Source organism: Yoonia sp. I 8.24 (genome assembly GCF_022096995.1).
Classification (GTDB): domain Bacteria; phylum Pseudomonadota; class Alphaproteobacteria; order Rhodobacterales; family Rhodobacteraceae; genus Yoonia.
This window is the reverse complement of record NZ_JACXGQ010000001.1, coordinates 399111-455529: the sequence shown is the minus strand read 5'-3', so window position 1 is coordinate 455529 and position 56419 is coordinate 399111. Positions and strand designations below refer to the sequence as shown.

Here is a 56419-nt window from a genome sequence, read left to right as displayed (position 1 = left end):
ACCCCGTGTCGCTGCAGCATATCCTGAAAGCCAAAGAGCAAAACAATGCGCCGCTGATCGTGTGCGACCCGCGTTTTACCCGGACTGCCGCACATGCGGATGAATATGTCCGCCTGCGCCCCGGCACCGATGTGGCGCTGGTCTGGGGGATTTTGTGGCATATCTTTGAAAACAGCTGGGAAGACGCTGAATTCATCCGCACCCGCGTTTGGGGGATGGATCAAATCCGTGATGAGGTTTCGCAATGGACCCCGGAAGAGGTTGAGCGGGTCACAGGTGTTCCGGGTGAACAGCTGCGCCGCGTCGCATATACTTTGGCCAACAATCGCCCCGGCACCGTGATTTGGTGCATGGGTGGAACACAGCACACCACCGGCAACAACAACACCCGTGCGTACTGTGTTTTGCAGCTTGCGCTTGGCAACATGGGCACATCTGGCGGCGGCACCAACATTTTCCGTGGCCACGACAACGTGCAAGGGGCTACAGACCTTGGCGTATTGTCACATACATTGCCCGGTTACTATGGGTTGGCCGAAGGGTCATGGAAGCATTGGGCGCGCGTTTGGGATGAAGATTATGATTGGCTGCAAGGTCAGTTCGGATCCAAAGACCTGATGGAATCCACCGGTATTCCGGTCTCGCGTTGGATTGACGGGATTTTGGAAGATGCTGAAAACATTGACCAACCTAACAATGTGCGCGCGATGGTGCTGTGGGGGCATGCGCCCAATTCACAGACACGGATGAAGGAAATGAAAACCGCGATGGAGAAGCTGGATATGCTTGTCGTCGTGGACCCATATCCGACGGTGTCCGCTGTGCTGCAAGATCGCGACGACGGCGTTTATCTGCTGCCCGCCTGTACGCAGTTTGAAACCCGCGGATCAGTGACCGCGTCCAATAGGTCAATCCAGTGGCGCGACAAAGTTGTTGAACCACTATTTGAAAGCCAACCTGATCACGTGATCATGGCAAAGTTTGTGAATAAATTTGGCTGGGCTGACCGGTTCTTCCGCAATATCGAAATGGAAGATGCAGAAACGCCCAATGTCGAAAGCGTGACCCGTGAATTTAACGGTGGCATGTGGACGGTTGGGTACACGGGCCAAAGCCCTGAGCGCATCAAATTGCACATGGAAAATCAACACACGTTTGACCGCACTACATTGCAAGCGATTGGCGGTCCTGCGGATGGCGATTACTATGGGATGCCGTGGCCCTGTTGGGGCACGCCGGAAATGGGGCACCCCGGGACACCGAACCTCTATGATATGAGCAAGCCAGTGTCGCAAGGCGGCTTGACCTTCCGTGCCCGTTTTGGGGTGGAACGTGACGGTGACAATCTTCTGGCCGAAGGCGTCTATTCTGCCGGATCCGAGATCACCGATGGCTACCCAGAATTCACCATGCAAATGCTGATGGATTTGGGTTGGGATGGTGATCTGACTGCGGATGAGCGCGCCGCGATTGACGCGGTTGCCGGGGCAGGGACCAATTGGAAAACTGATCTTTCGGGCGGTATCCAGCGGGTTGCGATCAGCCATGAATGTGCGCCATTTGGCAACGCCAAAGCGCGCGCCGTGGTTTGGACCTTCCCTGATCCAGTGCCGGTTCACCGCGAACCGCTTTATTCCGCAAGGCGTGATTTGGTGGCGGACTATCCGACCTATGAAGACCGCAAATTCTACCGTCTGCCAACGCTGTATAAGTCGATTCAGGAAAACGACTTTTCTGCCGATTATCCGATTGTGCTGACCTCTGGTCGCTTGGTCGAATATGAAGGGGGCGGGGACGAAACCCGGTCAAACCCTTGGCTGGCAGAATTGCAGCAAGACATGTTTGTCGAAATCAATCCGCGTGACGCCAATAACCTTGGGGTCCGTGATGGGGCGCAAGTCTGGGTCGAAGGCCCAGAAGGCGGCAAGGTCAAAGTGATGGCGATGGTCACAGAGCGGGTCGGATCAGGTGTCGCGTTCATGCCGTTCCACTTTGGTGGACATTTCGAGGGCGAAGACTTGCGTGGCAAATACCCGGATGGGGCCGACCCCTATGTTTTGGGTGAAAGCACAAACACCGCGCAAACCTATGGCTATGATTCAGTGACCCAGATGCAAGAGACCAAAGCGACCCTCTGCAAAATCTGGACAGCGTAAGGAGAAGTATAATGGCAAGAGCAAAGTTCCTGTGCGACGCCGAACGCTGCATCGAATGCAACGCCTGCGTCACCGCATGTAAAAATGAACACGAGGTCCCTTGGGGCATTAACCGCCGCAAGGTGGTCACGATCAACGACGGCAAACCGGGTGAACGCTCTATCTCGGTTGCCTGTATGCATTGTTCCGATGCGCCTTGTATGGCCGTTTGCCCAGTCGACTGTTTTTATCAAAGCGAAGACGGGATCGTGCTGCATTCCAAAGATCTGTGCATCGGTTGTGGCTATTGTTTTTACGCGTGCCCGTTTGGCGCACCGCAATATCCGCAGGCGGGCAACTTTGGATCGCGCGGTAAGATGGACAAATGTACCTTCTGTGCTGGCGGCCCCGAAGAAAACCACAGCACGGCCGAATTCGCCAAATATGGCCGCAACAGGATCGCCGAGGGTAAATTGCCTATCTGCGCCGAGATGTGCTCCACCAAAGCGCTATTGGCCGGTGATGGCGATACAGTGTCATCAATCTACCGCGGACGCGTCGTTGCACGCGGCTTTGGCTCTGGCGCATGGGGCTGGGGTACAGCTTACGAACAAAAGGGCGGCTAACGTCTGTTGATTGGGGCGGTCTCGGCACCGCCCTCATACTGAAATCTGTAGGGGTAAGGGTATGATCCGCGCATTTATTGCTAGTCTTATCATGTGCTTATTTGCGCTGGGCGCACAGGCGCAAGACGCAGTCGCGCCTGATCGCAGCGCAACGGGCGGGGCCCAAACCCTTGCTGATATCATGGCCCGTCAAGACGCGCAGACTGTTGATGATGCGTTCCGATCTGAAAACACGGGCGATCCAAATGCCAATACCGATAGTTCTCAGGCGCTGGGCAGCCTTGGCGGACAATCAGACCCCGATCTGTGGCGCGCGCTGCGCTATAACAATGCCGATGTGACTACTCAATCACGCGGCCCAGCAGGTAATGTGCTGATCCAAGACAGCGGTATGTGGTGGTTAAGCTTCCGTGAAGGACCGCTTTTGACCTATGGTGGCTTTCTTTTGCTGGGCACGCTGGTTTTGCTTGGCCTCTTTTATCTGCTGCGTGGGCGCATTCGGATTGATGGCGCCAAGACTGGGCGCACAGTGACGCGGTTTAAGGCGGTTGAACGGTTCGGCCACTGGCTGATGGGCGGTGCGTTTATCTTGCTGGGAATCACCGGTCTGGTGTCGTTGTTTGGGCGCAAATTCATTATTCCGACATTTGGGCATGACAGTTTTGCACTGGTCGCACTGGCTTCAAAGTGGGTGCATAACAACGTGTCATGGGCATTTATGATCGGGCTGATCATGGTGTTTTTCATGTGGGTTCTCGAAAATATCCCCAACAAACATGACCTGCGGTGGATCGCCGTCGGCGGCGGGCTGATGTCAAAGGGTGTGCATCCGCCAGCCAAGAAATTCAACGCAGGCCAAAAGGTGATCTTTTGGTCTGTCGTCCTGTTTGGGGTGTCGATCTCTGTCTCAGGGCTGTCGCTGCTGTTTCCGTTCGAGCTGCCAATGTTCGCCAAAACATTTGCCATCTTGAATGCAACTGGGCTGCCACAAATGCTCGGGGTTGATCTACCCATGGCAATGACCCCGCAAGCCGAAATGCAATACGCGCAGCTTTGGCACGCGATCATGGCCTTTGTTTTGATGGCGATTGTGATTGCGCATATCTACATCGGATCGGTCGGTATGGAAGGCGCATATGACGCGATGGGCAGCGGTGAGGTCGAAGAACAATGGGCCCGCGAGCACCACAGTCTTTGGCTCGCCGAAGTGCAAGCCGAACAATCAGACACAACGTCAGGGCAAAAGGAAAGATAGCCATGAAAACAATGCTTTTGGCCTTCGCTGCAACTGCCGTTATAGCCGTCGTAGCCTATTACGGTTTGCACGCCGCGGGTTTCGCATCTGATAGCGCTACTGCCAGTCCGGCGGTGCGTTTGTAACCCTACGTAATTTTACGCTGGCACCATTCTCCGAAATCGATATAGTTTTCCCAATTCAGGGAGGATTACATGAAAACGATTAAAGGACCCGCGCTGTTCTTAGCGCAGTTCGCAGGGGATGAAGCGCCATTCAATACTTGGGATGGCATTACAAAATGGGCGGCCGATTGCGGCTATAAGGGCGTGCAAGTGCCTAGCTGGGATGGCCGGTTTATTGATTTGGCCAAAGCCGCTAGTTCCAAAGATTATTGCGATGAATTCAAAGGGCAGGCCGCTGCAAACGGTGTTGAGGTGACAGAACTGTCCACCCACCTGCAAGGGCAGTTGGTCGCGGTAAACCCCGCATTTGACACGGCGTTTGACGGCTTTGCCGATCCATCTGTGCAAGGGAACCCCGCCGCGCGCCAAGTCTGGGCAGTCGATCAGGTTAAGAAGGCACTGTCAGCGTCTAAGAATATGGGATTGACCGAAATGGCGTCATTCTCGGGTGCTTTGGCATGGCCTTACGTTTATCCTTGGCCACAGCGCCCCGAAGGTTTGATCGACGCGGCATTTGATGAATTGGCGGCACGCTGGCGCCCTATTTTGGATCATGCCGAAGATTGCGGCGTGGATGTGTGCTATGAAATTCACCCGGGCGAAGACCTGCATGACGGCGTGACGTTTGAGATGTTCCTTGAACGCCTTGATGGCCATGCGCGCTGTAACATGCTCTATGATCCGTCGCACTATGTGCTGCAGTGCCTTGATTACATTGACAACATCGACATCTACAAGGACCGGATCAAAATGTTCCATGTCAAAGATGCCGAATTCAACCCAACCGGACGCCAAGGCGTTTATGGCGGCTATCAGTCCTGGGTGGATCGCGCAGGTCGTTTCCGCAGTCTTGGTGACGGGCAGGTCGATTTTGGTGCGATTTTTGCAAAAATGGCGGCCAATGATTTCGCTGGTTGGGCTGTGGTTGAATGGGAATGCTGCTTGAAGCACCCAGAGGACGGCGCGCGCGAAGGCGCGCAATTTGTCAAAGACCACATTATCCGCGTAACAGAGCGGGCCTTTGATGACTTTGCTGGTGGTGAAATTGACCACGCGGCGAACCGCAAAATGTTGGGGCTGTAAGATGACACAAAGACCAATCCGACTGGGCATGGTCGGCGGCGGCAACGACGCCTTTATCGGCGGGGTTCACCGCATCGCGTCACGGATCGACGGGCGGTTTCAGTTGGTGGCAGGCGCATTATCGTCCACCCCTGAAAAGGCGCAAGCGTCAGGTGCTGCATTGGGTCTGGCACCCGACCGTACCTATGATGACTTTAAGGCAATGGCGATCCGCGAGGCGCGCCTCAAAGATGGGATCGAGGCTGTCGCCATCGTCACCCCAAACCATGTGCATTACGCCGCCGCGCGTGAATTCCTGAAACGTGGCATCCATGTTATCTGCGATAAGCCGCTGACATCCACCATGGCCGACGCCAAGAAACTGGCGAAGGCCGCGGATGACAGCGATGCGCTGTTTGTGCTGACCCATAACTACACCGGCTATCCAATGATGCGCCAAGCCCGCGAAATGGTGGCGAATGGGGATCTGGGCAATATCCGTTTGGTGCAGGTCGAATATGTCCAAGATTGGCTGACCCAGCATGTTGATGCCAAACAAGCCGAATGGCGCACAGACCCGGCACGATCTGGCCTTGGTGGATCGACGGGGGATATCGGCACGCATGCGTTCAACCTTGCCAGCTTTGTCTCAGGTCTGACGCTCGAGACGCTCAGCGCTGATCTACAGTCTTTCGTGCCGGGCCGTGCTTTGGATGATAATGCGCATGTCATGATGCGGTTCGAAGGCGGCGCGCGGGGAACATTGTGGTGTTCACAAGTTGCACCGGGCAATGAAAACGGGCTGCGTTTGCGTGTGTATGGCGACAAAGGCGGGATTGAATGGGAACAAGAAAACCCAACGCAGCTTTGGTTCACACCCTTTGGCGAACCTAAACGCCTTTTGACGCGTGGCGGTGCAGGGACGGGGGCGGCTGCTGAACGTGTAACGCGTATTCCGCCGGGCCATCCAGAAGGCTATCTTGAAGGTTTCGCGACCATCTATAACGAGGCCGCGGAAGCTATCGAGGCGCATCGAGATGGCAAACAAGTCAGCAAAGACGTGCTATACCCAACGATTGAAGACGGGCTGCAAGGCATGCGTTTTGTTGACGCCTGTGTGCGTTCGTCGAAACGCGATGCCGCTTGGGTCAAACTAGCGGGCTAGCGTTTGCGCGATGTCTTCTGAAAGAACCAGCAGCGCGGCCGCTTGGGCGGTTGCGATGCTGGACAACGACTGATCTTGCATCGGTTGGCTGATGGCAAAACGATGTGCGCTATTGCGGAAACTGATCCCGTCACCACCGACAAAAAACTGCCCCGTCAGACGGAACTGCCCGTCGGCACCCGCCAACATTTGCGTCACGCGAATATCAATCGCCACATCGGGCAAGCCGACAAAGGGCCAAGGGTCGGGCCCCACATCTGTGTTCAAAATATCGCCTAAAGTATCCGAAATCACCAGCGTCACGGCGCGCTCAGGGTCATCCGCCCAAAGTACTGCTTCATTCGACGTGATCAGCCCGGTGTCGGTTTCAAACGCAATTTCCTCGGCGGCGGCATAGGTCGGCAAGGACACTGTGCGCACCATTGCGCTGCCAACCAGCGGGCGTAGTTCCATCGCAGAAGGTGCGGGCGTCAAGGCCAGCCGATCCGTCGGCGCGCCACAGGCTGACATCGCGGCAAAGGCCAGAAATGTAATCTTTTTCAGCATATTAACGTCCTGTCAGCAAAGAATTCGGGTTGCGTTGAATAGTACGCGCCAAGGCCGTCAGCGCATCGGCGGCAGATTGGATATCGCGCAGTGTCGCCATGGTTTCGGCGTTAAACCGGGACCGTTCGCCATAGCTTGTAATAACCGCTTGGGTCTGGGCGACAAGGCTGTTAGCGCGGGTCGACAGTTCCGGCAGGCCAGCAACCGCTTCTTCGACGGCCTGTGCGGCCTCATTCGCCGATGCCAACGCCGCATTGACGTTTTCAATCGCCCCACCTTCACGGACCTCAGCCAAGAACCCGCGCATTTCATCAAGTGCGGCGTTCAGCGTGCCGGGCAAGTCCTTTGTGTCGTCGCTGGCGATCAGCGCGTCGATGGAATCGAGGGTGCTGTTCACCGATGCGACCAGCGCTTCTAATTCAAGCGCGTTCGCTTTCGCGGTCAGGGCCTCAATATTGGCCGTAATCTGCGGCAGGTTTTGCGTGGCTTCTTGGATGCTGGCAACGGTCTGCCCGGCACTGGCGACAATGCCGTCAATATCGCCAACAAGGTCCAACTCGTTCGCTCGGGCGACGATGGCATCCAATTCGGCGATCACTTCGCGCAGATCAGTTGGCACGCTTTGCAGATCTTCGTTGGCAATCAACGCCCGGCTTTCGTCCAAAAGGGCGACAAGCGATTCAGGTGCGGCACGGGTGTTTTCATCATTGGCGAGCCGCTCGAGACTATCCATTAAGTCAATGGCGCCATCCATGAGTTCTTCGACCGGGAGCGCGTTGATCCGCGCGAGCACACCTTCGGCGGTGGCCGTTACATCGGAAATCTGCGAATCCGTTGTGGGGATAACTGGATAGGGGCCCTCGGTGAGCGTCATGATGGCGGGCAGGGCATCTTCGACCTGCGCAAGTTCAATGAGCAAAGTGCCTGATAGGATGTTGCCTGTGACCATACGAGCGCGCAAGCCGCGCGCGACAAAATCAGATAGGAGGGCGCTTGCATCTTCGACCGTTGACCCTTCGGGCATCCCAAGGCGCGAAGGTTCGATACCAAGCACGGCTTGCAGCCTCACTTGCGCGGTGTCTCCTTCACCAACAACGATGGCGCTCATCTCTGTGACTTCGCCGACACGGATCCCTTGAAAACGCACCTCTGCACCGGCTGTCAAACCGCTGACCGATTCTTCGAACAGTACTGCGACCTCCAACAGTTCCGCGTCCGGGTCAGTGAACAGGCTGTCGCGCGCGGTTTGCTCATCGTAGAAAATAGAAAACTGATGCCCATCATCAACGGGGGCACCGCCTGAAACAATGGTGTCAAAGGCGACGCCGCCTTCAATCAGGGACGCAATGGAATTCACATCAAGCGATACGCCCCCGGTGCCAAAGGACACGGAGAATCCGGATGTGTCCCAAAACCGGGTGCTTGTGGTAATCCGGCGGTCATAGGGGCTTTCGATAAAGGCAGAGACAAGAATTTCGCTGCCATCAAAGTTGAGTTCTGGCTTTTCAAGATAGCCGACCTCGATTCCCTTGTGCAGGACCGGTGCGCCAGCAGAAACGGTGCTGCCGTCAGTTGTGCGCAAGAAAACTCGGGTGCCGTGTTGCCCCGCAAGCGTCAAAATCGGTGCTTCGAGCCCAGTGAATTCATTCTGCGCGACATCGGCTTCTGTGTCCCAGTTCCCTTGGATATAGACGCCCGACAAAACGGTATCGAGCCCGGTAATCCCGCGTACGGATACGTCAGGCCGCACCACCCAAAACACGGCGTCGTCATCAAGATAGGGGGCGACCTCTTTGTCGATACGCGCATGCACCAGCACATCGCCAAGGCCGGGGGCAAATTCAACGGTCTCAACTGTGCCGACTACCACGTCGCGGTATTTGATGTCCGTTTCGCCCGCCGCAACACCTGCCGCATTCTCAAAACTAATGATGATTTCTGTGCCGCGCTCTGAATAGTTTTTCCAAGCCGCCCAAAGTGAGACCGCAAGCGCTAATACAGGCACAAGCCAAACCAGTGAAACGCGCTGCCAAAGCGGTCGTTTGACTGGGCGCACATCAAGGGGCGCGGGACCGGGGGAATTAGTGTCCGTCATTATATGTCCTGTCGGCATCCCAAATAAGGCGCGAGTCAAAACTTTGCGCTGAGAGCATTGTAAAAATCACTGATAGCGCAAAGCTCAGGGCAGCGATACCAGGGTTAATTGTGGCGACGGTGTTCAGCTGAACCAAGGCAGACAGGATCGCAACAACAAAAACGTCGATCATCGACCAGCGTCCAATAAATTCAACAACTTCATATGCTTTATGACGTTCATGTTGATTGTCGGACGATCTGTTTTGGACGCTCAGCGCAAGGTAAATAATTGCCACAAACTTGCCGATGGGGATCATGACAGAGGCAACAAAAACGATGAGCGCGATGCCGAATGATCCGTGATGGATCAGATCGACTACCCCGCCGACAATTGTGCTTTCAGTATGCTCCACAAGCGTATTGGTCAGCAGCATCGGGTAAATATTGGCTGGGATATAGGCGATCATGCCCGCAAGCAGAAACGCCCAAACCTTTTGCAGGCTTTGGGTGTCGCGGCTGCGCAACGGCCCATCGCAGCGTTTGCAATAGGCGGTGTTGATCACGTGCACCTGACCGCAGCGTTGACAGGTGACAAGCCCGGCCTCGCGCGCAGTGATCAATCCGGCTGATGGTCCAGTGCTTCCCAAATCGAATACCTACAAATCATTTGATCTTTCAAAACGGTGACAATCACCACTCCCGCAAATGCCCAAAATGCGGGGCCGACGGTGACCGCGGCTAGCCCTGCGACTTTGATGAGGGCCACGGTGACACCGACAATAAAAATTTCCGCCATGCTCCAAGGGCGCAGCCGCTCTGCCAATCCAAAGGCGTGTTTTGCGCCTGCGTGTGGGCGTTGATCCCGCGCAAGCGGTCCAAGCGCGTAAATCAGCGCACCCAAACGCACCAGCGGGATTATGATGATAAAGAATGCCACAGCCACCGCAAGCGGGAACGCGTAGCCATCATTAAACGCGAGCACAGCGTCAATGACCGAAGTTGTGTTGTGCAACCCATTGGCGTCAAGCGATAAAAATGGAAAACTGATCGCAGCGATCAACATTACAAACGCAGTCATCGCGAGGCTAAGTATGCGCATGATTGACGCCGATTGCGCCGTCATCATCACCGCGCCGCAGCGCTGGCAATAAGCGCGCGCATTCTCTGGCAGGTCTTGGGCCACATGCAATGTATCGCATTGGTGGCACGCGACCAAATCATCCAAAGGGGGCAGCGGTTGCGGCAAGGTGAACGCATTCCTGACAATTGATGGGGGGCTTGCCCCCCGGTGAGCGCGAAGCTATCGCGTGTAATGTAAATAGGTTAGAGCCCTTGTCCAAACAACACAACAAGCCGAGAAGTGCCGTGATGGTGACGATATTTTGCCGATCTACCCGCAATTGCGCCTATCTGTAGCCGCATGAAAGCCCATAAAATCATTCATTTTTGCGCAAAGACGATGGCCTTGCTGGGGGGGATTGTTCTTTGTGCGGTGATCGTCGTCGTATGCATCAGCGTCGCCGGCCGCGAGGCTGCCGATTTCGCGCATACGGATTATATGGGCGCGTTAGGGCGCTGGTTGCTTGAACGTGGCCTGGGGCCAATCCTGGGCGATTTTGAGCTTGTCGAGGCAGGCACGGCCTTTGCGATTTTCGCCTTTCTACCTATCACACAACTGTCGGGGTCGCATGCGCGGGTCGATGTGTTTACCGCCCGGTTGTCCGACAAAACCCAACGGCGGATTGATGCGCTTTGGGCAATTGTTATGTTGCTGGTTATGCTGTTGATCACATGGCGGCTATTTGCAGGTCTACAAGATAAGCACCGTTATGGCGACACCACATATCTGATCCAGTTTCCGATCTGGTGGGCCTATGCGGCCTGCTTTGGCGCGGCGGTTGTTGCCTGCTCTGTGAGCGCCTATTGCGCGGCGCTGCAATTGCTTGGAAAGCCCACAAATGCTGAGTGATCTTGCCCTTGGTTATCTGTCGTTCCCGGTGCTTTTGGTGCTGATATTCTTGCGCGCCCCGATCGGCTTGGCGATGTTGCTATGTGGTATCGGTGGGCTGTATTTCGCGACAGATGGCACGACCGTGTTCATGGCGCGCCTGAAATCAGAGGTCTATTCGACCTTTTCAAACTATAATTTGTCGATCATTCCGATGTTCTTGCTGATGGGGCAATTTGCGACGCTATCGGGCATGTCGCAGGCATTGTTTCGCGCCGCACAAGCCGGGCTTGGGCACCGCAAGGGCGGGATGGCGATGGCTGCCGTCGGGGCTTGCGCGGGGTTTGGTGCGATATGCGGATCGTCGCTTGCGACTGCCGCGACGATGAGCAGGGTTGCCCTGCCTGAGTTGCGTAAATTCGGCTACGCAGGCGGATTTTCGACGGCGACATTGGCGGCGGGTGGCACATTGGGGATTTTGATCCCGCCTTCGGTGATTTTGGTCATCTACGCGATGCTGACTGACCAAAACATTGCCAAACTATTTGCCGCAGCAATCATTCCCGGCATTTTGGCGGCCCTTGGATATATGATCACCATCGCGATCTACGTGCGGCGAAACCCGGAGGCTGCTGGCACGCAAGCGCCTATGCCATACGGCGCGCGCGCCAAAGCGTTTATCGCCGTTTGGCCCGTGATTGCGGTGTTCGGGCTGGTTGTGGGCGGTATCTATCAAGGCTGGTTTACCCCCACCGAAGGGGCCGCCGTTGGGGCGGCGGGCACAGGGGTAATTGCCCTTGCGTCAGGTACGCTTAGCTGGGCCGCGCTGCGCGACGCAATTTTGCAAACGGCAACGGGCAGCGGGATGATCTTTTTCATCGTGTTGGGGGCGGCATTCTATAATGGGTTTCTAGCACTTACACATGTGCCGCAAGAACTATCGCTTTGGGTGACATCGCAAGGGTTTAGCCCGTGGGTGGTGATGATCCTGATATTGCTCAGCTACCTGATCCTGGGATGCTTGATGGATAGCTTGTCGATGATCCTTTTGACGGTGCCTATACTCTGGCCTGTGATCAGTGGGTTGGATTTTGGCATGACGACAGAAGAGGTCGCGATCTGGTTCGGGATTATTGTGTTGATCGTGGTTGAGGTCGGGTTGATCACCCCGCCGGTGGGGATGAACCTGTTTATCATCAACAATATGGACCGCGATACGCCGATTACGGCGACTTACCGGGCGGTGCTTTACTTTGTTTGTTCCGACATTATCCGCGTTGCACTGCTTTTGTTGTTTCCGGCAATTACGTTGTTCTGGATCAGCTAGATGTCGGCTGCCCGTTCAATGTGAAATCGCAGGGCAATGCGTGATCAATGACGCGCTGTGCATTGGGGATGTCGTTGCCTTCTGCACGGCGGGTGGCGACCATCCGGGTGTGGTTCAGGCTGAGCCAACGGTGGATCAACCGCGCACGCAGCTCGGGCATCGCGACTTCAAGCCGGGCAGTGACATTCCATAGGGGGGGCAATTCGCGCCAAGGGTCTTCATCAAACATCAGGTAATTGCCTTCGACGATGATAAATTGCGTGTCCGCTGGGATTTTGATGGCCCCGGCAATCGACAGATCACGGGTGCGGTCGAACCGTGGGGCGTAAACATCACGGCCGGACTTCAAGGCGCGGATCAGGCGAATAAACCCATCCGAGTCAAATGTTTCAGGCGCGCCTTTGCGCAGACCCAACCCCATATCCGCAAGCACGGCATTATCAAGATGGAACCCATCCATTTCCACAACATCCGCCGAACGGCGTTGTGCGGTCAGACGGCGGGCAAGCTCAGCGGCGAGCGTTGACTTCCCGCAAGCCGGCGCGCCGGTAATTGCAACGATCTGGCGCGCGTCACCTCTTTGCAAAAGGTGATCCGCCAGCGTGTTGATATGCTGAGTCAGAGTGTCCAAAATATGTTGCCTGCTCTTGGGCTTTGCGCCGCTTTTGTCTAGCCTACTCCGAAGCTTGCACGCTGGCGAATGATATTTATGTGCGTTGCTGTGCTCCGTGGTAATCGTGCACCTGATGTTTTAGGTGTGGTTGAAGGCAAACAAGGATGGATACCGGGAATGTCGAAGCTCCTACATGTGTGGCGCGTGCTTTACGCAGTTTGGGATATGGCCGGAAAAAAGCACCTTGGGTTGATCGCTGCCGGGGTCGCGTTTTTTGGTATTTTTGGAATTTTTCCGGGCATCGCCGCAGTGATCGCGATCTTTGGGCTCTTAGCTGATCCGCTTGTGATTTCGGAACAGTTGGTTTTGATGGAAGACATTATTCCGCCGGACGCCTACCGTCTTTTGTCAACGCAAATCAATCGGTTGGTCTTGGCCCCGCCTGAAAAGCTGGGATGGGCGACTTTGGTTTCGATCGTTTTGGCGCTGTGGTCATGCCGCGCGGGCGTTGGGGCGCTGATCGGCGGGTTGAATGCGATTGCAGGGCAGCGCCAACGCAATGGGGTTTTGCAAATGCTGATCGCCTTTGCACTGACAATTGCACTGGTGTCATTGGCGCTGGTTGCGCTGACAGCCGTTGTGATCTTGCCTATCGTTTTGGCGTTTGTGCCTGTCGCAGCTTCCACAGCGTGGTTCGTCGAAGGTGCGCGCTGGCTCATCGCGCTGGGCGTGCTGATGATGGGGCTTAGCCTGTTGTATCGCTTTGGCCCGGCACGCATCGGTCCACGTGGCCGTTGGATGACCGTGGGCGCATTTGTGGTTGTGATCTTATGGGTCGCCGCATCCTTTGGCCTGTCGCTCTATTTGACCAATTTCGCCAGCTATAACGAGGTTTACGGATCCATTGGCGCCGTCATTGTTTTGCTGCTTTGGCTTTATGTCACGGCCTATTTGATCTTGCTTGGGGCTGCGTTGAATGTACAGGTCCATGGCTACGATGTGCCGCCATCGGGTGGGGACACATCGTTCTTAGATGAAACCTAGGTGACAGCCGCACGGGTTTGATAGGTGGGATCATCCCAAAGCCGGTTTTGCATGACATCCGCGACAATGTTGATCGCGCGGTTCACATCGTCTGCGTCAATAAACAGCGGGGTAAAGCCAAACCGCATGATGTCGGGCGCGCGAAAGTCGCCGACCAACCCGCGTGTGATACAGGCTTGCATTGCTGCATATCCCTGATCAAATCGAAAGGATACTTGGCTACCGCGCTGGCCTGCATCGCGCGGGCTGGCAAGTGCAAGCATGGGGCAGGCGGCTTCAACGCCCGCGATAAATTGCTCTGACAGCGCAATAGACGCCGTGCGCAAGGCCTGCATGTCCACCTGATCCCAGATATCAAGCGCAGCTTCCAAAGCGGCCATTTGCAGCACCGGTGGCGTGCCGACGCGCATACGTTCAATACCAGTTCCGGGTCTGTAATCGAGATCAAAGGCAAAGGGTGCTTCATGCCCTAACCAGCCTGATAGCGCGGGTTGGCAAGTGTCGATATGGTGCGGCGCGACATAGATGAACGCTGGCGCACCGGGGCCGCCGTTAAGGTATTTATAGGTGCAACCCACGGCGAAATCGGCGTTGCATCCCGCCACATCTACGGGCAGCGCGCCTGCCGAATGGGCGAGGTCCCAAACAGTCACAGCGCCGACCTCATGCGCTTTGGCGGTCAGCGCATCCATGTCATACATGCGCCCCGTGCGGTAATCGACCTGTGTCAGCATGACGACGGCGATTTCAGACGTAATTGCAGCGGCGATCTCTTCGGGGGCGACAACACGCAATTCATGCCCGCGCCCAAGTGAAGTGATCAACCCTTCGGCCATATAGATGTCGGAAGGAAAATTGCCGCTATCGGTCAGGATCACGCGGCGTTCTGGAACAAGATCAATGGCGGCGGCCAACGCCTGATAGACTTTGACCGACAGCGTGTCGCCCAGCACCACATGGCCGGGGCTTGCGCCGATCAACCGCCCGATACGGTCCCCCAGCGCTGTAGGCTGCGCCATCCATCCGGCCTTGTTCCAGCCGGTGATCAGCATCTGCCCCCATTCATCCGCGACAGCTGAAGCCACACGGTCTTGGGCCGCACGGGGCAGCGGGCCAAGCGAATTCCCATCGAGATAGAACATCCCTTCGGGCAGGGCGAACAGGGCTTTGGTGATCGCGAAATCCGTCACAGGCTGGCGGCCGTCGCCAATAAGGCCAATGCGGCAGGGATTGATTGCGCATAAAGCGCGGATTTAATGCCTGTCGCATAGCCGACAACCCCAGCAACAAGAACGCATGCGACAATGAAAATGGTCAATTGCGGTACGCCCAGGGCGATGCCGACAAGGATACCCGCCGCCAAAAACAGATTATATAAGCCCTGATTGAATGCGAGTACCTTGGTTTGGCTTGCCAAGTCTTGCGAGAGTCCAAATACGCGCAACCCGCGTGGCTGGTCCCAAAACTTCATCTCAAGCACGGCAATGTAGATATGGATCACTGCGACAAGCAGCACAAGAATTGTAGAAAGCATAGTGGTATCCTCTTAGGGGCAAGTTTGACCGCCCGATATTTCGAGCGTTTGGCCGTTTACGCTGCGCGCGCCATCACTACAAAGCCAAAGCGCGGCGGCTGCGATTTCACCGACGGTTAGCAATCTATTGTGGCGGTTCCCAGAGGCGAAAAGCGCGGTTGCAGCATCTTTTGTCATTTCGCGCTTTTCTTGGAGGCCCGCGATTTGATCGCGTACGATGTCAGTGTCGACATACCCGGGGCAAAGCGCATTAAACGTCACGGGGCCGCCCATGTATTCTTCGGATAAGCCGCGCATCAAACCAATGACGCCATGTTTACTGGCGGTATAGGTGACCCCGTTTTTTAATCCGCGCACCCCGGCGATAGAGCTCATCCCGATCATGCGGCCAGCCATACCTTCTGGCAGTGTAGCGAGCGCGGCTTGTATCGTTAAAAACACCCCATCAAGGTTGGTTGCCATCATCGCACGCCAGTCGGCCATGCTGGTTTTCGCAAACGAACCCGCCGTTGCGATACCCGCGTTGGCAGCACAAATCTGGACGGGCCCGCGCGCCTTCGCTGCCTGCGCGATCCCGTCGCGCACGGATGTTTCATCGGTGACATCCATGACCAGCGGATGCAGGTTTCCATGTGTCGCGGCCATCTCTCGCAATGGCGCAGACCTGCGTCCGGTGACGGTGACAGTGGCACCTTCGTGTGCAAGCGCTGTCGCAATTGCCGCCCCAATGCCGGTGCCGCCACCTGTCACAAGTGCGTGTTTCCCGTGCTGTGTCAAAATGACCTCCGTTTTGACCCAGCGTATCTTTTGATGAGAGATGGACAAGCGAAAACACGCGGGGCAAACTCCGCGCATGAAATGGATGAATATACCTCCGGTCTGGTTAGGGCTCGCGGCTGTCTTTGCATGGGGCATTGCGCGGGTGCAACCGTTTGCACTTCGTTTCGGCGGACCTGTGTTGGATTTGCTGGGTGGTTTGCTTGTTGGCGCAGGGATCGTCTTGATGTTGCTCGCCTTTATTGAAATGCGCAAGCAACACACAACGATTGTGCCGCATCGCGATGCGAGCCGGCTTGTGACCACAGGGATATTTCGGCGGTCACGCAACCCAATATACCTCGGCGATTTACTCGTGCTTGCCGGGCTTTGCCTGCGGTGGGACGCACCAATCGCGCTGGTCATGGTCGGATTATTGCAAGCCACATTGACGCAACTTTTTATTGTCCCGGAGGAGGATCGATTGCGACGCAAGTTCCGTGCGGAATATGCGCGCTATTGTCAAAATACGCGGCGTTGGCTGTAACTGTTAGCGCATAACATAAGAAAAACAGGGGTTCGGGAGTTGTAATATGCTAGTCTACCATATAGGAAACCGCCCACCGCTGACTGATAAAATAGGGGATTATCTGTGAAAATCGGCACACCAAAGGAAAGCTTTCCGGGAGAGAATAGGGTCGCGATGACCCCTGCCTCTGCCAAGGATTTGCAAAAACTCGGCTATACATGTTTGATCGAAACCGGGGCAGGCGCTGCGGCGGGCTTTGCGGATCAAACCTATGTGGACGCAGGGGTAGAGGTCGTCAAAACGGGCGCGGCATTGTTTAAGTCGGCGGATATCATTGCCAAAGTGCAGCCGCCTTCTGACGCCGAAGTCAAACGCTTGCGTGAAGATCAGACGCTGATCTCATTTTTCTACCCAGCGCAAAACGCTGCCTTGATGGAAGCCGCCAACAAAAAAGGCGCGACCGTCATTGCGATGGACATGGTGCCGCGGATTAGTCGCGCGCAAAAGATGGATGCGCTGTCCTCGATGGCGAATATCGCTGGCTACCGTGCGGTGATTGAGGCCGGGAATAATTTTGGCCGCTTCTTTACCGGGCAGATCACAGCGGCGGGTAAAGTACCCCCTGCAAAGGTTTTGGTTGTTGGTGCAGGCGTTGCAGGTTTGGCCGCAATCGGGACATCCACCAGCCTTGGCGCGATCACCTATGCGTTCGACGTGCGCCCAGAAGTGGCCGAGCAAGTTGAATCGATGGGCGCAGAATTTGTGTTCCTTGATTTTGAAGAAGAACAGCAAGACGGTGCCGCAACAGGGGGCTACGCCGCCGTATCGAGCCCTGAATTCGCGGCCGCTCAATTGGCGAAGTTCCGTGAAATCGCACCCGATATTGATATCGTGATCACCACAGCGCTGATCCCGGGCCGCGACGCACCAGAGCTTTGGACCAAAGATATGGTCGACAGCATGAAACCGGGTTCAGTGATCATTGATCTCGCGGCGGAACGCGGCGGGAACTGTAAGCTGACCGTCAAAGACGAAAAAATCGTGACTGAAAACGGTGTGACCATCATCGGCTATACCGATTTCCCAAGCCGGATGGCGGCGCAGTCTTCGACGCTTTATGCGACTAACATTCGCCACATGATGACAGATTTGACCCCTGAAAAAGACGGGCAGCCAAATCACAACATGGAAGACGATGTGATCCGGGGCGCGACTGCAACCCATAAAGGCGAGGTCACATTCCCGCCCCCCAAACCAAAGATCGCAGCCATTGCAGCCGCCCCGAAAAAAGAGGCACCCAAAGAGCTGACCGCCGAAGAAATCCGTGCCAAAGAGATTGCGGAATTCAAAGCACAGACCAAAAACCAAGTGACCTTGCTTGCGGTTGGCGCCGCAGTCCTATTGGGGGTTGGGCTTGTCGCGCCCGCCAGCTTTATGCAGCACTTTATCGTGTTTGTTTTGTCGGTGTTCGTCGGTTTCCAAGTGATTTGGAACGTGTCGCATTCGCTGCATACGCCGTTGATGGCTGTCACCAACGCGATCTCGTCGATCATCATCTTGGGGGCGTTGATGCAGATCGGGTCAGGGTCGTTCCTTGTGATCTTATTGGCTGCGCTGTCAGTCTTTATGACGGGGATCAACATCTTTGGTGGGTTCCTCGTGACACGGCGCATGCTTGCCATGTTCCAAAAGTCTTAAAGCGGAGTAAGAACAAATGGATTTCGGATTTACAACAGCGGCTTATGTGGTCGCAGCGGTCCTGTTTATTCTCTCTCTTGGGGGGCTATCAGGGCAAGAAAGCGCAAAACGCGCGGTATGGTACGGCATTGCAGGCATGGCGCTGGCGGTGTTTGCAACATTGATCGGACCGGGGGCGGGGCTTTGGCTGCTGTCACTGATCTTGATCGCCGCAGGTGGGGCGATTGGTTATATGCTGGCCACCAAAGTGCAGATGACCCAAATGCCAGAACTCGTCGCGGCGATGCACAGTCTTGTCGGGCTGGCAGCGGTGTTCGTCGGCTTTATTGCGCATTTTGAAATTGGCAATGTGCTGCACGGTGGCCATGGCGAAGATCTAGGCACATTTGCAGCTTTGATCGCGCATAAATCACCAGTCGAGATCAACATCCTGCGGGTTGAGCTATTCTTAGGCGTGTTTATCGGTGCGGTGACATTCACCGGGTCAATCATTGCTTACGGCAAACTGGCGGGCAAAGTTGATTCAGCAGCGACGAAGCTGCCGGGCGGTCACATGCTGAACGCAGGGGCCGCGGCGCTTTCTGTGATTGCGCTGGTTTGGTACTTCAACACAGGCGGTTTCTTCCCGCTCTTCGTGATGACATTGGCCGCGCTTTTCATCGGCTATCACCTGATCATGGGGATTGGCGGGGCGGATATGCCTGTCGTTGTATCCATGCTGAACAGCTATTCTGGTTGGGCCGCGGCCGCGATTGGTTTCAGCCTTGGTAATGATCTGCTGATCGTTGTCGGCGCGCTTGTCGGGTCTTCTGGCGCGATTTTGTCTTACATCATGTGTAAGGCGATGAACCGCAGCTTTGTGTCGGTGATCCTTGGCGGCTTTGGCGGCACGACCGGTCCGCAGATGGAAGTCGAAGGCGAACAGGTTGCCATTGACGCCGATGGTGTTGCCACTGCGCTGAACGAGGCGGATAGCATTGTCATCATTCCCGGCTACGGGATGGCCGTGGCACAGGCACAGGCGTCCGTTGCTGAGCTGGTGCGCAAGCTACGCGCGCAGGGCAAGAACGTGCGTTTCGCCATTCACCCTGTTGCAGGGCGTTTGCCGGGGCATATGAACGTGTTGTTGGCCGAGGCCAAAGTGCCCTATGACATCGTGATGGAGATGGATGAGATCAACGATGACTTTCCAGAGACGGACGTCGCGATCGTGATCGGGTCCAATGATATCGTAAACCCCGCCGCGCAAGACGATCCAAACAGCCCTATCGCGGGTATGCCGGTTCTGGAATGCTGGAAAGCCAAACAAGTGTTCGTGTCCAAACGCGGGCAGGGGACGGGCTATTCGGGCATCGAAAACCCGCTGTTCTTTAAGGACAACACACGGATGTTCTATGGCGATGCAAAGAAATCTCTGGACGAGCTTTTACCAAAAATCGACTAGGTTAGGTGGATCAAGATCCACCCTACGTTTGCGCCCCGCCACTTATTTGGCGGGGCGTTTCGGTTTTAGGGCGTCGCGCGCGCCGGTTGCGGCTTCGACGATCAAATAGATGCTCCGCGCGGGGTATCCCCCATGTTCCAGCATAAATGCATCTTCGTCATCCAATGCCTTCGCCTGTTTGGAGCAAGAGAACGGCACGCAGATTGTCCCGAGATTGGGTGGTTGAGTGTGCAAGTCATTCCCCTATCTTTGTTCGACCTGACACTTGTCTAGGTGTTCCGCTGATGCATATAAATGAAATGGTTTGAGGGGATCATTTCATGTATGAAAAGAGAGGGGATTGGGAAAACCTACGTCTATTCATTGCTGTTGCGCGCGCCGGTGGGCTATCTGCGGCTGCAAAACGAACTGGGCGAAGTGCCGCGACCTTGGGGCGCCGCATGCTTGAAGTCGAGCGGACGCTTAATCGTGATCTTTTTGTAAGGTATGACAGAGGCTACGAATTGACATCCGAGGGGCGTAAGCTGTTGGAAAATCTTGAGGAGGTTGAACAGCGCATCGTCAGGTTGACCGACCCTGTAGATCACGCGACGCGCCCATTGGTCAAAGTGTCCGCCGGAACTTGGACAACCTTAGCATTGATAGCTCGACTGGATAAAATTATCGGCGAACCGGTGGACATACAACTACGCTTTTTGTCCGGCGAGGAAATCCGCGACATCCCGCACCGTGAGGTTATGATCGGTTTTCGCAATCGCCGCCCAACCGAAACGAATCTTGCCGGGCGTAAATTGCTGCGCGTTTCGTTCGCCCCTTACGCGGCAACAGAAAAAACAATTCCGTGGATTAAGGTCTTGGCGGATACCCCGTCGGCCCGGTGGTTGGAAAAGACGGTCGGCAACGACGCCATTTGCGAAGTGAACGCACCGCGCAACGGTCTTGATATTGCTTTGTTGGGTAAAGGCATTGCGCTGTTGCCGACATTCATCGGGGACGCGCAGCCGACATTGCAACGGCGGGGCGCAGATATTCCGGAACTTTCACATGATCAATGGATTGTTTCGCATCAAGATGATCGGCACCTGCCCGAGGTCCGGCGGGCGATTGATCGCATGTGCGCGGTTCTTTGTGATCGGCACGGCGGGTAGCCATACGCAGATGGTCTGGAATTCCTCACTTGTCGTAGTGCCCCCTGAACGCCCACCATATCGTAACAGCCGCAGATATGGAGACATGTAATGCCCATCACCGTTGGCCCGATCACCCTGCATATGGGCCCTGATACCGTCGGGGGGCCTGATAGCCTTGAAGCGCCGATTATTGAATTTATCGGTGCCGCGCAAAAGGAGCTTCTGGTCTGTGTACAAGAGCTGGATCACCGCCCCATTGCGGATGCGTTGATTGCGGCTTCGCGCCGGGGCGTGCGTGTGCGGGCCATCATGGAGCAAGACTACTTGCGCGAAAAGAACGCCCCCGATCCTGACAGTCTGGGCGCGCAAGAGATTAACCGCGAGCTTCTCATGCGGATTTTGCGGGCAGGGGTTGATGCAAAGGCCGACTACAACCCGGCTATTTTCCACCAAAAATTTATGATCCGTGACAAGGCCTCGGTGCTGACCGGATCGACCAATTTCACAACGACAGGTGTTACCAAGAACCTCAACCATGTCTGTGTGATCCATGACGATGAAGTGGCCCGCGAATACGGGCGAGAATTTCGGCAATTGCGCCAAGGAATTTTTGGCGCGCGCAGCCTGACGACCCCCCGTAAACCGCTTGAGGGGCATAGTGTGGGCGGCATTCGGATCAAACCGCTCTTTGCTCCAGACCACATGCCCGAGATGGAATTCATCAAGCAAATGATCAAAGCGAAGGACCGGATCGATTTTGCGGTGTTCACGTTTTCACAATCATCGGGGATCGATGACGCATTGGTGAATGCCCAGCAAAAAGGGCTGGATGTGTCGGGTGTATTGGATCGCCGTCAGGCCAACCAAAAATGGGCGTCTAAGAATACGCTGACATCAGGCGGGGTGCGCCTGCATCAGAACCGGACGGGGACGGGTGTGCGTAAAATCCACCACAAACTGATGGTGATGGATGATGGGCTGACGATCTTAGGCAGCTTTAATTATACAGGGCCTGCGAACCTTGTGAACGACGAAAACATCATCGTATTGGGCGATCTTGATCTGCCCGATGGCGCTGCCCGAGACGCACAGATCGCGTTGGGCCATTATGCACGCACTGAAATCGACCGCATTATTACGCATCAGTCAGAAATCATTCCCGTTTGATCTGTTTATGCTTGAGCTGGAGTGCACTCCAGCTTGTAGGCTGAGACGAATCAAACACTCAGGCGGGAAAAATATGCTCATTGGGGACGTCGCGAAACAAAGTGGCCTCACGGTTGATACCTTGCGGTATTATGAGAAAATCGGACTGATTGCGCCGCCAATGCGCAATGACGGCGGGCGGCGCGTTTACGGCGATGATGTGCTTGGTTGGATCCGGTTTTTGGAACAATTGAACGCAACGGGGATGAAACAGGCCGACCGTATCCGCTATGCCGCGCTACGCCGACGCGGGGATGAAACCCTGACTGAACGGCGCGAGATGTTAGAGCTGCACCGCAAAACAGTCGCGGCTAAACTGGCGCTGATGCAGGATACGCTGGCGCTTATGGACCGCAAGGTCGCCGCATATCACGACATGGAACGTAAAGCGAAAGGGCATTAAAATGACGATGACTGCACTTGAAAAGGGGCGGGCGCATGTGGCCCAGATGAACCCCACGTTGGAAGAAACGCTAGCCGCGCGCTATGATCATCTGGTGCCGGGCATGGCGGAAAGCCTGATCGAATGGGCCTACGGTCGCCACTATGTTCGCGAAGGTTTGGACGTGAAAACGCGACAGCTATGTACCGTGGCCGCACTGACCGCGATGGGTGGGCAGACCACCCCGCAGTTAAAGGTCAACATCGCACACGCGCTGTCCGTTGGTGTCACGGAACAGGAAATGGCCGAGGTGATTTGGCAGATGTCAGTTTATGGCGGAATGCCTGCGGCGATCAACGGGCTGAATGCTCTGCTTGAGGTTCAAGCAGAGCAATAAGATCATTGCCCGCGAATGCGCGGGTCAAGCGCGTCGCGCAGCCCGTCACCGATGTAGTTCACCGCCAAAACGGTCAATGAAATCGCAAGCCCCGGCCAGATGACCCGTTCCGGGAATGCGGTCATCCGGTCGACGCTATCAAACAAGATTTTGCCCCATGTCGGGAAATCTGACGGGAAGCCAAGCCCAAGGAATGACAACGCACTTTCGGTGATGATCGCTGTGGCAAGCCCAAGTGTGGCGGACACCATAATCGGCGACATCACGTTTGGCAGCAAATGCCGGGTAATCATGCGGTGGGCAGGGGTCCCAATGGACCGGGCCGCCAGCACAAATTCACGTTCCTTGAGCGCCATCACATCACCGCGCACAATCCGTGCGGTCTGCATCCATGATGTAATGCCGATGCCTGTCACGATCAGAATAAAGATGCCGTTTTCAGGCCCGAATGTTGCGCGCAGCGGATCACGGAACAAAAGCATCATCACCAGCAAAAGCGGTAGGAGCGGCAGCGCCAGCACAAGATCAGTAAACCGCATCAGTAGCCCGTCAAGCCGTTTGAAATAGCCCGCCAATACACCAATCAGTGTGCCGATAAAGACTGCCAAAATCATCGCGGTCCAGCCCACGGCCAATGAGACGCGCCCCCCAGCCATAATGTTCGCCATAATATCGCGCCCAAGGTTGTCGGTACCCATTGGGCTGCCCCAACTGACCTTCGCATCGCTATCGAAGATCGCCATGTAAATGGGGCGCACGTCTTTGTTGCGGATATTTAGTTTTCCCGGATCCACGTCCCAAAGCACGGGGCCGACCGTGACGAAAAGCGTGATGAAAACAAGAAAGGCAAGCCCTGCGACCGCGCCCTTGTGGGTGCGAAACTGCGCCCAAACATCAAACCATTGATTGCGGGATTTTTCGACGGCGGTGGCGGTCATGGTCGTATCAGTCATAGCGGATCCTCGGGTCCAGAATGCCGTAAAGCACATCGGCAATCAGGTTCATCATGACGATCAGAACCGCCAGTAGGAAAGTAATGGTCATCACCATCGGAATATCGCTGCCTTGCAGGGCAATGATCAGCAATTGGCCAAGGCCGTTTACCTTAAAGATTTGCTCGGTAATGATCGCGCCACCAAAGATCGATGGGATCCCAAGCGCAATCACCGTCACAACCGGGATCATCGAATTGCGTAGCACATGTTTCAGAACGACAGTGCTTTCAGACATGCCCTTGGCACGGGCGGTGCGGACGTAGTCTTGGCCGAGGTTATCCAGCATCGAGGCGCGCATGTAGCGGCTGACTTGGGCTGTGGTTTGCAGGGCAAGTACCATGACGGGCATAATCATTTGGCGCAGTTGAAATAGGAAGCTATCCCAATCGCCCACGACGTGGGTGGTATCATAGATCGATGGCAGCCATTTGAGTTGCACCGAGAAGATTACGATCAACAGAACGCCGGAAAAGAACGGAGGCACCGAGAAGCCAATCATCGACACAAATGTGCCCGCCTGATCAAAGACTGAATATTGTCGGTAGGCGCTGATAATCCCAATGGGGAGGGCGATCAGCACACCGACCACATAAGACATGCCCACCACCCATAGGGTTTGTGGCATACGCTGCGCGATGGTTTCAAACACCGGGCTGCGGGATTGGAAACTGATGATCCGCTGTGCGCCATCTGCGAAATTGGTGCCGAAGGTGCCGTCAATCCAATACTGTGGTTCCACGATAAAGAACTGCTTTAGCCAAAGCGGGAAGCGCACGTACCACGGCTCTCCGAGGCCAAGTGCGAGCCGCATTTTTTCTTTGACTTCGGGCGGGATTGTCAGCGGCATCTGCGCCATCGGGTCACCCGGGGCAAGTTCAAGCAGCATGAAAATCACAAAAGCGATGAACAAAAGCGTCGGGATCGAAATGAGCAATCTGCGAATGGTATAGATCAGCACGGTTGGCAACGCCTTTGGTCAGAGCTTTGATATGTGACAGGGCGCGTTAAAACGCCCCGCCGGATGTTTCAGGTAGGGTGGATTTAAATCCACCCTACGCAAAGGTCTTAGCGGTTGTCGCCGATACGGTACCAATCAGCTGCGTTCCACAGCTCGGAGTCCCAAGTGTTCAGAACAACACCACCAAGGGTGTTTGCATGCGCAGAAACACGGCCACGGTCAACCAGCGGCACGATTGTCATCGTGTCTTTGGTCAGCATGTCGTTCAATGCGATTGCAATGCGGCTGCGCTCGGCTTGATCAGCAGTGGCACCCAGTTCGGCAACCATTGCGTCATAGGCTGGATCACAGAAACGGTTGATGTTTTCACCCTGCCATTGGCTTTCAGGCTTTGGCGCTTTGTCGCAAGTATAGGCGGACAAGTAAGCCTGTGGGTCTGTGCCGTCAAAGTTGTTGGCGTACATTTCAACGTCTGCGTAGAAACGCTGGAATGTGTCAGGAGACCCTGGGTCACCACCAAAGAAGACAGATGCATCAATGTTGCGCAGTTCGGTTTCAACACCGATTTCGCCCCACCATTCTTTGATCAACGCTTGGAAATCCTGACGGACGGCGTTTGTCGAAGTTTGGTAAAGGATACGCAGTTCAACACCATCTTTTTCACGGATGCCGTCGCCATTGCTGTCAACCCAGCCCGCACCTTCAAGAAGCGCTTTGGCACCTTCGATGTCTTGGACCAAGCAACCGGTGTTTTCGGTTGAAGCGTAAACTTCTGGACCGGGAACAAGGTTACATGTCGGACGACCAGCTTGACCGTAGCCGACTTCGACCAGAAGATCGCGATCGATGGCCATTGATAGCGCGCGGCGCACAGCTTCGTCACTCAGGAACGGGTGCGGTGCAGCAGCAGTTGCACGTACACCTTCTTCAAGCGCTGGAGATGGGTCTGTGAGGTTCATTTCCAGACGCTCAACCAAAGTACCAAAGGCTGATACAGGTGTACCGACGCCAGCTTCGGCCATTGATGCAATCACATCGGGTGCCAATTGCAGGTTCCAAGCGTAGTCAAATTCGCCTGTCTCCAGAACCGAACGACCTGCTGCAGTTGCGTCGCCGCCACCTTTGAAGGTCACGCTTGCAAAGGCTGGTTTGTTTGGATCACGGTAGTTTTCGTTTGCGACCAGTTGGATCACGTCATTCGTGCGGAAGTCAGTGACAACAAACGGGCCTGTGCCGATTGGGCCAAAGTTCGCATCGGTACATTCTGGGGCTTTCGCACCCATGCACTCAGCAAATTGTGCGGCTTGAATGATTGGGGATTGGCCGCCCATGAAGGGACCATATGGGTTTGGCTGTGGACCGCCGAATGTGACCTTAACAGTCAGATCGTCTAGCGCCTCGACAGTTTCAACACCTTCGAATTTAGACAGCTGTGCACAACCACCTTCTGGATCCATGCAGTATTCAGCTGTGAATACAACGTCGGCTGAGGTCAGCGGCGTGCCATCAGACCAAAGCAGGCCTTCTGTCAGCTTCCATGTGATGGAGGTCAAATCTTCTGAGACACCGCCATTTGCCACTGTTGGAATTTCGTCGACCAAATATGGAACCATCGCACCGGTCGAATCGTAGCGACCAAGGGGCTCTACGACCAAGCTGGCAGATTCCAGGTCCTTTGTCCCACCTGATAGGTATGGGTTCAGGATGGATGGGGCTTGCCAATAAATGATGTTCAGTTGACCGTCGCGGCCGCGTTCACCTTCATGCGCGTCGGCAAATGCCGCCGGCGCCAGGGAAACGGTCGCAACAGCGCCAAGCAGTGCTGTCTTGAGTTTCATAATGTCTTCTCCTTGTTGGTTGTGCTCTTATTGACCTCGGTGACCTGCCGTTTATTCGGCAGTGTCATTGTTATTCTCATAAAGATGGCAAGCCGTGAAACGGCCTGGCTGCACCTCAAAATAAGTAGGCTCTGTCGTCTTGCAAATATCCATCACCGATGGGCAGCGGGTGCAAAAGTTGCAGCCTTTTGGAGGGTTTGCGGGGGACGGAACATCCCCTTGCAAAACGATACGGTTGGACGCTTTGGCAAGACTTGGATCAGGGTCAGGAACCGCCGATAGCAATGCTTTTGTGTAGGGATGCAGCGGTTCAGCATATAGCGCCTCGCGCGGGGCAAGCTCAACAATCTTGCCCAGATACATGACCGCAACACGGGTCGCGATATGACGCACCATCGATAGGTCATGGCTGATAAACAGATAGGTCAGCCCAAATTGTTCTTGCAGGTCTTCGAGCAGGTTCACAACCTGCGCTTGGATCGACACATCGAGCGCCGCAATTGGTTCATCACAGACAATGAACTTTGGGTTCAACGCCAGCGCGCGGGCGATCCCGATGCGTTGACGTTGACCGCCTGAGAATGCTTGCGGATAACGTTTGGCAAATTGGCGGTTAAGCCCAACGGCATCCATCAATTCGCCCACTTTTTCGCGCTTTTCGAGCTCGGACAGCTTTGTGTGCTCATCCAGCGGTTCTTTGATAATCGCTTCAACGGTCATGCGCGGGTTCAAGGATGCCTGCGGGTCTTGGAACACCATCTGCATCGCCGGGCGTTTGGTGCGTAGAGCTGCTTGTGAAGTGTCTCCGATTTCATCGCCGTCGATCGTGATCTCACCGGAAGTAATATCATACAGGCGTAACACGGCGCGCCCACATGTGGACTTGCCGCAGCCCGATTCTCCGACGAGGCCTAATGTTTCGCCCTCAATCACGTCAAAGCTGACGCCATCGACGGCTTTGACTTCGCCCACGCGGCGGCGTAAAAGGCCTGCATGAATCGGAAAGTGCATTTTGAGGTCGCGCACGCTGACCAGAGGTGTGTTTTCAGTATCAAGCATCGCGCGGTTCCCCTGTGCGGGCATCATAAAAACATGCGGCGTCATGACCCGCGCCCAGATCATAGCGGGGCGGGTTTTCAACGGCACAACGGTTGAACGCCACATCACAGCGGTCGCGAAATGCACAAGACGCAGGCGCATCTTTCATGATGGGGGGCTGCCCTTCGATCACAGTCAAGCGCGCAGCACGTTCGCCCGTAATCGTCGGTATCGTTTTAAGGAGCGCGCGCGTATAGGGGTGCTGTGGGTCCGAAAACAGGACATCAACGGGCGCATGCTCAACAACCTGACCGCCATACATTACCATGACACGGTCTGCGATCCCCGCGATGACACCGAGATCATGGGTGATCCAAATCACGGCCATGCCAAGTTTGGCGCGCAAGTCCTTCATCAGCTCAAGGATCTGCGCCTGAATGGTCACATCCAGCGCGGTGGTCGGTTCATCCGCAATCAACACTTGGGGGTCACAGGCCAGCGCAATCGCGATCATCACGCGCTGGCGCATGCCGCCGGAAAACTGGTGTGGATAATCGGCTAAGCGCCGCTTTGCGTCCGGGATACCGACAAGCTCTAGCAGCTCTTGTGCGCGGGCTGCGGCTTGTTTTTTGTTCATCCCCATATGCTTGCGTAGCGGTTCCATGATCTGCATCCCGACGTTGTATACCGGGTTCAGGGAGGTCATCGGATCTTGGAACACGAAACCAATCTTGCCACCGCGCACGTCGCGCAGGGTCTTGGCATTCACATTCAGCAAATCTTTGTCGTCAAACATCACCGTCCCCCCGCGCACATCGGCGGGCGGGGTGGGCAAAAGCCCGAGCAAGGACATCATGGTCACAGATTTGCCAGAGCCGCTTTCGCCAACGACTCCCAGTAGTTCACCCGGGCGCAGCGAAAAGCTCACGTCGTTCACGGCATGCACTTCACCGGATCGCGTTTGAAACACAGTTTTAAGATTCTGGACATCCAGAACAGGCAAGGCCCCATCGGGCATATAGAACCTCCCTCGTGGTTCGGATTAATTTTTGCGCTTTTGCCGGATTTTAGGCATTGCGAATTTTTACCAAACGGTAACAGTTATTTTGGACGCCGCAAGACGTTTCGTAATTGCGTTGTGATCGAACCCGGCTCAGACATAAATTGCCACCTGATTGAACAGGTGTGCACCCAATTGGCTGCATTTGCGGCGTTGAAAGGAAAATCGATGTCATTGACAGCTCAGCAACTGATGGAACGTTTGGTCTCATACCCCACGGTCAGTACGCAAAGCAATCTAGAATTAATTGATTTTGTTGAAAAATATCTAAATGACCTTGATATTTCTACGCAGCGTGTTCCCAATGAAGACGGCACTAAAGCGGCGCTTTATGCCCATGTTGGTCCGCAAATTGACGGCGGTGTCGTGCTGTCAGGTCATACTGATGTGGTTCCTGTCACAGGCCAAAACTGGGACAGTGATCCGTTTGCAGTGATAGAGCGTGATGGCAAGATTTACGGGCGTGGCACTTGCGATATGAAAGGGTTTGATGCGCTTGCAATTTGGGCAATGACGCTGGCTGCGCAGGCAGATATCAAACGCCCGCTCCAAATTGCGCTCAGCTATGACGAAGAAATTGGCTGCACCGGCGCGCCGCCGATGATCGATCATATGGTCAGTATGGGCATGCCACGCGCAGACACAGTGATTGTTGGCGAGCCGTCGATGATGTCTGTGGTTACCGGTCACAAGGGCGGCATTGGCTACAAGATGCATTTTCACGGTTTCGAAGTGCATTCATCATTACTGCACACCGGGGTCAGCGCGATCATGATGGGTGCAAAGCTGATTGAATGGGCGAATCAAGTGAACGCAGAAAATGCGGCCAAGGCGCCGGCCGCGATAGATGCCGCGTTCGTGCCCCCCTATACGACACTGCATGTCGGCATGATCAATGGTGGCACTGCACATAACATCACCGCCAAAGACTGTACCTTCGATGTGACTTTCCGTGTCGTGCCCGGAGAAAGCAATGCCGCGTGGCGGGATCGATTCTTAGCAAAGGTTGCTGAACTCGAAGCCGAGATGAAAGAAATCCACCCAGACGCAGGGATCACTGCTGAGCAGTTTTTTGAACTCCCCGGATTGGCCCCCGAAACCGACGGGAGTGCAGAACATTTGGCACGGCAATTAACCGGGGCCAACGCGACCGAAGTCGTCAGCTATGGCACCGAGGCGGGGCATTTTCAGGCGCAGGGCTATTCCGTTGTTGTTTGTGGCCCCGGAAACATTGCACAGGCGCACCAACCAAACGAATATATTTCTGTCGCCCAATTTGAAAAAGGCGAGGCCTTTATCAAAGATCTGATCGAAAGCCTCAAACGATGAAATCATTTCCAATATCAATTAACGATCCAATCAAATATCCCGGTCCGCCACCTGCACAGGCGGATGCAGTGGTGATCGGCGGCGGTATTATTGGGGTCATGACCGGATGGGAAATCGCCAAGCAGGGGCTTAAGGTCGTTGTTCTCGAAAAGGGTCGAATCGCGGCAGAGCAATCATCGCGCAATTGGGGCTGGGTGCGGGTACAGGGGCGCGATCCTGCGGAAATCCCGATCATGCAAGAATCGGCGACGATGTGGCGGGACATGAACGATGCCATCGGCGCAGAGATCGGGTTGCGCCAAGGCGGGGTGTCGTTTCTAGCGAAAACCAAAGAAGATCTTGATCGCTACGCATCTTGGTTACCTGATGCCAAAGCCAATGGCGTTGATACGCGCGTCGTCTCTAAATCGAGCCTGACTGATGTCTTGCCCGGGGCGCATGGCGATTGGGCTGGAGCCTTGTGGACGCCCGGCGATTTACGCGCTGAGCCTTGGACTGCGGTGCCCGCGATTGCGCGTGCGGCCACGGATGCGGGGGTGACATTTGTTGAAAATTGCGCTGCGCGTTTGTTAGACCTTGAAGGGGGGCGAGTGACCGGCGTTGTGACCGAAAGCGGGTTGATCAAAACCAATTCCGTCGTTGTCGCTGGTGGCGCATGGTCATCGCTGTTTTTACGCCGTCACGGCGTCAACATCCCGCAGCTTTCCGTGCGCGCGACGGTCTCCGCGACTGCGCCTGTCGATAATGTGCACAATGGCGCAGCCGTTGATCACCAACTTGCGTTCCGTCGTCGCCAAGATGGCGGGTATACGCTAGCGCCTGCGGGTTTTCACGAATTATTTGTCGGACCTGACGCGTTTCGGGCGCTCGCGAAGTTTGCACCACAGCTGGTCAAGGATCCATTGGGCACGCGGCTGAAGGCCTTCGCGCCGAAAGGCTTTCCGGATGCATGGGGCACGGCGCGACGTTGGGCCGCAGATAAGCTGAGCCCGTTTGAGAAAATGCGCGTCCTTGATCCAAAGCCCAACGCCGCCAAGGTAAGGTTCATGGCGCGCGCGTTCCAAGAAACCTACCCTGGGCTAGACGACGTAAAAATCGAAACAGCTTGGGCTGGGATGATCGATACGATGCCCGATATTGTCCCCGTTGTTGACAGGGTCGAAACTATTCCCGGTCTGACGATTTCGACGGGAATGTGTGGGCATGGTTTTGGGATTGGGCCCGCCTTTGGACGCATCACCGCACAGCTTGCAACTGGGAAAACCCCGTCGCATGATATCACTCGGTTCAGATTGTCCCGTTTTTCTGACGGGTCCAAGCTGGTGCTTGGTCCGAACCTTTAACAAAACAACCAACTATCCGACTGGAGAGACGACATGCCCGTCAAGAATCGCTTTGCAGAGCTTCTGCCTGAAATCACTGCGTGGCGCCGAGATTTACACGAAAACCCTGAAATCCTATTTGAGACGCATCGGACATCCGCTGTTGTCGCTGAAAAACTTAAGGAATTTGGTTGCGACGAAATCGTAACCGGCATCGGGCGCACAGGCGTTGTTGGCGTGATCAAGGGCAAGACTGATACATCCGGCAAGGTGATTGGCCTGCGCGCAGATATGGATGCGCTGCCAATTCACGAGCAAACGGGGCTTGATTATAAATCCAAAACCGATGGCGCGATGCACGCCTGCGGCCATGACGGGCACACGGCCATGCTGCTTGGCGCTGCGAAGTACCTGTCGGAAACGCGTAACTTCGACGGCACTGTGGTGGTGATCTTCCAGCCCGCCGAAGAAGGCGGCGGAGGTGGCCGCGAAATGTGTGAAGATGGCATGATGGACAAGTGGAATATCCAAGAAGTCTACGGCATGCACAATTGGCCAGGCCATGAAGTCGGTGCATTTTCCATCCGCCCAGGCGCGTTCTTTGCAGCGACCGATCAATTTGATGTCACCATCGAAGGGCAGGGTGGTCACGCAGCCAAACCGCATCAAACCGTCGATTCCGTGGTGGTTGCGGCACAAGTTGTCACTGCATTACAAACCATCGCGAGCCGCAACGCTGATCCGGTCGATCAGATCGTCGTGTCTGTGACGTCCATCGAATCGTCTTCTAAGGCATTCAATGTGATCGCGCAGCGTGTGCAGATCAAAGGCACAGTGCGCACGATGTCCAAGGAAATGCGCGCCTTGGCCGAAGAGCGACTGACGGCTATTTGCGAGGGGACGGCGGCCACTTTGGGCGCAAAGGCCGACGTGACCTATTACCACGGCTACCCGTGCATGGTGAACCATGACGATCAAACTGCATTTGCTGCGGATGTGGCAAAATCAATCTCTGGCGATTGCACTGAGGCACCGTTGGTCATGGGCGGCGAAGATTTTGCATATATGCTCGAAGAGCGCCCCGGCGCTTATATCTTGGTCGGCAATGGCGATAGCGCCGACGTGCACAACCCACACTATAATTTCAACGACGACGCGATTCCGGCTGGCTGTAGCTGGTGGGCCGAAATCGTTGAAAAGCGGATGCCCGCCGCCTAATAAATCGGGGTGGATCAAGATCCACCCTACGGCTAGCCGCCTGTGTGCGACATATGGCGGCTGACCTGCCCATCAGCTTTTTGGCGCGAATAGTCAAAATCATGCCCTTTGGGCTTTTGTGCGATGGCGGCGCGAATAGCGGCATCAAGATCGGCATCCGCCTCTGAGGCACGTAGTGGCCCGCGCAGATCAGAATGCCCTTCTTGTCCCAAACAGGTATAGATTTCGCCGGTACAGGTAATCCGCACGCGGTTACAGCTTTCGCAGAAATTATGTGACAATGGCGTGATAAACCCGATCTTTTGGCCCGTGTTTTCAAGTTGGACATAGCGTGCAGGCCCGCCGGTTTTCTCAGGCAGATCAGTGATATCAGTCCGCGTTGCGAGCTGCGCGCGTAAATCTTTGAGCGACCAATATTGCCCGAACCGATCTTCGTTACCGATGTCGCCCATTGGCATGACTTCGATGAATGTCAGGTCCAGATCGCGCGACGCGCACCAATCTGTCAGGGAAAAGAGTTCATCTTCGTTAAACCCTTTGAGCGCGACGGTATTGATCTTGACCCGCAGCCCGGCCTTTTGCGCCGCATCGATACCACGCAGCACTTGGGGCAGGCGGCCCCAGCGGGTGATATCCGCAAATTTTTGGTCGTCCAGCGTATCGAGCGAGACATTCACCCGCCGCACCCCCGCCGCAAACAGATCATCCGCAAAGCGCTCCAACTGGCTACCGTTCGTGGTGATTGTCAGCTCGTGCAGTGATCCGGCATCAAGATGCCGCGACATGGCGCGAAAAAACGTCATAATGTCCCGGCGCACAAGCGGCTCCCCCCCGGTGATCCGCAGTTTGCGCACCCCAAGCCGGATGAATGCTGAGCAGAGCCGGTCCAATTCTTCGAGCGTCAGAAGTTCCTTTTTGGGCAGGAACGTCATATTTTCGGACATGCAATAGACGCAGCGAAAGTCGCACCGGTCGGTGACAGAAACGCGCAGGTATTCAATCGCGCGTGCAAAGGGGTCAATTAACGGCTGGTTCATAGGGCTAGTCTAGGGCTGCGCAACACGCTACGCAAGCACAGCGCACGATGTTGTAACATCGTCATGTGCACCATATGTTGAAGGGATGGATATCAAATTACTCCTCCCGATTGTGGCTTTGGCCGGATGTACGACACCTGCGTTTCAAGAGGTGTCGCCTCCTTCGGGCCCAGTCACGGAAACGACAGTGGTCGCGGTCGCGCCCCCGGCAAGCGCAGCCACCGTCGAAGAATTTGACACCACCAGCGCTGAAGACCGCGCCGCGGCAACAGCGCCGACGGAGAGCATAGATGTTGCGTTGGGGGTTACAATTGCATCACTTGGGCCGCCAACAGAGCCGGGGATATGGTTAAAAACCCCGCTTGTGGATGCGGTGACGCTGGGACGCGTAGGCTATGACGGAGAGTCTGTGAACCTTGAATTGCGCCCATCGGGCGGTGAAGCCGGCGCGGGCAGTCAGATCAGCCTTGCCGCAATGCGGCTGCTTGGGGTGCCGCTTACGAGCCTGCCTGAACTGACGGTCTATCGACAGTAGGGTGGATCTTGATCCACCTTACGCGGGCAACAGACGCCCAGCTTCTTTGACCGCAGATGGTTTCATATCGGCACCGTGGTGGCTGATAAAGGTGCTGACCCGCGCGGGATCGTGTTTTGACAGCTCGCGCAGCCACCAAGCGATAGCTTTTTGAATGAATTTGTCGTGATCAGTGGTGTATCCGGCCGCCCAAGCCAGCACACGGTCACGCGCTACCAATTCCGCAGGCTTGGGATTATTTTGTTTGGTCCACGGCATGGTCATCACCAAGGCGGCCCGACGGGTCCACATATGATCAGAACGGGTCCAGCTTTCAACGGTATCAAGCCGTGATGGGTCCGCAACAAGCCGTTTTTGCCCGGCAATGCAAACATGATCCGCAATTGCCCAAGCGTCAAAATCAGGCACCCATGATACGATCAAATCCCAGGCCGCCGTGTCATCGGGGCGCAGGCGTGCTTGTGTTAACAGCTTTGCTGCGGCAACGCGGGCCTCGTGGATGTTGCTTTTCCACAGGCTGTTTGCCAGCACCAGCCGCGCATCCAAATCGATATCCGCGCGCCAAGTCTTGACCAGATCATCAATCACCGGGTTCGCGACGCCCAGATAGGGACGATCCACCTTGTGATAGCGGTGCATATCTTTGGCTTTTTCAGGATCGCCAGCGGCGCGCAATGCGTCCAGGGCTTCGCGTTTTGAGGTCATTCGACAGTCACCGATTTGGCTAGGTTGCGGGGTTGGTCCACATCTGTACCCTTTGCGACCGCAGTATGGTAGGCCAATAATTGCGCCGGCACCGCATAAAGGATTGGCGCGAGGAACGGATCAATTTCTGGCATGATAATCGTGTCCCAGACGCCGTCACCCGCCTCGGCTGCGCCTTTTTGATCGGTGATCAGGAGCACCTTACCACCGCGCGCCATAACCTCTTGCATATTTGAAACCGTCTTATCAAACAGCGCGTCGCGCGGGGCCATGACGATCACCGGAACATGTTGATCGACCAAGGCAATCGGCCCATGTTTCAGCTCGCCCGAGGCATAGGCTTCGGCGTGGATATAGCTGATTTCCTTGAGCTTAAGCGCCCCTTCAAGCGCAAGCGGATACATCGCGCCGCGCCCCAAGAACAAGATATCGCGGGCCTCGGCCAATTTGGCCGCAACGCTGGCGCATTTGTCCTCAATCGCCAATGCGGTGTTCATAATACCGGGCAGGGCGCGTAGTTGTGTCAGATGTGCGGCCAAGGTGGCGTCATCTATGCGCCCGCGTGCATGCGCGGCATTCAGTGCCAAAATCGCTAGCGTGGTCAATTGGCAGGTAAAGGCTTTGGTCGAGGCCACACCGATTTCAGTGCCCGCAAGGATCGGCAAGGGCAGGTTGCTTTCGCGCGCAATAGAGCTTTCTGGGACGTTCACGACGGATACGATCTTTGCTGCTTTGCCCTCCATATAACGTAGCGCTGCTAACGTATCGGCGGTTTCGCCGGATTGGCTGACAAAAAGCGCCACGGTACCCGCTGTGACAGGCGGTTCGCGGTAGCGAAATTCCGAAGCCACATCGACTTCAACCGGGATGCCGGCGACCTGTTCGAACCAGTACTTTGCGACCAAGCAGGCATAAAATGCGGTGCCGCAGGCAACCAAGGTCATCCGTTCAACTTGGGTAAAGTCCATGCCGGGTGCGGGCAGGGTGACAGCGCTTGCGTCGCTGTTAATGTAATGGGCTAACGCGCCTTGCAACACGGTGGGCTGTTCGGCGATTTCTTTGGCCATGAAATGCTTGTAGCCGCTTTTGTCGACCGTTGCGGTGTCCAGCTGCACGGTGCGAATTTCACGCTGCGCCAGATTGCCTGCATGGTCGCGGATTTCGACACTGTCACGGGTAATGACAGCCCAATCGCCTTCTTCTAGATAGCTGATCCGATCCGTCATCGGGGCCAGCGCAATCGCGTCAGAGCCGACAAACATTTCACCCACGCCGTATCCTACCGCCAAGGGCGACCCTTTGCGTGCGGCGATCAGCAAATCATCTTCGCCATCAAATAGGAAGCACAGCGCATAGGCCCCTTCAAGCCGGGCAATCGTCTGCGCGGCTGCATCCACTGGAGAAAGCCCTTGGTCGCGGTAATATTGCGCGAGCAATGCGACGGTCTCTGTATCCGTATCGGTTTCAAACCCGATGCCTTCGGCACCTAAAAAGTCGCGTAATTCGCGAAAGTTTTCAATGATGCCATTATGCACAACCGCGACACCACCCGCGCGGTGCGGATGTGCATTGCCAACATTGGGCGCGCCGTGTGTGGCCCAACGGGTGTGGCCGATTCCGGCTTTGCCAGCGAGCGGTGTATGCACCAACATATCGGACAGGTTTACCAATTTGCCAACCGCGCGGCGACGGTCCAGCTGTAGGTTGTTCACCGTGGCAATGCCCGCGCTGTCATAGCCGCGATATTCCAACCGTTTGAGCGCCTCGACCAAAATCGGGGCGGCTTCGTGATTGCCTAATACGCCAATGATACCACACATATTATTTGCCTTTCGCCTTCAGCGCACGCAGCTTGTCGAATAGTTTGACTGCCAGTCCAGATTTGTTTTCTTGTCGTGCGCGCCCAATCGCCAGATCGCCGGCTGGAACATCACGGGTGATCACAGAGCCAGAGGCGGTCATCGCCTCAGCGCCAAGGGTGACAGGCGCGACAAGCATCGTGTTTGATCCGATAAACGCATCCGGCCCAATCGTGGTTTTATGTTTGAAGACACCGTCATAATTGCAGGTAATTGTGCCTGCGCCAATATTTGCGCGCGCGCCCACATCAGCATCACCGATATAGCTCAGGTGGTTGACCTTTGCGCCTTCTTGCACGGTCGCGTTTTTGATTTCGACAAAGTTGCCGACCTTCACACCCTCGGACAGTTCTGCACCGGGGCGCAAACGGGCGTAGGGGCCGATCACGCCTCCACGCGAAACATGGCAGCCTTCGAGATGCGAAAACGCGCGGATTGTGGTGCCAGACTCAACCGTCACGCCAGGGCCGAAAACCACATTGGGTTCGACGATAGTATCGCGCCCGATCACCGTGTCATGAGCAAAAAACACCGTGTCAGGTGCGACCAATGTGACGCCGTCCTCGGTCGCTTGTGCGCGCGCTTTGGCCTGAAATAAAGCTTCAGCACGGGCCAGTTCGGCGCGTGAATTGATGCCTAATGTCTCGGCTTCAGGGCAGCGCACAACGGTTGCGGACAGTCCGCGGTCACGTGCGATTCCAACAATATCTGTCAGATAATATTCACCCGCGGCATTGTCGTTTTCGACTGCGTCGATGAGGTCAAATAGGACATTAGAATTTGCAGCGATAACGCCACTATTACAAAGCGTTACGGCGCGTTCTTGATCGGTTGTATCTTTGAATTCAACAATGCGGTCCAACTGGTCATCTTGCAAAATTAACCGCCCATAGCGACCCGGATCAGTCGCATCAAACCCAAGCACAACGATGTCATGGGTGAGCCGCGCTGCAGACATCGCCGCAAGCGTTTCAGCGCTGATAAAGGGCGTGTCGCCATAAAGCACAATCGCGTCGCCCGCGAAATCTGAAAGCGCGTCGCGGGCTTGGGCGACGGCGTGGCCTGTGCCCAATTGTTCCGATTGCAGGGTAATTTGCACATCCGGGTCATAGGCTTTGGCCGCTTTTTCAACCGCATCCGCGCCGTGGCCTGCTACAACGACAGTATGCGCAGGTCCCAGCGCGCCGCCTGCTTTCATTGCGTGCACCAGCATCGGCGCAAAGCCGATTTCATGCAGCACTTTGGGCTGGTCGGAATTCATCCGTGTGCCCTTGCCTGCGGCCAGAATGATCAGTGCTGTGCTCATGCGCGCCTCTTTTTGGTTTTCCCGAACTTCTAACGGTGTTTTCGATTATCACAAGGTGCGAGGGCTTCACATCAGTTTTCAGCGCGTTACAGATCAATATAACAAAGTTTTAGAGGATTCTGTATGCGCACCGTGATTTTCGACCTTGATGGGACGCTGGCTGATACCAGCGGCGATTTGATCGCAGCCGCGAATGTGTGTTTTCGGGGGCTTGGCTTGGGCGATCTTTTGGACCCGGCGCAAGACGCTGCCACGGCGTTGCGCGGCGGGCGCGCGATGTTGAACCTCGGGTTTTCGCGGGTTGATGGGATCGACGCCGCAGAGGTTAATCGGCAATATCCGATCTTGCTTGAAGCCTATGCAAAAGACATCGACAGCCACACGGTCATGTACCCCGGCGCGATGGAGGCCGTCGCTGCACTATCTGCGGATGGCTACGCCGTGGGCATCGCGACCAATAAACCAGAAGCCCTAGCCGAAACCCTGCTGACCCGGTTGGGGGTGCGTGATGCGTTTGCCTCGTTGATCGGGGCAGATACGCTCGCTGTGCGCAAACCCGACCCAGAACATCATTTTGAGGCGGTTCGCCGTGCAGGGGGCGATCCTTTGCGGTCGCTGCTTGTCGGGGATACCGCGACTGACCGTGATACATCGCGCAACGCGGGCGTGCCGTCGATCTTGGTTGACTTTGGGCCCGGCGGCGATGTGGCCGCTTTGGCCCCAGAGGCCATCATCAGTGATTATGCACAACTTTCAGAAACCGTGGCGCGGTTGATCGGCTAACGGCCAGCACGCAAATAATTCAAGGACAAGCCCAGCCTATGACAGAGAATTTCACCGGCAGTTTCACCCAACAAGAGCCTATTCCAGAGGCGGGTATTGCGGCAGCAAACGCTGTAATGCAGCACGGGCGCTTGCACCGTTATAATACCGTCGACGGGGAAATCGCCGAAGCGGCCTTACTCGAAGAAGAATTCGCGGCAAGCACGGGTGCGCAATTTTGTTTGGCCGTGGCCTCTGGCGGGTATGCGATGACAACAGCGCTGCGTGCGTGCGGTGTGCAACATGGCGATCAGGTGTTGACCAATGCCTTTACTTTGGCCCCTGTGCCCGGTGCGATTGCTGCGGTGGGCGGCGTGCCAATCTATGTTGGCGTGACCGAGGATTTGGTGATTGATCTGGATGATCTTGCGGGCAAATTGGATCAGGCCAAGGTGCTCTTGCTCAGCCATATGCGCGGGCATATTTGCGATATGCGACGACTTATGGCGATGTGCAATGCGGCAGGTGTGACAGTGATCGAAGATTGCGCCCATACGATGGGCGCTCAATGGGATGGTGTGCCAAGCGGGCGCTGGGGCAAGTTTGGCTGCTATTCAACGCAGACCTACAAACATATCAACTCGGGCGAGGGCGGTTTGCTGATCTCTGATGACGCCGAAGGCATGGCGCGGGCCATTATGCTGTCAGGCAGCTATATGCTGTTTGAACGGCACCGCGCCGCGCCGCCAGCCGAGACATTCGCGCAGATTAAATATGAAACGCCGAATATCTCGGGGCGGATGGATAACCTGCGTGCGGCGATCTTGCGACCGCAGCTACGGGATTTGGCCACGCAAGCGGCACGCTGGAATGCACGCTATACCGCAGTTGAGGCGGGGCTGGTTGATACCCCCGGCTTACGATTGATCACGCGCCCCAGCGCCGAAGGTTATGTCGCCTCATCTTTCCAGTTCTTGCTGCTCGATTGGTCCGCGCCCGCCGTGGCAGACGTGATCATGCGCTGTGCGCAGCGTGGGGTTGAACTCAAATGGTTCGGCGGGGCAGAGCCTGCAGGGTTCACGTCGCGCTACGACAGCTGGCGCTACGCCCCAAGCACCCCGATGCCCGCAACCGACCGCATTTTGGCCGGGATCATTGATATGCGTTTGCCTCTGACCTTTGATTTGGATGATTGCGCGCAGATCGCTCGGATTATCCGGGCCGAGGTTAGCGCCGTGTTTCAGGCGCAAACCTAGCAAATCTACAAATCAAATTCATGCTTCGCCGCGAAATTTTTGCTCTGCTGGTTGACGCGGTTTAACTGCTCAAGACCAAGCAAAGAGATCCGGAGCAAGCGTGAGGTGCCGGTCGAGAAAGTTCTCCATGTGGACCACAACGCTCTCATCGTTGCACAAAACAACGGCGAGCTGGCCCGGCCCTTCGCGCCGGGGCACGGGGCTGACATAACCTGCACATTCTTCCGGTACGGGGCCAGAACGTGCAGTCGCCATCGGTTCGATATTATAGTGTGCGCCCGCAAAGGTACAAAACGGCACGCCCTTGAAATTGCCCGCCGTTGTCATGTGCACATGCCCAGAAATGACTTGGCGGACATGCGCGTGGCTTAGAACGGCATCGGCAAAAACCGCGTTGTCTTCTAGGATGATATAGTCGGTCTGCACGTTAAACGTTGTGATGTTGTGGTGAAGAACAATGACAACAGGGGTGTCAGGGGCTTCATCAAGGCGCGCCTTGAGCCAATCAATCTGAGACGCCTCCAAACGTCCGGCCCCGCGGAGTTCAGGGTCAGATGTGTCCAGAACAATCACCCGGTGCCCGCCTGCGTCGATGACATGATCGATACAGCCTGTCTCGGGATGTGCTTGATCTGCGCCCATAACGTCAAGAAATGTTGGCCGGTGGTCGTGATTGCCAAGCGTCAAGTGAACATTCGGTGTGAGCGGCGCGATTGCGGTCTTGAAACGCTCATAAGCCGCTGGTTCCCCATGATCCGCAAGATCACCGGCAAAGATTACAAAATCAGCGTCAGCATGGACATCGTTGACGTAGGCAACGGCCTGTTCCAAACGGTCAAGCGTGTCGAGCCCATGGCTCAATTGGTTTTCTGGGACGAGGTGAATATCAGCGAGAACAACGAATTTAAGCATTAGCCTTTTACTCCAGTCATGGTGATGCCGCGGATGAACAACCTGCGGGCAAAGAGGAACGCGATAACCATCGGCGCTGTCACAACGGTGGCAGAGGCATATGTTAGCCCATAGTCCGTGTCGAACATCGATTGGTATTGCATCATCGACAGCGTGGCTGTCATTTTGTCTTGGCTTTGGACGACGATAAGCGGCCAATAGAGATCATTCCAATGGGCCACAAAGCTGAACACGCTGAACGCCGCGATGGCCGGCACTGCGGCTGGCAAGATCAGACGTAAAATGATCTCAATCTCAGAAAAACCGTCCACGCGTGCGGCCTGAATGATGCTGTCTGGGAAGCTGCGAAAGAATTGGCGAAACAAGAAGATTGCAAAGACCGACACGATGAAGGGGAACATCATCGCGAAATATGTATCCAGCAGTCCGACACGCACAAGCCCGATATAAAGTGGGATCGAGGTCACATTGATAGGAATGGTGATCGCCGCAATGACGGTGCCAAACAGAATGGTGGATCCACGAAATTTTAGCTTTGCCAGCGCGTAAGCGGCCGGGATCGCCGTCAGAAGCTGGATTACCAGTATGCCCGTACAAACGATCATGCTGTTCATCAAAAAGATCAGATAGGGCTGATCAAAGATCACCGCATAGTAGTTTTCAAACCCTTTGAAGGTTCGCGGTATGAGCGAGAAATCCGCGTCGTAAACTTCGTCTGTTGGTTTCAGACTGGATGAGATCATCCAGATAAACGGAAACACCATGATCCAGGCGCCAATGAAAAGCAGCACCGTCGTCACGAAGCGCCCGAAGGATTTGGGTTTGATCCGATCAAACCATGTTGGGACTGAGGAAGGGGATGATATATCTGCCATGGCTCAATACTGTACGTTGCGGTCAGAGAACAGCGCTTGGACCAGCGCAAAAAGGAGGATGATTCCAAGGAAAAAGAGCGAAAGTGCCGCCGAATACCCCATGTTGAAATATTCAAACCCCTCTAGAAACGCGAGGTAGAGAAACACTTCAGAGGCACGGTCCGGTCCGCCTTGTGTGAGGATCGCGACGGTATCAAAGAGTTTGAAGGCCGTGATCGAACTGGTCACCGCGACGAACATTGCCGTCGGTCCTAGCATCGGCCAAGTAACCCGAAAAAACTTGTCGAGCGGATGGTCCGCACCATCAACCGCCGCTGCCTCGTAGAGGTTTTTGGGAATGGCGGTCAGCCCTGCAAGAAACAGCACCATATTAAACCCGATGACCGACCATAGCGAAATGATCGCCAGCGAAACCAGCACGACATCTTCATTGCCAAACCAATTGACCCGCGCGAGGCCAAGGGTTTGAAGGGTATTGTTGATCACCCCTTGGCCACTATCCATCAATGCCGACCAGACCAACGCCATTGCCGCAAGCGTTGAGGTCACTGGCAGGAAATAGAGCACCTCCAAAACCGATCGGAATTGCTTTTGCTCTTGGATAGCAATTGCGATGACAAGGCTGATGATGAAAGCGCCCGGCAAAAACATGAGCGCGTAGAAGAAGGTGTTGTTCAAAGCGTTGGCAAAGGCCTCGTCTTCGAACATCTTTTGATAGTTCTCAAAGCCGACAAACGCGTAGTCGTCGCGTACCAGCGTATAGTCGGTGAGACTGCCCAGAAAAACAAAGATGATCGGGATGATATAAATCGCAAGGATCAGCAAGGTCGCTGGCAATATCAAAAGGTAGGCGAGCCGCGTTTGCGCGCGCTGAAGTTTGGAAACAGCCACTATACCGTCTCCGCCCGCTTGGCCGTGGAAAAGTCAGGGCGCAGACGTTGCCCATCCGCCCCAAAGAACAGAAGCTGGTTTAGATTTAACTTCACATCCAGCGTGTTGCCCTGCGCAAATGTGTCAACGCCGCTGTAGGTGTCGCTCTTTTGTGCACGAATGCGCACGATGTTTTCGGGCGCATGGGCAAATGCGCCATGAATAAGAATTTCGGGGCCGAGATCCTCGACGAGGCGCTTTTCAAATTTCAACGTATGGCCGTGCGCCGCCCTATGCGCTGCTACCAAGCCGGACACATTGGGAATGCAGATTGTCTCTGGCCGTATCCCGATTTGGATGGGGCCAGTGGTGTTCAGGGCAATTGGCAGCGCTGTCTCGCCAATGATCACTTGGCCGTTTTGGCTTTCGCCGACCGTGATGTTGATCTCTGGACTGCCAATGAACTGGGCGACATCCAAGGTATCAGGATCGGCAAAAAGGTCATTTGGCGTCCCAACTTGCAGCAGGCGGCCCGTTTGCAAAAGCGCGACGCGGCTTGACATTGTCATCGCCTCGACTTGGTCATGGGTCACGTAAACAAAGGTGAGGCCAGAACTTGCGTGCAATTCAGTGATCTCAGTGCGGACCTGCACCCGAAGCTTCGCGTCAAGGTTCGACAAAGGCTCATCCATGAGAAACGTCTGCGGGTCGCGTACCAATGCGCGGCCAAGGGCCACCCGCTGACGCTGCCCCCCCGAAAGCTGAGCAGGTTTGCGGTCTAGCAGATGATCAATACGCAATTGTTTGGCGACTTTTTCAACACCGGCCCTAATTTCGGGCTGGGCGTTACGACCGGCAGGGGTAATCCTGCGCATCACTGGCAAACGCGCATAGAGCGGCAGTTTTGCCATCACTAGTGGCATCGCCATGTTTTCGCCAACGCTCATATGCGGATAAAGCGCGTAATCTTGGAACACCATCGCGATGTTGCGATCTTTTGGCGCTGCATCCAACATCGATTTTCCGTCGATCAGCACATCCCCACTATCGGGCTGTTCGAGACCTGCAATGATGCGCAGCAAGGTCGATTTTCCACACCCTGATTGCCCAACAAGCGATATGAACTCCCCATCCATCACATCCAGTGAGATACCGTGAAGAACCGAGGTGTCACCGAAGGATTTCTTGATGTTTTTTAAGGTGAGCTGCGCCATTTTTATACCATTCGACAAGAGAAGCCCCGCGCCATTTCGCGGCGCGGGGCAAAGGGATGGGCGCTTAGCGCGTCATCAGTTCCTCAGCGATGTCTTTGAGCTGAGTGGCACCTTCTTCTGGTGTTATCTCACCTTCCATCACTGCGCGGATTGTCGAAGCTTGTTCGCGCCAGATCTTTTCTGATTGCGTCCCTGGGTAGCCAGACCATGGGCCCGCGCGATCATACTGAAGAACTGGTGTCGCGTAATATGGGTTGGCCGCGTAGAAATCACCCATATAGTCAGTGCCCAGCACCTGACGGTTGGTTGGCAAATAGCCTGTGATTTCAGCCGTGATCTGTTGACCGCGTGGACCTGTCACAAACTTGATGTATTCCCATACGGCAGCGATTTTTTCGGGATCTTGCGTCGTAATGATCGCAGCGTTGCCGCCTGTTGGTAGCTTGCCGTCCTCATCGTTCCAGACCGTGAACGGGTGCGAGCGCAGATCGAACTGTTCGCCCACACGTTCTTGCATGTTGCGGGCACCCGCGGGGGAAAGACCCCACATGCCCATGCGACCTTCTGTGAACGCGGCAAACTGTGTTTCGCGGTCCAAGTCGGTGCGCAGGCCGCCCTCTTCGTGCAAACGCAGCGCCATTCGCATGGCCTCAAGCGCGTGGTCGTTTTCGTCAAAGGCAACGGATTGACCATCGGCGGACATCATGCGCCCACCTTGTTGCAAGATCAGCGTCTGGAAACCCCAGTCATCGCCGTTGATGAGCCACATGAACATTGGCAAGATGTCTTCATCTAATGCGTCGATTTTCTTGGCCGCATCAAAAAGGCCGTCCCAATCGGTCGGGAAGTTGTCTGGGTCAAGGCCAGCCTGCACGAACAAATCAGCGTTGTAGTACCATTGGATCACAGAGGCGTTGAACGGCATTCCGTATTGCGCGCCGTCCACACGACCCAAATCAAGCATCGCGTCAGAGTAGTTTTCTTCCGCCCAGCCCGCGCCTTCAGCTTCGATCAGCGTGGCCATGTCGACGATTTGGCCACGTTCAGCCAAAGCGCGCGCCAGTGATGGCAATTGGTTATATGCTTGGAATGCACAATCTGGCAGCGTGTTGGTCGCGGACCCGCGGAACAGCTTAAGATGCGTATCGCCATAGTTCTGGGCGGGGGCCGCATATTCGACGATAATATCGTCCTGCATGGCGTTGAATTCAGCCATCAGCGGTTCGTGCTGGCGTGTCAAATGGCCCGCGTTAGTCAGGCAAGTGATTGTGACCTGGGCTTCGGCCACGGTGGCAAACGCCAGCGTTGCCGCCGTCGCCGCAAAAGTAAAGCGTAGCATGTATTTGTCTCCGAGTGTTGACGTGTAAGGTTTGCGCTTGCCCGCATCCAAACCAACTGGGTGTTACAGATATTTGACGGCCGGTCGTATTGGCGGCATCGTCACGAAGGTTTCACACCAAGTGGCCAACTTGGTTGTTCTCGACCATCAATTTCACTGTATCTGTCCGCACCACGGCCTCGGTTACTTCGACAGTGGCGTTTTGAGCATCCACATTTTGTCCCAAAAGTTCGAGCACAGGCTGTGTGGGCGGTATCTCAAGCGTGAGCGCCTCGTAGGCCGTCGGCAGGCGAACTTCGATAATGGTGGAACGCCGCGCGTAATCGCTGACACCAATCCGGCGAAAAGCCTCGGGCACAGAGGGGGAGGTTGCCGAAATCGCGGCGATAATATCGGGGAACATGTGGGTGTTGAAATAGTGCCGACCGAGCGTTGTCGGCACACCATTCACATGATGCAAAAGCTCAGCAAACCCGACTTTGTCACGGGGGTTAAGGTTAAGCATTTTTGCGAGCCGCGGATCGATGCCTTTGGAGGCAAGCAGGCGCAGCGCTGCGACACGCACGTCAAAGCCAGCTTCTCTTAACCGAGATGCGAAACGGGTTTTCGCGTCGATTTGGTAAGTGATTGACTGGCCAACCACAACCGCCGCTTTCCCTTGTCGCGATGAGATAACCCCTTCGTTACCCAATCGTTCAAGCGCGCGCCGGATCGCATGGCGCCCGGTTTGATACCGCGTCGCAAGAGCCGTTTGCGACGGAAGTTTTTTGCCAACGTCAAATTGGCCTGCGGATACGTCGCTGGCTAGCTTGTGATAGACGTCTTTCCAGCATTGTGAATTCCCCATCTCGAATATCTCCTTATGCGGGGATTTACGCATGGAAATGTAACATTTGGGTGCGTCATCGATCGTTCGTTAAGCGATCAAATGGTGTGGGACAGATCATTTCAGTAGGAGAGTTTATCCACTAGCTCACAACATGGATTCTTACATCAATCCAACGGGAATTCGCGTCTCGATGCCCCATTGTCGCGGCGATTGGCCGTACATGCGTTTGAATTCTCGGCTGAACTGCGACGCACTTTCATAACCCACGTCCCAGGCCGCCTCTGACACGCTCATGCCGCCCGCGATTTTCATCGCTGCATTGTTCAGCCGCATCGATTTCACGAACTGGATGGGAGACATCGTCGTTGCCTGTTTGAACCGTCGATGAAACGCCGCGCGGCTCATGCCGACCTGCGCGGCCATCTCGTCGATTGTGACCGGCGCGTTCAGGCGGGTAGCTACATAGTCGATGGTCCGGGCGATCTCGCTACCAACACCGAAGGCACGGCGCGCTGCAAACCCGGCGTCACCCTGTAGCACCGCATAGTAAAGCTCGCGTAGCCGACCCGGGCCAAGCACTGCCATCTCGACTGGGTTGTCGAGAAGCTCAAGAAGCCGCAGCAATGCTTGCGTGAAGCCCCGGTCCCAACTCGCGAGCGCCAACCCTTGTGGTGCAGATTTTTCCGGACGCCCGATGGCGCCGGCGGCGCTTTCTAGTTCGATGGTCAGCTCGGTCATCACGCGGGAATTGAGGGCGATTTTGACACCAAGCAAGGGCGTATCGGCTGAAGCCTGCGGCGCGCCAGCCTCGACCGGCATGGTCATCGGGCTTAGCAAATATTTGCTTGTATTGTAGACATGTCTCTCACCGCCAAGAACAGCTTCTTTGGCCCCACTCAGGATGGCGACAATGGTCGGCTCGTAGACTGCTGGCACACAGGGCACCGGTGCGTCCACGTGGAAAAGCTCCACACCCGGTATCTTGGTTTCAATCAGGCCGGCCTGCGGAAGGTGACGTTCAATTAGCGCTTTGATGTGGTCTTTGCTCATGCCGATCAGTTTGCACCGATATAGGGGCTTTGCAATGGTATTGAGAGGATCAGGCAAGTATTGGATATAAATCCGCCTGTTTTTGCAAAGGTGGGAGAGTTATCTACTTGTTTGTGTTGGTGAGAAACGCGCCGACCACAAACGCGCTACAAGGAGACGTAAGATGGCAGACACAACATTTGGACCGCAAGGCTGGACCCCCGAGCGCCTCGGCGACCTCAAGGGAAAGACCTATCTCATCACGGGTGCCAATGGCGGCGCGGGCTTTCAGGCGGCGCGCACGCTGCTAAAGAAAAACGCAACGGTGGTGATGCTCAACCGCTCGCCGGAGAAATCCCAGGCGGCCATTGCAGAGCTTAAGGAAGAGCTCGGCCAAGGTGCCGACGTCAGCTTCATCCGCATGGATCTCGCATCACTGGCAAGCGTGCGCGCAGCCGCCGCTGAAATCCTGAAGTCGGTTCCCCGGATCGACGCGCTCATGTGTAATGCCGCCATCGCGCAAGTGCCGACCCAGAAGCTGACCGTCGACGGTTTTGAAAGCATGCTTGGCACCAACCACTATGGCCATTTTCTTCTGGCGGGGCTGATTTTTGAGCGGATCGAGGCAACCAAAGGCCGCATCGTGGTTGTGAGCAGCCTTGGCTACAATATGGGGATCAAGACGATCCAGTTTGACGACATAAACTGGGACAAGAACTATCACCAGAACAAGACCTACTCGCAAAGTAAGCTGGCACAAATGATGTTCGCCTACGAGCTTCAGAACAAGCTGGCCGCGGCCGGTAAGATGGATGTTCAGGTCTACGTCTGCCACCCCGGTTCGTCGAAGACTTCGTTGATCAAGACCAGCGGAGGGCGTCTGACACGGTTCGCATGGTGGCTTATGACGCTGTCGCCGATGGTGCAATCCGCCGAGAAGGGCTCTTGGCCCGAAGTGATGTGTGCCACAATGGATGGCCTCGAACAGCGCGCGCTTTATGGTCCCACTGGTCGCTTGGAAGCGGTCGGTCCGGTTGGCAAAGGTACCCTTAACCCGCACGCCTACGACAATGCAGTCATGGAACGGCTCTGGTCGGTGTCGGAAAATGCCGTTGGCTTCAAATGGACGCTGTGATCGGGACAGGTTTCTGGCCTCTGAACTAGCAATCAGAGGCCAGAAAAATGGTTAGTGTGACGGTCCCAGCCGTGACACACCACGTGCCAGATCTTGGATTTCACATAGCCGATTCCTTTCGCGGACGGCGCTTTGACAAACAACGCAGGGATAACAGGAGCGCATCGGTAACGCCTTTAACGATGACATTTGGGCGACGATCGTCGGAATCCAAATGTCAGATTTCGGTCTCATTTCTGACCGAATTGACGGGCTATTTGGGGGAAAGGGGATTCTGATGTCGTTTTCGTGGCCATCACTTATGCAAGCTACTTACCGGATTGTGCGATTGCGCCGTCTGATCGCCGCTGCGTACGTACTGGTCGCTGCTGTGTTGGCTTTTGCGGCATTGATATCTCCGGAATTGATGTCCGCAACGCGCGCTGCCAGCATTTTTATGACGATGGCCGTTTTAATATTGGGCCATGTCGCACTGTTTCCCAATGTGGCGCTTGAAACGCTTAGCCTGTCGATTGTGGGTGCTGTATTTACCGTTGTTTTGCCAGTATTGCCCGAAATTGCAGGCAATGCCTCTCCGGCGTATTATCAAGCGGCGCTTACGCTTGAGGTGGTTTTTGTCGTGCTTGTCGCGCTTGCGATGATGACGGCGCTTCAAAAACTTCTAGAAATCTGTGTCTACGCGGGACCTGTGGCGCATCTGCGCATCACAACGCATCTTGATGTCCCGTATTCAGCTGCGGTCGCCTATCAGCAATTTGGGTTGCGTCCTGAAACCCGGCGCGGGCGCGTGATGGCTGGCCCTGTGGACCCGAAAGGGTTCTTTGATGTCGCAGTCGTTTCGGAACATATGACCGACCCAGACGATCCAAGCAGTCCTTTGGTCGTGAAGCTTGACGCCAAAATTTTGTCATCTGATCCGCAAAACCACGAAACAATGTTGGTCCTGCCCAACGGTGCGGTCACAGTGACAGCACATCGGTTTGTGCCAAAAAGTGACGGGTGCCGTGTGAGCGTCACGGAAATGCCCGGCGATTTCACATACGGTATGCACGCCATGTTTTGGCTCACGGATCAACAGACGGATAACCTGGTCGAAGTTGCTGAACTGATGCAAAATGAACCATCGCGCGTGAATGGTCTTGCCCATGCGGTATCTCTCTTGTCGATTGCGGGCGTTGTTTTGTCACCGCGCCAGCCAGTGCTGGACTAGTTTCCATTCCTCATTGCCATTTTCGAACCGCAGCTTGTTGACCCGCGCTTGGGGCAGGGGTATGCAACAAAAAGCTATTATTGCGCGCTGATCATCGCGCCGTGCCACAAAGGACCCGCCATGCAGGAAATGCTTCTTGAATATCTGCCGATCTTGATTTTTCTTGGGCTGGCAATCGGGCTTGGGCTGATTTTGATTCTTGCGGCGGCGATTGTGGCTGTGCGCAATCCTGACCCTGAAAAAGTATCTGCCTATGAATGTGGCTTTAACGCTTTTGATGATGCGCGGATGAAATTTGACGTGCGCTTCTATCTGGTGTCGATCCTGTTCATCATTTTCGATCTCGAAGTCGCGTTTTTGTTCCCTTGGGCTGTAGCCTTTAAGGACATCAGCATGGTCGGCTTTTGGTCGATGATGGTGTTCTTGGGCGTGTTGACCGCAGGTTTTGCCTATGAATGGAAAAAGGGCGCGCTTGAGTGGGAGTAACACTCCCCCGAATTTGAGATTTTGGAATGCCGGTCGCCCATGCAGCCAGCATTTTTGTTGGCGGCTCCGGTGTAATTGTCGAAAATTTGCAGCGAAGGTGCGAAACACCTCTGATTGACCGCCACTGAGGCATAGTGCCGACTTGACCTTAGGGGGCACCGCGCGTAGTTCCTAACTAGCAAAAGGTAGGCGCTTGCCTGCATGGGAACTGATAAGGAAAGACGCACTTATGGGGATCGCCACCGGCCTGAATGATGCGGGCGCCGACAAGGAAGCTGCCACCCAGACCCTTAATCGCGAATTGCAGGACAAGGGTTTCCTTGTGACCAGCACCGCCGATATGATTAATTGGGCGCGCACAGGATCGTTGCACTGGATGACCTTTGGTCTTGCCTGCTGCGCGGTCGAAATGATGCACACCTCAATGCCGCGCTATGACCTTGAACGGTTTGGCACCGCGCCGCGGGCGTCGCCGCGTCAATCTGACTTGATGATCGTTGCCGGGACGCTGACCAATAAAATGGCCCCTGCGCTGCGCAAAGTGTACGACCAAATGCCTGAGCCGCGTTATGTGATCTCTATGGGGTCATGCGCGAATGGCGGCGGTTACTACCACTATAGCTATTCAGTCGTGCGTGGCTGTGACCGCATCGTGCCGGTTGATATTTATGTGCCGGGATGCCCGCCAACTGCTGAGGCCCTGCTATACGGTATTTTGCAGCTTCAGCGTAAGATTCGCCGCACCGGGACCATCGTGCGCTAAGCCGCGTGCCGAAAGGAATTATGATGACTGAAGCACTGAACGAACTTGGTACCCACCTTGAGCTTAAGCGCAACGATTGCGTTTTGTCTTGGGAGGTCACGCATGACGAGTTGACCGTGACGGTTGCACCGTCCTCGCTCGTGTCCTTTGTTGAGTTTTTGAAAACCGATCAGGCCTGTAAATTCTCAAGCCTCGTGGATATCACCGCCGTTGATTACCCAAGCCGGGCAAAACGGTTTGACGTAATTTACCATTTCCTGAGCATGTATCAGAACCAACGCATCCGTTTGCGCGTTCAGATTCGTGAAGATGAAATGATGCCGTCGATCCTGCCGGTGCACCCAAGTGCCAATTGGTTTGAGCGTGAAATCTTCGACATGTTCGGTGTTTTGTTCACCGGTCATCCAGATTTGCGCCGCATTTTAACCGATTACGGGTTCCGCGGCTACCCGCTGCGCAAAGATTTCCCGACCACGGGCTATACCGAAGTGCGCTATGACGAAGTGCAAAAGCGCGTCGTGTATGAGCCCGTGAAACTGGTCCAAGAATACCGCCAGTTCGACTTTATGTCACCGTGGGAAGGGGCCCAATACATCCTGCCCGGCGATGAGAAAAAAGAGGAGGCGCAGTAAGATGATGGACGGAAATATTCGCACAAACGCGTATGACGATGGTTCAACTGACGCGGCCACCGACGAACAGCAAATCCGGAATTTTAACATTAACTTTGGTCCGCAGCACCCGGCGGCCCACGGTGTTTTGCGTCTGGTGCTAGAGCTTGACGGCGAAATCGTAGAACGCTGCGATCCGCATATCGGCCTGCTGCACCGTGGCACCGAAAAGTTGATGGAAAGCCGCACCTATCTGCAAAACCTGCCATATTTCGACCGGTTGGATTATGTGGCCCCGATGAACCAAGAACACGCTTGGTGCCTGGCGATCGAAAAGCTGACAGGCACAGAAGTGCCGCGTCGCGCATCGCTGATCCGCGTGCTTTATTCCGAAATCGGCCGCGTGCTGAACCACCTGCTGAACGTCACCACGCAAGCGATGGATGTTGGCGCGCTGACCCCGCCGCTTTGGGGTTTTGAAGAACGTGAAAAGCTGATGGTCTTCTACGAGCGTGCCTGTGGCGCGCGTCTGCACGCAGCCTATTTCCGCCCCGGTGGTGTACACCAAGACCTGCCAGATCAACTGATCGAAGACATTGACCTTTGGGCTGTTGAATTCCCAAAGGTCCTTGCCGACATCGACGGACTATTGACGGAAAACCGGATTTTCAAACAGCGTAACGCCGACATTGGTATCGTCACCGAAGAAGACATCCAAGAATGGGGTTTCTCTGGTGTGATGGTGCGTGGATCTGGCCTTGCATGGGATTTGCGCCGCGCGGAGCCCTATGAATGCTACGACGAATTTGAGTTCCAAATTCCGGTTGGCAAAAATGGTGACTGCTACGACCGTTACCTGTGCCGCATGGAAGAAATGCGCCAGTCGACATCGATCATCCGTCAGGCCTGCGAAAAGCTGCGCCATGAAAAGGGCGACGTGATGGCGCGCGGTAAGATGACCCCGCCAACACGTGGCGAAATGAAGACATCGATGGAATCGCTGATCCACCACTTCAAACTTTATACCGAAGGGTTCCACGTTCCAGCGGGTGAAGTTTACGCCGCCGTTGAAGCCCCCAAAGGTGAATTTGGTGTGTTTTTGGTCGCTGACGGGTCCAACAAACCGTATCGCGCAAAGCTGCGCGCGCCGGGTTTCTTGCACCTGCAAGCGATGGATCACGTCGCAGGCGGCCACCAATTGGCTGACGTTGCGGCGATCATCGGGACGATGGACGTCGTGTTTGGTGAGATCGACCGCTGATGGCTATCCGATCGACATCTATTGCGCTGATCTGCTGTCTCTTGGGGGCACCAATCGGCGCGGAGGCAACTAAGGATGAATACGCTTCGATTATAGCGGCCGTTTCTGACGAAGTGCTCATTTCTACTGTGTTTGATTACATTGAATCTAAAGCTGTCGATTGCGTTGCAACACTCAATGTCGGCGGCGAAATTGCTGATAGAGAAACGGTCGAGGTCTTGACATTTGTTCTAGGTAAGCTTGCGGTCCCGGAGCTAGAGCAAGAAGCTCTTCTAGATGTACTTGATGCCCGTATGGATCAAGTTGATGATGCCTATGCTAATGAATTTTTGATGTCGCGTGTCGTAGACATTTATGAGACTGAAACGAATGCTGTGATAATACTCCCGGGCTGCGGGGTGGTAGGATCATGAGTGTTACACTTGATATTTGGCTGCTCATTCTTGGTGCCGTTGGTGGCATCGCGGGTGGTCTTGTTGCTAAGGGGCGCAGCCGCGTTTTGAAATCTGCATTGGCAGGTGCGGTGGCTGTATTTTTGGCGACGTTAATACGCGGTATGCTTTAGGCGTGCAGGAGAGAAAAACATGAAACGTTCTCTGATCGGTCTTTCATTTGTGACGCTTTCCGCCTGTTCAGGCGGGATGTTTCAAATTCCTGACTTTCGTCCCAATGCTACGCCTGCGCCCGCAGCTGTTCCTGTTGCGGCACCGATTGTGAATCCGCTTTCTGCAAAGGAACGGTTTGTGACGACGGTTGAACAAAACGGCTGCGTCGTGAACCAAAGCAACTCTGCCACCATTCTGACTGACGCGACGCTATCGCGCGAGGATTTGGCGCGCATCATGACTGAATTGCGGGCCGAAGGGCGCGGTCAAATCGCCGCTGACCAGCAATCGTTCGAACTTATTTCTGCGAATTGCCTCTGATGGAAGCTCCGAACCTCATCAACGCCGGATTGCCCGGCTTGCTGCTTATGACAGCCTTTTTTAACCCAGGTGGGATCGTTCCCACCGCCTTGTTCGTGCTGACCACATCAGCCGCCGTAATGACTGGGATACACTAATGCTACGCCGCCTATATCACGACCAGCCTGAAACATTTGCATTCACGCCAGACAACCAGAAATGGGCCGAAGCGCAGATGAAAAAATTCCCCGAAGGCCGTCAGGCCTCGGCTGTGATCCCGCTGCTTTGGCGCGCCCAAGAACAACACGGTTGGTTGACCCGCCCGGCGATTGAATATGTCGGGCAGATGCTTGATCTGGCCTACATCCGCGTCCTCGAAGTGGCTTCTTTCTATTTCATGTTCCAGCTTCAGCCTGTTGGTTCTATTGCCCATATTCAAGTTTGCGGCACATTGTCTTGCATGATTTGCGGCGCTGAAGATTTGATCGGCGTGTGTAAAGATAAGATCGCTGAAAAAGCGCATGAAGTATCGGCCGACGGCAAGTTTTCTTGGGAAGAGGTGGAATGCCTTGGATCTTGCGCGAACGCGCCAATGGCGCAGATCGGCAAGGACTATTACGAAGATCTGACCGCTGCCCGTCTCAGCGAAATCATTGATGAATTGGCCGCAGGGCAGGTGCCTGTTCCGGGTCCGCAAAACGGGCGCTTCGCTGCAGAGCCGCTCAAAGGGCTAACAACGCTGCGTGGTTTTGATAGCGGTAAGACAAAATATAACGCAAGCGTGCAAGCCGCTGTCGAAATCGGCGACACTGTAAAACGCATTGATGGCACCGAAGTTCCGCTTCTGACCCCTTGGGTCAAAGATGCCGCCGCAAAACCAACAAAACCAAAACCTGCCGCGAAACCCAAAGCCGCAAAACCTGCGGCTAAGCCCAAGGCGGCGGCTGCAAAACCTTCGGCTGCCGATGTCTCCGAAGAACAGCCGCTCACGTTGGATGCTGCGCGCGAAACAGGTGCTGATGACTTGAAAAAAATCAGCGGCGTTGGTCCAAAGCTGGAAGGCGTGTTGAACGACCTAGGTTTCTGGCATTTTGATCAGATCGCTGATTGGACCGATGCGCAGGTCGCTTGGGTCGATAGCCGTTTGAAATTCAAAGGTCGGATCATCCGTGACAATTGGATGGCGCAGGCCAAAGAACTTGCAAAAAAGTAACGATTGCGCGGTAAATGGGCGATTTGCGTAGATAAATCGCCCTTTGCACAAAAATCCCTAGGTGAATCCGTTAACGCGGGTAATTGTTTGGCAAATTGATCACCTATGGGAGTCTGCAAAATGAATGAACTCAAACCAATTACGCAGCGGATGCTGTTTATTGCTGGCGGCATTGGTGCCGTTTTTGCGATTCTTCTGCTGATTTTTAGCAAACTTGGTTTTTTTGGCGCGTTTTTTATTGGTCTGATTGTCGCTGCCGCGATCTTGTTTGCGATGATGATGGGGCTGCTTGATGCGCTTGTTGGAGAAGACGCGCCTGCCGCTGCAAGTCCCGTTGTTGATGCGCCACCAACCACGCCAGCGCCTGAACCTGAAGCCGCAACAGAACCAGAAGTGACGCCGGAACCAGAAATAACACCTGAGCCAGAGGTCAAAGCGGAACCAGAGCCCGAACCCGCGCTAGCAGCGGTGCCGGAAGTTGCAGAGGAAAACGCGCCAGAAGAGGCGCTAGAAGTCGCAGATGAAAAACCAGCAGGTTTGGATGCTGCTCGCGAAGGTGGGGCCGACGATCTGAAGAAGATCAAAGGTGTCGGTCCTAAACTTGAAATCATGCTTAACGGTATGGGGTTCTATCATTTTGATCAGATCGCGGCTTGGGGCCCGGCTGAACAAAAATGGGTTGATGAGAATTTGCCTGGATTTAAGGGTCGTGCAACGCGTGACAAATGGGTAGAACAGGCCAAGACCCTCGCGGCGGGATAAACCACCGTGTAAACCATGCGAAAGGCGGCGCCAAAGGGTGCCGTTCCACAGATGAGCAACGATTTAGACATCAAACGAGCCAAGTCAGGTCAACGCGCCGCGTTGATTCTTGCTGGAACAGGTGTTTTATGGATCGTAGCGACATGGGCAGGGTCACATTTCGGTTGGACCCAGCGCACGCGCGGGTTATTTGACCTTGCGGCGCTTGCTGGTTTCGGCTTTGCGCTGTGGCAGACATTTCAACTCTGGCGGACACGCCAGAACGACAAGGGCGAAAGCTGATGCTCAAAGACGAAGACCGTATTTTCACCAACCTATATGGTATGCACGACCGTACCTTGGCAGGCGCACAAGCACGTGGTCATTGGGATGGTACCGCCGATATCATCAAAAAAGGGCGCGATTGGATCGTGAACGAGATGAAAGCCTCTGGCCTGCGTGGCCGGGGCGGTGCGGGCTTTCCGACCGGTTTGAAATGGTCGTTCATGCCTAAAGAAAGCGACGGGCGTCCATCTTACCTTGTTGTGAACGCCGACGAATCTGAGCCGGGCACATGTAAAGACCGTGAAATCATGCGCCATGATCCGCACACGCTGGTCGAAGGCTGCTTGATCGCTTCTTTTGCGATGAACGCAAACGCCTGCTATATTTATATTCGCGGCGAATACATTCGCGAAAAAGAAGCCCTGCAAGCCGCCATCGACGAAGCTTACGCCGCAGGTTTGGTTGGCAAGAACGCTGCCAAATCCG

At 55.2% G+C, this 56419-nt stretch carries 60 protein-coding genes (2 of these 60 only partly in view); 35 read left to right on the top strand and 25 right to left on the bottom strand.

Translation table 11 applies throughout. The features are described 5' to 3' along the window. The 6 genes from Yoon_RS02330 to Yoon_RS02310 form a co-directional block, all read left to right on the top strand. Nucleotides 1-2156, top strand: the 3' portion of a protein-coding gene (locus tag Yoon_RS02330) for a formate dehydrogenase subunit alpha (RefSeq protein WP_238109784.1). Its footprint begins 706 nt before the window's first position; 2156 of the gene's 2862 nt are visible here — the last part of the coding sequence; its start codon lies beyond the left edge, outside the window; it ends in the stop codon at nt 2154-2156. Between the two features lie 11 nt (nt 2157-2167). Beyond that, on the top strand, nt 2168-2761 hold the full coding sequence (fdh3B, locus tag Yoon_RS02325) for a formate dehydrogenase FDH3 subunit beta (protein WP_238109782.1): 594 nt from the start codon (nt 2168-2170) through the stop codon (nt 2759-2761). 61 nt (nt 2762-2822) lie between these two features. Beyond that, nucleotides 2823-4016, top strand: a complete 1194-nt coding sequence (locus Yoon_RS02320; protein ID WP_238109780.1) for a formate dehydrogenase subunit gamma — start codon at nt 2823-2825, stop codon at nt 4014-4016. Between the two features lie 2 nt (nt 4017-4018). Then, nucleotides 4019-4141, top strand: a complete 123-nt coding sequence (locus Yoon_RS17900) for a hypothetical protein (protein ID WP_255698629.1) — start codon at nt 4019-4021, stop codon at nt 4139-4141. Nucleotides 4142-4210: 69 nt separating this feature from the next. Further along, on the top strand, nt 4211-5263 hold the full coding sequence (locus tag Yoon_RS02315; protein WP_238109778.1) for a sugar phosphate isomerase/epimerase: 1053 nt from the start codon (nt 4211-4213) through the stop codon (nt 5261-5263). 1 nt (nt 5264) lies between these two features. Then, a complete protein-coding gene (locus Yoon_RS02310) occupies nt 5265-6407 on the top strand; it encodes a Gfo/Idh/MocA family protein (RefSeq protein WP_238109777.1) in 1143 nt (380 codons plus the stop codon). Here Yoon_RS02310 and Yoon_RS02305 read toward each other — a convergent pair. From Yoon_RS02305 to Yoon_RS02290, 4 genes are read right to left on the bottom strand one after another with little or no spacing between them, the layout of a single operon-like run. Beyond that, entirely contained in the window at nt 6396-6953 is a 558-nt protein-coding gene (locus Yoon_RS02305) for a membrane integrity-associated transporter subunit PqiC (protein WP_238109775.1), read from the bottom strand. The two genes, Yoon_RS02310 and Yoon_RS02305, sit on opposite strands and share 12 nt — an antisense overlap. Before the next feature lies 1 nt (nt 6954). Next, on the bottom strand, nt 6955-9048 hold the full coding sequence (locus tag Yoon_RS02300) for an intermembrane transport protein PqiB (protein ID WP_238109773.1): 2094 nt from the start codon (nt 9046-9048) through the stop codon (nt 6955-6957). Beyond that, nucleotides 9035-9676 (bottom strand): paraquat-inducible protein A, encoded by a 642-nt coding sequence (locus Yoon_RS02295; protein ID WP_238109772.1) that lies wholly within the window; start codon nt 9674-9676, stop codon nt 9035-9037. Before Yoon_RS02295 ends, Yoon_RS02300 begins: the two co-directional genes overlap by 14 nt. Continuing rightward, a complete protein-coding gene (locus Yoon_RS02290; protein WP_238109771.1) occupies nt 9646-10275 on the bottom strand; it encodes a paraquat-inducible protein A in 630 nt (209 codons plus the stop codon). The genes Yoon_RS02295 and Yoon_RS02290 overlap by 31 nt, the downstream gene beginning before the upstream one ends. Before the next feature lie 174 nt (nt 10276-10449). On the opposite strand from Yoon_RS02290, the gene Yoon_RS02285 reads away from it, so the two are divergent. Beyond that, nucleotides 10450-10998, top strand: a complete 549-nt coding sequence (locus Yoon_RS02285) for a TRAP transporter small permease (RefSeq protein WP_238109770.1) — start codon at nt 10450-10452, stop codon at nt 10996-10998. Further along, nucleotides 10991-12304 (top strand): TRAP transporter large permease, encoded by a 1314-nt coding sequence (locus Yoon_RS02280; protein ID WP_238109988.1) that lies wholly within the window; start codon nt 10991-10993, stop codon nt 12302-12304. Before Yoon_RS02285 ends, Yoon_RS02280 begins: the two co-directional genes overlap by 8 nt. Here Yoon_RS02280 and Yoon_RS02275 read toward each other — a convergent pair. Then, complete coding sequence (locus tag Yoon_RS02275) at nt 12297-12935, bottom strand: sugar transporter (protein ID WP_238109769.1); 639 nt, start codon at nt 12933-12935, stop codon at nt 12297-12299. The genes Yoon_RS02280 and Yoon_RS02275 overlap by 8 nt on opposite strands. A 159-nt stretch (nt 12936-13094) precedes the next feature. Here Yoon_RS02275 and Yoon_RS02270 point away from each other — a divergent pair, with 159 nt between their 5' ends. Next, the gene (locus tag Yoon_RS02270) at nt 13095-13961 is read left to right on the top strand and encodes a YihY/virulence factor BrkB family protein (protein ID WP_238109768.1); all 867 of its coding nucleotides are present in this window, start codon (nt 13095-13097) and stop codon (nt 13959-13961) included. Here the strand turns inward: Yoon_RS02270 and kynU are convergent. Genes kynU through Yoon_RS02255 form a run of 3 tightly spaced genes read right to left on the bottom strand, consistent with a single transcriptional unit; the run spans nt 13958 to nt 16272 of the window. Then, nucleotides 13958-15151: a kynureninase gene (kynU, locus tag Yoon_RS02265; RefSeq protein ID WP_238109767.1), complete on the bottom strand. Its 1194-nt coding sequence runs from the start codon at nt 15149-15151 to the stop codon at nt 13958-13960. The genes Yoon_RS02270 and kynU overlap by 4 nt on opposite strands. Continuing rightward, a complete protein-coding gene (locus Yoon_RS02260) occupies nt 15148-15495 on the bottom strand; it encodes a DUF1304 domain-containing protein (protein ID WP_238109766.1) in 348 nt (115 codons plus the stop codon). The genes kynU and Yoon_RS02260 overlap by 4 nt, the downstream gene beginning before the upstream one ends. Nucleotides 15496-15507: 12 nt before the next feature. Then, nucleotides 15508-16272: an SDR family NAD(P)-dependent oxidoreductase gene (locus tag Yoon_RS02255; RefSeq protein WP_238109765.1), complete on the bottom strand. Its 765-nt coding sequence runs from the start codon at nt 16270-16272 to the stop codon at nt 15508-15510. A gap of 76 nt (nt 16273-16348) precedes the next feature. Between Yoon_RS02255 and Yoon_RS02250 the strand changes: the two genes are divergently transcribed. From Yoon_RS02250 to Yoon_RS02240, 3 genes are all read left to right on the top strand, one after another. Next, complete coding sequence (locus Yoon_RS02250) at nt 16349-16798, top strand: isoprenylcysteine carboxylmethyltransferase family protein (protein WP_238109763.1); 450 nt, start codon at nt 16349-16351, stop codon at nt 16796-16798. A gap of 105 nt (nt 16799-16903) precedes the next feature. Further along, the gene (locus Yoon_RS02245; protein ID WP_238109761.1) at nt 16904-18478 is read left to right on the top strand and encodes a Re/Si-specific NAD(P)(+) transhydrogenase subunit alpha; all 1575 of its coding nucleotides are present in this window, start codon (nt 16904-16906) and stop codon (nt 18476-18478) included. A 16-nt stretch (nt 18479-18494) separates the two neighbouring features. Next, nucleotides 18495-19922: an NAD(P)(+) transhydrogenase (Re/Si-specific) subunit beta gene (locus Yoon_RS02240; protein ID WP_238109759.1), complete on the top strand. Its 1428-nt coding sequence runs from the start codon at nt 18495-18497 to the stop codon at nt 19920-19922. A gap of 42 nt (nt 19923-19964) precedes the next feature. Here the strand turns inward: Yoon_RS02240 and Yoon_RS02235 are convergent, their stop codons facing one another. Then, complete coding sequence (locus Yoon_RS02235) at nt 19965-20156, bottom strand: hypothetical protein (RefSeq protein WP_238109757.1); 192 nt, start codon at nt 20154-20156, stop codon at nt 19965-19967. Nucleotides 20157-20242: 86 nt separating this feature from the next. Here Yoon_RS02235 and Yoon_RS02230 point away from each other — a divergent pair, with 86 nt between their 5' ends. From Yoon_RS02230 to Yoon_RS02215, 4 genes are all read left to right on the top strand, one after another. Further along, a complete protein-coding gene (locus Yoon_RS02230; RefSeq protein WP_238109755.1) occupies nt 20243-21070 on the top strand; it encodes a LysR family transcriptional regulator in 828 nt (275 codons plus the stop codon). Between the two features lie 90 nt (nt 21071-21160). Next, the gene (locus Yoon_RS02225) at nt 21161-22219 is read left to right on the top strand and encodes a phosphatidylserine/phosphatidylglycerophosphate/cardiolipin synthase family protein (protein WP_238109749.1); all 1059 of its coding nucleotides are present in this window, start codon (nt 21161-21163) and stop codon (nt 22217-22219) included. 73 nt (nt 22220-22292) lie between these two features. Beyond that, nucleotides 22293-22661, top strand: coding sequence for a MerR family transcriptional regulator (locus tag Yoon_RS02220; protein ID WP_238109748.1), 369 nt, complete (start codon nt 22293-22295; stop codon nt 22659-22661). Between the two features lies 1 nt (nt 22662). Then, complete coding sequence (locus Yoon_RS02215) at nt 22663-23037, top strand: carboxymuconolactone decarboxylase family protein (protein ID WP_238109746.1); 375 nt, start codon at nt 22663-22665, stop codon at nt 23035-23037. 2 nt (nt 23038-23039) lie between these two features. On the opposite strand, the gene Yoon_RS02210 is transcribed toward Yoon_RS02215, so the two are convergent. The 5 genes from Yoon_RS02210 to Yoon_RS02190 form a co-directional block, all read right to left on the bottom strand. Beyond that, nucleotides 23040-23990, bottom strand: coding sequence for an ABC transporter permease (locus Yoon_RS02210; protein WP_238109744.1), 951 nt, complete (start codon nt 23988-23990; stop codon nt 23040-23042). Then, nucleotides 23983-24990, bottom strand: coding sequence for an ABC transporter permease (locus Yoon_RS02205; protein ID WP_238109742.1), 1008 nt, complete (start codon nt 24988-24990; stop codon nt 23983-23985). Before Yoon_RS02205 ends, Yoon_RS02210 begins: the two co-directional genes overlap by 8 nt. 107 nt (nt 24991-25097) lie before the next feature. Continuing rightward, complete coding sequence (locus Yoon_RS02200) at nt 25098-26828, bottom strand: peptide ABC transporter substrate-binding protein (protein ID WP_238109740.1); 1731 nt, start codon at nt 26826-26828, stop codon at nt 25098-25100. Nucleotides 26829-26879: 51 nt separating this feature from the next. After that, nucleotides 26880-27887: an ABC transporter ATP-binding protein gene (locus Yoon_RS02195; protein ID WP_255698649.1), complete on the bottom strand. Its 1008-nt coding sequence runs from the start codon at nt 27885-27887 to the stop codon at nt 26880-26882. After that, nucleotides 27880-28884 carry an ABC transporter ATP-binding protein gene (locus Yoon_RS02190; protein ID WP_238109738.1) on the bottom strand — a complete coding sequence of 335 codons (1005 nt, stop codon included), beginning with the start codon at nt 28882-28884 and terminating at the stop codon, nt 27880-27882. The genes Yoon_RS02195 and Yoon_RS02190 overlap by 8 nt, the downstream gene beginning before the upstream one ends. A 210-nt stretch (nt 28885-29094) precedes the next feature. Here Yoon_RS02190 and argE point away from each other — a divergent pair, with 210 nt between their 5' ends. The 3 genes from argE to Yoon_RS02175 are packed head-to-tail and all read left to right on the top strand — an operon-like array spanning nt 29095 to nt 32795. After that, nucleotides 29095-30255, top strand: coding sequence for an acetylornithine deacetylase (gene argE, locus Yoon_RS02185; protein WP_238109736.1), 1161 nt, complete (start codon nt 29095-29097; stop codon nt 30253-30255). Next, nucleotides 30252-31598 carry an FAD-binding oxidoreductase gene (locus Yoon_RS02180; protein ID WP_238109734.1) on the top strand — a complete coding sequence of 449 codons (1347 nt, stop codon included), beginning with the start codon at nt 30252-30254 and terminating at the stop codon, nt 31596-31598. Before argE ends, Yoon_RS02180 begins: the two co-directional genes overlap by 4 nt. Nucleotides 31599-31631: 33 nt before the next feature. Next, nucleotides 31632-32795 carry a M20 aminoacylase family protein gene (locus Yoon_RS02175; protein WP_238109733.1) on the top strand — a complete coding sequence of 388 codons (1164 nt, stop codon included), beginning with the start codon at nt 31632-31634 and terminating at the stop codon, nt 32793-32795. A gap of 32 nt (nt 32796-32827) precedes the next feature. Here Yoon_RS02175 and moaA read toward each other — a convergent pair whose 3' ends face one another. Next, nucleotides 32828-33832: a GTP 3',8-cyclase MoaA gene (gene moaA / locus Yoon_RS02170; protein WP_238109731.1), complete on the bottom strand. Its 1005-nt coding sequence runs from the start codon at nt 33830-33832 to the stop codon at nt 32828-32830. 85 nt (nt 33833-33917) lie between these two features. Here moaA and Yoon_RS02165 point away from each other — a divergent pair, with 85 nt between their 5' ends. Beyond that, nucleotides 33918-34367 (top strand): D-galactarate dehydratase, encoded by a 450-nt coding sequence (locus tag Yoon_RS02165; protein WP_238109728.1) that lies wholly within the window; start codon nt 33918-33920, stop codon nt 34365-34367. Between the two features lie 18 nt (nt 34368-34385). On the opposite strand, the gene Yoon_RS02160 is transcribed toward Yoon_RS02165, so the two are convergent. From Yoon_RS02160 to glmU, 3 genes are read right to left on the bottom strand one after another with little or no spacing between them, the layout of a single operon-like run. Continuing rightward, nucleotides 34386-35072, bottom strand: a complete 687-nt coding sequence (locus Yoon_RS02160) for a DNA alkylation repair protein (protein WP_238109726.1) — start codon at nt 35070-35072, stop codon at nt 34386-34388. Beyond that, a complete protein-coding gene (gene glmS / locus Yoon_RS02155; RefSeq protein ID WP_238109723.1) occupies nt 35069-36892 on the bottom strand; it encodes a glutamine--fructose-6-phosphate transaminase (isomerizing) in 1824 nt (607 codons plus the stop codon). Before glmS ends, Yoon_RS02160 begins: the two co-directional genes overlap by 4 nt. 1 nt (nt 36893) lies before the next feature. After that, a complete protein-coding gene (gene glmU / locus Yoon_RS02150; protein ID WP_238109722.1) occupies nt 36894-38237 on the bottom strand; it encodes a bifunctional UDP-N-acetylglucosamine diphosphorylase/glucosamine-1-phosphate N-acetyltransferase GlmU in 1344 nt (447 codons plus the stop codon). Nucleotides 38238-38360: 123 nt separating this feature from the next. On the opposite strand from glmU, the gene Yoon_RS02145 reads away from it, so the two are divergent. Both Yoon_RS02145 and Yoon_RS02140 read left to right on the top strand, forming a co-directional pair. Beyond that, a complete protein-coding gene (locus tag Yoon_RS02145) occupies nt 38361-39020 on the top strand; it encodes an HAD-IA family hydrolase (protein WP_238109720.1) in 660 nt (219 codons plus the stop codon). Between the two features lie 38 nt (nt 39021-39058). Continuing rightward, nucleotides 39059-40255, top strand: coding sequence for a DegT/DnrJ/EryC1/StrS aminotransferase family protein (locus tag Yoon_RS02140; RefSeq protein ID WP_238109718.1), 1197 nt, complete (start codon nt 39059-39061; stop codon nt 40253-40255). A gap of 69 nt (nt 40256-40324) precedes the next feature. On the opposite strand, the gene Yoon_RS02135 is transcribed toward Yoon_RS02140, so the two are convergent. The 7 genes from Yoon_RS02135 to Yoon_RS02105 form a co-directional block, all read right to left on the bottom strand. After that, on the bottom strand, nt 40325-41167 hold the full coding sequence (locus Yoon_RS02135; protein WP_238109717.1) for a metallophosphoesterase: 843 nt from the start codon (nt 41165-41167) through the stop codon (nt 40325-40327). Next, the gene (locus tag Yoon_RS02130; RefSeq protein ID WP_238109716.1) at nt 41167-42042 is read right to left on the bottom strand and encodes a carbohydrate ABC transporter permease; all 876 of its coding nucleotides are present in this window, start codon (nt 42040-42042) and stop codon (nt 41167-41169) included. The genes Yoon_RS02135 and Yoon_RS02130 overlap by 1 nt, the downstream gene beginning before the upstream one ends. A gap of 3 nt (nt 42043-42045) precedes the next feature. Next, the gene (locus Yoon_RS02125; protein WP_238109715.1) at nt 42046-42933 is read right to left on the bottom strand and encodes a carbohydrate ABC transporter permease; all 888 of its coding nucleotides are present in this window, start codon (nt 42931-42933) and stop codon (nt 42046-42048) included. After that, nucleotides 42933-44126, bottom strand: coding sequence for an ABC transporter ATP-binding protein (locus Yoon_RS02120; protein WP_238109714.1), 1194 nt, complete (start codon nt 44124-44126; stop codon nt 42933-42935). Before Yoon_RS02120 ends, Yoon_RS02125 begins: the two co-directional genes overlap by 1 nt. A gap of 64 nt (nt 44127-44190) precedes the next feature. After that, nucleotides 44191-45465, bottom strand: a complete 1275-nt coding sequence (locus Yoon_RS02115; protein ID WP_238109713.1) for an ABC transporter substrate-binding protein — start codon at nt 45463-45465, stop codon at nt 44191-44193. Between the two features lie 112 nt (nt 45466-45577). Continuing rightward, the gene (locus tag Yoon_RS02110; RefSeq protein WP_238109712.1) at nt 45578-46312 is read right to left on the bottom strand and encodes a GntR family transcriptional regulator; all 735 of its coding nucleotides are present in this window, start codon (nt 46310-46312) and stop codon (nt 45578-45580) included. Between the two features lie 141 nt (nt 46313-46453). Then, the gene (locus Yoon_RS02105; RefSeq protein ID WP_238109709.1) at nt 46454-47344 is read right to left on the bottom strand and encodes an AraC family transcriptional regulator; all 891 of its coding nucleotides are present in this window, start codon (nt 47342-47344) and stop codon (nt 46454-46456) included. Nucleotides 47345-47507: 163 nt separating this feature from the next. Between Yoon_RS02105 and Yoon_RS02100 the strand changes: the two genes are divergently transcribed. From Yoon_RS02100 to nuoF, 13 genes are all read left to right on the top strand, one after another. Next, nucleotides 47508-48458 (top strand): SDR family oxidoreductase, encoded by a 951-nt coding sequence (locus Yoon_RS02100; RefSeq protein ID WP_238109707.1) that lies wholly within the window; start codon nt 47508-47510, stop codon nt 48456-48458. Nucleotides 48459-48735: 277 nt separating this feature from the next. Beyond that, on the top strand, nt 48736-49668 hold the full coding sequence (locus tag Yoon_RS02095; protein ID WP_238109706.1) for a hypothetical protein: 933 nt from the start codon (nt 48736-48738) through the stop codon (nt 49666-49668). Between the two features lie 120 nt (nt 49669-49788). Then, the gene (locus Yoon_RS02090) at nt 49789-50154 is read left to right on the top strand and encodes an NADH-quinone oxidoreductase subunit A (RefSeq protein ID WP_113776555.1); all 366 of its coding nucleotides are present in this window, start codon (nt 49789-49791) and stop codon (nt 50152-50154) included. A 229-nt stretch (nt 50155-50383) separates the two neighbouring features. Next, nucleotides 50384-50917: an NADH-quinone oxidoreductase subunit B family protein gene (locus Yoon_RS02085; protein WP_090199045.1), complete on the top strand. Its 534-nt coding sequence runs from the start codon at nt 50384-50386 to the stop codon at nt 50915-50917. A gap of 23 nt (nt 50918-50940) precedes the next feature. Further along, the gene (locus Yoon_RS02080) at nt 50941-51549 is read left to right on the top strand and encodes an NADH-quinone oxidoreductase subunit C (protein WP_238109984.1); all 609 of its coding nucleotides are present in this window, start codon (nt 50941-50943) and stop codon (nt 51547-51549) included. 1 nt (nt 51550) lies between these two features. Further along, nucleotides 51551-52789, top strand: coding sequence for an NADH-quinone oxidoreductase subunit D (locus Yoon_RS02075; RefSeq protein ID WP_370642076.1), 1239 nt, complete (start codon nt 51551-51553; stop codon nt 52787-52789). Next, nucleotides 52789-53202, top strand: a complete 414-nt coding sequence (locus tag Yoon_RS02070; RefSeq protein ID WP_238109700.1) for a hypothetical protein — start codon at nt 52789-52791, stop codon at nt 53200-53202. Before Yoon_RS02075 ends, Yoon_RS02070 begins: the two co-directional genes overlap by 1 nt. Further along, nucleotides 53199-53354, top strand: a complete 156-nt coding sequence (locus tag Yoon_RS02065; protein ID WP_238109698.1) for a hypothetical protein — start codon at nt 53199-53201, stop codon at nt 53352-53354. The genes Yoon_RS02070 and Yoon_RS02065 overlap by 4 nt, the downstream gene beginning before the upstream one ends. Nucleotides 53355-53373: 19 nt before the next feature. Continuing rightward, on the top strand, nt 53374-53715 hold the full coding sequence (locus tag Yoon_RS02060; protein ID WP_238109697.1) for a hypothetical protein: 342 nt from the start codon (nt 53374-53376) through the stop codon (nt 53713-53715). 136 nt (nt 53716-53851) lie between these two features. Next, nucleotides 53852-54907 carry an NADH-quinone oxidoreductase subunit NuoE gene (nuoE, locus tag Yoon_RS02055; RefSeq protein ID WP_238109696.1) on the top strand — a complete coding sequence of 352 codons (1056 nt, stop codon included), beginning with the start codon at nt 53852-53854 and terminating at the stop codon, nt 54905-54907. Nucleotides 54908-55027: 120 nt separating this feature from the next. Beyond that, the gene (locus Yoon_RS02050; protein WP_238109693.1) at nt 55028-55669 is read left to right on the top strand and encodes an NADH:ubiquinone oxidoreductase; all 642 of its coding nucleotides are present in this window, start codon (nt 55028-55030) and stop codon (nt 55667-55669) included. Between the two features lie 51 nt (nt 55670-55720). Continuing rightward, nucleotides 55721-55951, top strand: a complete 231-nt coding sequence (locus Yoon_RS02045) for a DUF5337 domain-containing protein (RefSeq protein ID WP_113776554.1) — start codon at nt 55721-55723, stop codon at nt 55949-55951. After that, a protein-coding gene (gene nuoF, locus Yoon_RS02040) for an NADH-quinone oxidoreductase subunit NuoF (protein ID WP_238109691.1) crosses the window boundary here: on the top strand, nt 55951-56419 show its 5' end (the start). It continues 818 nt past the right edge of the window; the window shows 469 of its 1287 coding nt (coding positions 1-469); it begins with the start codon at nt 55951-55953; its stop codon lies off the right edge, out of view. The genes Yoon_RS02045 and nuoF overlap by 1 nt, the downstream gene beginning before the upstream one ends.

Excerpts from the sequence above, each read along its gene's own strand:
- fdh3B (WP_238109782.1), top strand. The coding sequence starts at position 2,168 with ATGGCAAGAGCAAAGTTCCTGTGCGACGCCGAACGCTGCATCGAATGC.
- Yoon_RS02320 (WP_238109780.1), top strand. The coding sequence starts at position 2,823 with ATGATCCGCGCATTTATTGCTAGTCTTATCATGTGCTTATTTGCGCTG.
- Yoon_RS17900 (WP_255698629.1), top strand. The coding sequence starts at position 4,019 with ATGAAAACAATGCTTTTGGCCTTCGCTGCAACTGCCGTTATAGCCGTC.
- Yoon_RS02315 (WP_238109778.1), top strand. The coding sequence starts at position 4,211 with ATGAAAACGATTAAAGGACCCGCGCTGTTCTTAGCGCAGTTCGCAGGG.
- Yoon_RS02310 (WP_238109777.1), top strand. The coding sequence starts at position 5,265 with ATGACACAAAGACCAATCCGACTGGGCATGGTCGGCGGCGGCAACGAC.
- Yoon_RS02305 (WP_238109775.1), bottom strand. The coding sequence starts at position 6,953 with ATGCTGAAAAAGATTACATTTCTGGCCTTTGCCGCGATGTCAGCCTGT.
- Yoon_RS02300 (WP_238109773.1), bottom strand. The coding sequence starts at position 9,048 with ATGACGGACACTAATTCCCCCGGTCCCGCGCCCCTTGATGTGCGCCCA.
- Yoon_RS02285 (WP_238109770.1), top strand. The coding sequence starts at position 10,450 with ATGAAAGCCCATAAAATCATTCATTTTTGCGCAAAGACGATGGCCTTG.
- Yoon_RS02270 (WP_238109768.1), top strand. The coding sequence starts at position 13,095 with ATGTCGAAGCTCCTACATGTGTGGCGCGTGCTTTACGCAGTTTGGGAT.
- Yoon_RS02260 (WP_238109766.1), bottom strand. The coding sequence starts at position 15,495 with ATGCTTTCTACAATTCTTGTGCTGCTTGTCGCAGTGATCCATATCTAC.
- Yoon_RS02250 (WP_238109763.1), top strand. The coding sequence starts at position 16,349 with ATGAAATGGATGAATATACCTCCGGTCTGGTTAGGGCTCGCGGCTGTC.
- Yoon_RS02240 (WP_238109759.1), top strand. The coding sequence starts at position 18,495 with ATGGATTTCGGATTTACAACAGCGGCTTATGTGGTCGCAGCGGTCCTG.
- Yoon_RS02230 (WP_238109755.1), top strand. The coding sequence starts at position 20,243 with ATGTATGAAAAGAGAGGGGATTGGGAAAACCTACGTCTATTCATTGCT.
- Yoon_RS02225 (WP_238109749.1), top strand. The coding sequence starts at position 21,161 with ATGCCCATCACCGTTGGCCCGATCACCCTGCATATGGGCCCTGATACC.
- Yoon_RS02220 (WP_238109748.1), top strand. The coding sequence starts at position 22,293 with ATGCTCATTGGGGACGTCGCGAAACAAAGTGGCCTCACGGTTGATACC.
- Yoon_RS02215 (WP_238109746.1), top strand. The coding sequence starts at position 22,663 with ATGACGATGACTGCACTTGAAAAGGGGCGGGCGCATGTGGCCCAGATG.
- Yoon_RS02210 (WP_238109744.1), bottom strand. The coding sequence starts at position 23,990 with ATGACTGATACGACCATGACCGCCACCGCCGTCGAAAAATCCCGCAAT.
- Yoon_RS02200 (WP_238109740.1), bottom strand. The coding sequence starts at position 26,828 with ATGAAACTCAAGACAGCACTGCTTGGCGCTGTTGCGACCGTTTCCCTG.
- Yoon_RS02195 (WP_255698649.1), bottom strand. The coding sequence starts at position 27,887 with ATGCTTGATACTGAAAACACACCTCTGGTCAGCGTGCGCGACCTCAAA.
- Yoon_RS02190 (WP_238109738.1), bottom strand. The coding sequence starts at position 28,884 with ATGCCCGATGGGGCCTTGCCTGTTCTGGATGTCCAGAATCTTAAAACT.
- argE (WP_238109736.1), top strand. The coding sequence starts at position 29,095 with ATGTCATTGACAGCTCAGCAACTGATGGAACGTTTGGTCTCATACCCC.
- Yoon_RS02180 (WP_238109734.1), top strand. The coding sequence starts at position 30,252 with ATGAAATCATTTCCAATATCAATTAACGATCCAATCAAATATCCCGGT.
- Yoon_RS02175 (WP_238109733.1), top strand. The coding sequence starts at position 31,632 with ATGCCCGTCAAGAATCGCTTTGCAGAGCTTCTGCCTGAAATCACTGCG.
- moaA (WP_238109731.1), bottom strand. The coding sequence starts at position 33,832 with ATGAACCAGCCGTTAATTGACCCCTTTGCACGCGCGATTGAATACCTG.
- Yoon_RS02165 (WP_238109728.1), top strand. The coding sequence starts at position 33,918 with ATGGATATCAAATTACTCCTCCCGATTGTGGCTTTGGCCGGATGTACG.
- Yoon_RS02160 (WP_238109726.1), bottom strand. The coding sequence starts at position 35,072 with ATGACCTCAAAACGCGAAGCCCTGGACGCATTGCGCGCCGCTGGCGAT.
- glmS (WP_238109723.1), bottom strand. The coding sequence starts at position 36,892 with ATGTGTGGTATCATTGGCGTATTAGGCAATCACGAAGCCGCCCCGATT.
- glmU (WP_238109722.1), bottom strand. The coding sequence starts at position 38,237 with ATGAGCACAGCACTGATCATTCTGGCCGCAGGCAAGGGCACACGGATG.
- Yoon_RS02145 (WP_238109720.1), top strand. The coding sequence starts at position 38,361 with ATGCGCACCGTGATTTTCGACCTTGATGGGACGCTGGCTGATACCAGC.
- Yoon_RS02140 (WP_238109718.1), top strand. The coding sequence starts at position 39,059 with ATGACAGAGAATTTCACCGGCAGTTTCACCCAACAAGAGCCTATTCCA.
- Yoon_RS02135 (WP_238109717.1), bottom strand. The coding sequence starts at position 41,167 with ATGCTTAAATTCGTTGTTCTCGCTGATATTCACCTCGTCCCAGAAAAC.
- Yoon_RS02130 (WP_238109716.1), bottom strand. The coding sequence starts at position 42,042 with ATGGCAGATATATCATCCCCTTCCTCAGTCCCAACATGGTTTGATCGG.
- Yoon_RS02120 (WP_238109714.1), bottom strand. The coding sequence starts at position 44,126 with ATGGCGCAGCTCACCTTAAAAAACATCAAGAAATCCTTCGGTGACACC.
- Yoon_RS02115 (WP_238109713.1), bottom strand. The coding sequence starts at position 45,465 with ATGCTACGCTTTACTTTTGCGGCGACGGCGGCAACGCTGGCGTTTGCC.
- Yoon_RS02110 (WP_238109712.1), bottom strand. The coding sequence starts at position 46,312 with ATGGGGAATTCACAATGCTGGAAAGACGTCTATCACAAGCTAGCCAGC.
- Yoon_RS02105 (WP_238109709.1), bottom strand. The coding sequence starts at position 47,344 with ATGAGCAAAGACCACATCAAAGCGCTAATTGAACGTCACCTTCCGCAG.
- Yoon_RS02100 (WP_238109707.1), top strand. The coding sequence starts at position 47,508 with ATGGCAGACACAACATTTGGACCGCAAGGCTGGACCCCCGAGCGCCTC.
- Yoon_RS02095 (WP_238109706.1), top strand. The coding sequence starts at position 48,736 with ATGTCGTTTTCGTGGCCATCACTTATGCAAGCTACTTACCGGATTGTG.
- Yoon_RS02090 (WP_113776555.1), top strand. The coding sequence starts at position 49,789 with ATGCAGGAAATGCTTCTTGAATATCTGCCGATCTTGATTTTTCTTGGG.
- Yoon_RS02085 (WP_090199045.1), top strand. The coding sequence starts at position 50,384 with ATGGGGATCGCCACCGGCCTGAATGATGCGGGCGCCGACAAGGAAGCT.
- Yoon_RS02080 (WP_238109984.1), top strand. The coding sequence starts at position 50,941 with ATGACTGAAGCACTGAACGAACTTGGTACCCACCTTGAGCTTAAGCGC.
- Yoon_RS02075 (WP_370642076.1), top strand. The coding sequence starts at position 51,551 with ATGATGGACGGAAATATTCGCACAAACGCGTATGACGATGGTTCAACT.
- Yoon_RS02070 (WP_238109700.1), top strand. The coding sequence starts at position 52,789 with ATGGCTATCCGATCGACATCTATTGCGCTGATCTGCTGTCTCTTGGGG.
- Yoon_RS02065 (WP_238109698.1), top strand. The coding sequence starts at position 53,199 with ATGAGTGTTACACTTGATATTTGGCTGCTCATTCTTGGTGCCGTTGGT.
- Yoon_RS02060 (WP_238109697.1), top strand. The coding sequence starts at position 53,374 with ATGAAACGTTCTCTGATCGGTCTTTCATTTGTGACGCTTTCCGCCTGT.
- nuoE (WP_238109696.1), top strand. The coding sequence starts at position 53,852 with ATGCTACGCCGCCTATATCACGACCAGCCTGAAACATTTGCATTCACG.
- Yoon_RS02050 (WP_238109693.1), top strand. The coding sequence starts at position 55,028 with ATGAATGAACTCAAACCAATTACGCAGCGGATGCTGTTTATTGCTGGC.
- Yoon_RS02045 (WP_113776554.1), top strand. The coding sequence starts at position 55,721 with ATGAGCAACGATTTAGACATCAAACGAGCCAAGTCAGGTCAACGCGCC.